The 55,355-nt window shown below is 42.1% G+C and carries 54 protein-coding genes, 4 tRNA genes, 1 pseudogene and 1 riboswitch (1 of these 60 running past the window's edge); of the genes and pseudogenes, 14 read left to right on the top strand and 45 right to left on the bottom strand.

What is annotated here, in order from left to right; all coding sequences use genetic code 11:
- The 9 genes from HG263_RS16555 to HG263_RS16515 all read right to left on the bottom strand — a co-directional run.
- Window positions 1-3,651: SpvB/TcaC N-terminal domain-containing protein (locus HG263_RS16555; RefSeq protein ID WP_171627194.1), on the bottom strand; the 3,651-nt coding region annotated here is incomplete at its 3' end.
- Window positions 3,652-4,097: 446 nt separating this feature from the next.
- Complete coding sequence (locus HG263_RS16550; RefSeq protein WP_216628483.1) at window positions 4,098-4,406, bottom strand: hypothetical protein; 309 nt, start codon at window positions 4,404-4,406, stop codon at window positions 4,098-4,100.
- A gap of 150 nt (window positions 4,407-4,556) precedes the next feature.
- Window positions 4,557-4,823, bottom strand: a complete 267-nt coding sequence (locus tag HG263_RS16545) for a hypothetical protein (protein ID WP_171627193.1) — start codon at window positions 4,821-4,823, stop codon at window positions 4,557-4,559.
- 98 nt (window positions 4,824-4,921) lie between these two features.
- The gene (locus tag HG263_RS16540; RefSeq protein WP_171627192.1) at window positions 4,922-5,179 is read right to left on the bottom strand and encodes a hypothetical protein; all 258 of its coding nucleotides are present in this window, start codon (window positions 5,177-5,179) and stop codon (window positions 4,922-4,924) included.
- Between the two features lie 212 nt (window positions 5,180-5,391).
- Window positions 5,392-5,694, bottom strand: a complete 303-nt coding sequence (locus tag HG263_RS16535) for a hypothetical protein (protein WP_171627191.1) — start codon at window positions 5,692-5,694, stop codon at window positions 5,392-5,394.
- A gap of 99 nt (window positions 5,695-5,793) precedes the next feature.
- Window positions 5,794-6,120 (bottom strand): hypothetical protein, encoded by a 327-nt coding sequence (locus HG263_RS16530; RefSeq protein WP_171627190.1) that lies wholly within the window; start codon window positions 6,118-6,120, stop codon window positions 5,794-5,796.
- A 25-nt stretch (window positions 6,121-6,145) separates the two neighbouring features.
- On the bottom strand, window positions 6,146-6,481 hold the full coding sequence (locus tag HG263_RS16525; RefSeq protein ID WP_171627189.1) for a hypothetical protein: 336 nt from the start codon (window positions 6,479-6,481) through the stop codon (window positions 6,146-6,148).
- A gap of 35 nt (window positions 6,482-6,516) precedes the next feature.
- Window positions 6,517-6,849, bottom strand: a complete 333-nt coding sequence (locus tag HG263_RS16520) for a hypothetical protein (RefSeq protein WP_171627188.1) — start codon at window positions 6,847-6,849, stop codon at window positions 6,517-6,519.
- 56 nt (window positions 6,850-6,905) lie between these two features.
- Complete coding sequence (locus tag HG263_RS16515) at window positions 6,906-8,231, bottom strand: glycosyl hydrolase family 28-related protein (protein ID WP_171627187.1); 1,326 nt, start codon at window positions 8,229-8,231, stop codon at window positions 6,906-6,908.
- A 649-nt stretch (window positions 8,232-8,880) separates the two neighbouring features.
- Between HG263_RS16515 and HG263_RS16510 the strand changes: the two are divergent.
- Window positions 8,881-9,225 (top strand): annotated as a pseudogene (locus HG263_RS16510) (transposase); the annotation flags it as partial.
- Between the two features lie 252 nt (window positions 9,226-9,477).
- On the opposite strand, the gene HG263_RS16505 reads toward HG263_RS16510, so the two are convergent.
- The 9 genes from HG263_RS16505 to xerD form a co-directional block, all read right to left on the bottom strand.
- Window positions 9,478-9,554: transfer RNA gene (locus tag HG263_RS16505), tRNA-Arg, on the bottom strand.
- A gap of 147 nt (window positions 9,555-9,701) precedes the next feature.
- A tRNA-Arg gene (locus tag HG263_RS16500) sits at window positions 9,702-9,778 on the bottom strand.
- A 64-nt stretch (window positions 9,779-9,842) separates the two neighbouring features.
- Window positions 9,843-9,919 (bottom strand) — tRNA-Arg (locus tag HG263_RS16495).
- A gap of 117 nt (window positions 9,920-10,036) precedes the next feature.
- A tRNA-Ser gene (locus HG263_RS16490) sits at window positions 10,037-10,129 on the bottom strand.
- Between the two features lie 209 nt (window positions 10,130-10,338).
- A complete protein-coding gene (gene lysS, locus HG263_RS16485) occupies window positions 10,339-11,880 on the bottom strand; it encodes a lysine--tRNA ligase (protein ID WP_171627185.1) in 1,542 nt (513 codons plus the stop codon).
- Window positions 11,881-11,907: 27 nt separating this feature from the next.
- Window positions 11,908-13,006, bottom strand: a protein-coding gene (prfB, locus tag HG263_RS16480) for a peptide chain release factor 2 (RefSeq protein ID WP_171627184.1) whose coding sequence is annotated in 2 segments (ribosomal slippage) — window positions 11,908-12,930 and window positions 12,932-13,006 — 1,098 coding nt in all. Because the reading frame shifts where the segments join, the coding sequence is not laid out codon by codon here.
- A 123-nt stretch (window positions 13,007-13,129) separates the two neighbouring features.
- Window positions 13,130-14,857: a single-stranded-DNA-specific exonuclease RecJ gene (recJ, locus tag HG263_RS16475; RefSeq protein WP_171627183.1), complete on the bottom strand. Its 1,728-nt coding sequence runs from the start codon at window positions 14,855-14,857 to the stop codon at window positions 13,130-13,132.
- A 77-nt stretch (window positions 14,858-14,934) separates the two neighbouring features.
- On the bottom strand, window positions 14,935-15,687 hold the full coding sequence (gene dsbC, locus HG263_RS16470; protein WP_171627182.1) for a bifunctional protein-disulfide isomerase/oxidoreductase DsbC: 753 nt from the start codon (window positions 15,685-15,687) through the stop codon (window positions 14,935-14,937).
- A 63-nt stretch (window positions 15,688-15,750) separates the two neighbouring features.
- A complete protein-coding gene (gene xerD / locus HG263_RS16465; protein ID WP_171627181.1) occupies window positions 15,751-16,674 on the bottom strand; it encodes a site-specific tyrosine recombinase XerD in 924 nt (307 codons plus the stop codon).
- Window positions 16,675-16,754: 80 nt separating this feature from the next.
- Between xerD and fldB the strand changes: the two genes are divergently transcribed.
- Window positions 16,755-17,276 carry a flavodoxin FldB gene (gene fldB, locus HG263_RS16460; protein ID WP_171627180.1) on the top strand — a complete coding sequence of 174 codons (522 nt, stop codon included), beginning with the start codon at window positions 16,755-16,757 and terminating at the stop codon, window positions 17,274-17,276.
- 20 nt (window positions 17,277-17,296) lie between these two features.
- On the opposite strand, the gene HG263_RS16455 is transcribed toward fldB, so the two are convergent.
- The 3 genes from HG263_RS16455 to HG263_RS16445 form a co-directional block, all read right to left on the bottom strand.
- Window positions 17,297-17,530, bottom strand: coding sequence for a hypothetical protein (locus tag HG263_RS16455; protein ID WP_171627179.1), 234 nt, complete (start codon window positions 17,528-17,530; stop codon window positions 17,297-17,299).
- 115 nt (window positions 17,531-17,645) lie between these two features.
- Window positions 17,646-18,137, bottom strand: a complete 492-nt coding sequence (locus tag HG263_RS16450; RefSeq protein WP_171627178.1) for a hypothetical protein — start codon at window positions 18,135-18,137, stop codon at window positions 17,646-17,648.
- 117 nt (window positions 18,138-18,254) lie between these two features.
- Complete coding sequence (locus HG263_RS16445; protein ID WP_171627177.1) at window positions 18,255-18,956, bottom strand: tRNA1(Val) (adenine(37)-N6)-methyltransferase; 702 nt, start codon at window positions 18,954-18,956, stop codon at window positions 18,255-18,257.
- 68 nt (window positions 18,957-19,024) lie between these two features.
- On the opposite strand from HG263_RS16445, the gene srmB reads away from it, so the two are divergent.
- Window positions 19,025-20,257: an ATP-dependent RNA helicase SrmB gene (srmB, locus tag HG263_RS16440; protein ID WP_171627176.1), complete on the top strand. Its 1,233-nt coding sequence runs from the start codon at window positions 19,025-19,027 to the stop codon at window positions 20,255-20,257.
- 45 nt (window positions 20,258-20,302) lie between these two features.
- Here the strand turns inward: srmB and HG263_RS16435 are convergent, their stop codons facing one another.
- The 4 genes from HG263_RS16435 to yaaA form a co-directional block, all read right to left on the bottom strand.
- Window positions 20,303-22,960, bottom strand: coding sequence for an ATP-binding protein (locus tag HG263_RS16435; protein ID WP_171627175.1), 2,658 nt, complete (start codon window positions 22,958-22,960; stop codon window positions 20,303-20,305).
- Between the two features lie 9 nt (window positions 22,961-22,969).
- Entirely contained in the window at window positions 22,970-24,256 is a 1,287-nt protein-coding gene (locus HG263_RS16430) for an ABC transporter substrate-binding protein (RefSeq protein ID WP_171627174.1), read from the bottom strand.
- Window positions 24,257-24,411: 155 nt separating this feature from the next.
- Window positions 24,412-25,581, bottom strand: a complete 1,170-nt coding sequence (locus HG263_RS16425) for an MFS transporter (protein WP_171627173.1) — start codon at window positions 25,579-25,581, stop codon at window positions 24,412-24,414.
- Window positions 25,582-25,612: 31 nt separating this feature from the next.
- A complete protein-coding gene (gene yaaA / locus HG263_RS16420; RefSeq protein ID WP_171627172.1) occupies window positions 25,613-26,392 on the bottom strand; it encodes a peroxide stress protein YaaA in 780 nt (259 codons plus the stop codon).
- A 266-nt stretch (window positions 26,393-26,658) separates the two neighbouring features.
- On the opposite strand from yaaA, the gene tal reads away from it, so the two are divergent.
- Together tal and HG263_RS16410 are read left to right on the top strand one after the other, a co-directional pair.
- A complete protein-coding gene (tal, locus tag HG263_RS16415; protein WP_171627171.1) occupies window positions 26,659-27,609 on the top strand; it encodes a transaldolase in 951 nt (316 codons plus the stop codon).
- Window positions 27,610-27,824: 215 nt separating this feature from the next.
- Window positions 27,825-28,013, top strand: a complete 189-nt coding sequence (locus HG263_RS16410) for a DUF3545 family protein (RefSeq protein WP_171627170.1) — start codon at window positions 27,825-27,827, stop codon at window positions 28,011-28,013.
- Between the two features lie 93 nt (window positions 28,014-28,106).
- Here the strand turns inward: HG263_RS16410 and ung are convergent, their stop codons facing one another.
- The 18 genes from ung to HG263_RS16320 form a co-directional block, all read right to left on the bottom strand.
- Window positions 28,107-28,766: a uracil-DNA glycosylase gene (ung, locus tag HG263_RS16405; protein ID WP_171627169.1), complete on the bottom strand. Its 660-nt coding sequence runs from the start codon at window positions 28,764-28,766 to the stop codon at window positions 28,107-28,109.
- 11 nt (window positions 28,767-28,777) lie between these two features.
- Window positions 28,778-29,620 (bottom strand): cobalamin-binding protein, encoded by an 843-nt coding sequence (locus HG263_RS16400; protein ID WP_171627168.1) that lies wholly within the window; start codon window positions 29,618-29,620, stop codon window positions 28,778-28,780.
- On the bottom strand, window positions 29,620-30,231 hold the full coding sequence (gene cobO, locus HG263_RS16395) for a cob(I)yrinic acid a,c-diamide adenosyltransferase (RefSeq protein ID WP_171627167.1): 612 nt from the start codon (window positions 30,229-30,231) through the stop codon (window positions 29,620-29,622). The genes HG263_RS16400 and cobO overlap by 1 nt, the downstream gene beginning before the upstream one ends.
- 18 nt (window positions 30,232-30,249) lie before the next feature.
- On the bottom strand, window positions 30,250-31,728 hold the full coding sequence (locus HG263_RS16390; RefSeq protein WP_171627166.1) for a cobyric acid synthase: 1,479 nt from the start codon (window positions 31,726-31,728) through the stop codon (window positions 30,250-30,252).
- The gene (locus tag HG263_RS16385; RefSeq protein ID WP_171627165.1) at window positions 31,725-31,928 is read right to left on the bottom strand and encodes a nicotinate-nucleotide--dimethylbenzimidazole phosphoribosyltransferase; all 204 of its coding nucleotides are present in this window, start codon (window positions 31,926-31,928) and stop codon (window positions 31,725-31,727) included. Before HG263_RS16385 ends, HG263_RS16390 begins: the two co-directional genes overlap by 4 nt.
- 10 nt (window positions 31,929-31,938) lie before the next feature.
- Window positions 31,939-32,937: a FecCD family ABC transporter permease gene (locus HG263_RS16380; protein ID WP_171627164.1), complete on the bottom strand. Its 999-nt coding sequence runs from the start codon at window positions 32,935-32,937 to the stop codon at window positions 31,939-31,941.
- Window positions 32,934-33,746 (bottom strand): ABC transporter ATP-binding protein, encoded by an 813-nt coding sequence (locus HG263_RS16375; RefSeq protein WP_171627163.1) that lies wholly within the window; start codon window positions 33,744-33,746, stop codon window positions 32,934-32,936. Before HG263_RS16375 ends, HG263_RS16380 begins: the two co-directional genes overlap by 4 nt.
- Window positions 33,747-33,800: 54 nt before the next feature.
- A riboswitch (cobalamin riboswitch) is annotated at window positions 33,801-33,977 on the bottom strand.
- 463 nt (window positions 33,978-34,440) lie between these two features.
- A complete protein-coding gene (gene nqrM, locus HG263_RS16370; protein ID WP_171627162.1) occupies window positions 34,441-34,653 on the bottom strand; it encodes a (Na+)-NQR maturation NqrM in 213 nt (70 codons plus the stop codon).
- Between the two features lie 90 nt (window positions 34,654-34,743).
- A complete protein-coding gene (locus HG263_RS16365; RefSeq protein WP_171627161.1) occupies window positions 34,744-35,763 on the bottom strand; it encodes an FAD:protein FMN transferase in 1,020 nt (339 codons plus the stop codon).
- Between the two features lie 171 nt (window positions 35,764-35,934).
- A complete protein-coding gene (gene nqrF, locus HG263_RS16360) occupies window positions 35,935-37,161 on the bottom strand; it encodes an NADH:ubiquinone reductase (Na(+)-transporting) subunit F (protein ID WP_171627160.1) in 1,227 nt (408 codons plus the stop codon).
- Between the two features lie 18 nt (window positions 37,162-37,179).
- Window positions 37,180-37,788, bottom strand: coding sequence for an NADH:ubiquinone reductase (Na(+)-transporting) subunit E (nqrE, locus tag HG263_RS16355; protein ID WP_171627159.1), 609 nt, complete (start codon window positions 37,786-37,788; stop codon window positions 37,180-37,182).
- Between the two features lie 10 nt (window positions 37,789-37,798).
- The gene (locus tag HG263_RS16350) at window positions 37,799-38,431 is read right to left on the bottom strand and encodes an NADH:ubiquinone reductase (Na(+)-transporting) subunit D (protein ID WP_171627158.1); all 633 of its coding nucleotides are present in this window, start codon (window positions 38,429-38,431) and stop codon (window positions 37,799-37,801) included.
- Window positions 38,431-39,177: a Na(+)-translocating NADH-quinone reductase subunit C gene (locus HG263_RS16345; protein ID WP_171627157.1), complete on the bottom strand. Its 747-nt coding sequence runs from the start codon at window positions 39,175-39,177 to the stop codon at window positions 38,431-38,433. Before HG263_RS16345 ends, HG263_RS16350 begins: the two co-directional genes overlap by 1 nt.
- A complete protein-coding gene (locus tag HG263_RS16340; RefSeq protein ID WP_171627156.1) occupies window positions 39,170-40,369 on the bottom strand; it encodes an NADH:ubiquinone reductase (Na(+)-transporting) subunit B in 1,200 nt (399 codons plus the stop codon). The genes HG263_RS16345 and HG263_RS16340 overlap by 8 nt, the downstream gene beginning before the upstream one ends.
- Before the next feature lie 3 nt (window positions 40,370-40,372).
- Window positions 40,373-41,716, bottom strand: coding sequence for a Na(+)-translocating NADH-quinone reductase subunit A (locus tag HG263_RS16335; RefSeq protein ID WP_171627155.1), 1,344 nt, complete (start codon window positions 41,714-41,716; stop codon window positions 40,373-40,375).
- Between the two features lie 692 nt (window positions 41,717-42,408).
- Complete coding sequence (fabV, locus tag HG263_RS16330; RefSeq protein WP_171627154.1) at window positions 42,409-43,599, bottom strand: enoyl-ACP reductase FabV; 1,191 nt, start codon at window positions 43,597-43,599, stop codon at window positions 42,409-42,411.
- Between the two features lie 70 nt (window positions 43,600-43,669).
- On the bottom strand, window positions 43,670-43,984 hold the full coding sequence (locus tag HG263_RS16325; RefSeq protein ID WP_171627153.1) for a BolA family protein: 315 nt from the start codon (window positions 43,982-43,984) through the stop codon (window positions 43,670-43,672).
- A 21-nt stretch (window positions 43,985-44,005) separates the two neighbouring features.
- Window positions 44,006-44,626: an alpha-ketoglutarate-dependent dioxygenase AlkB family protein gene (locus tag HG263_RS16320; protein ID WP_171627152.1), complete on the bottom strand. Its 621-nt coding sequence runs from the start codon at window positions 44,624-44,626 to the stop codon at window positions 44,006-44,008.
- A 38-nt stretch (window positions 44,627-44,664) separates the two neighbouring features.
- Here HG263_RS16320 and HG263_RS16315 point away from each other — a divergent pair, with 38 nt between their 5' ends.
- Genes HG263_RS16315 through HG263_RS16300 form a run of 4 tightly spaced genes read left to right on the top strand, consistent with a single transcriptional unit; the run spans window position 44,665 to window position 48,395 of the window.
- Window positions 44,665-45,810 (top strand): methyltransferase, encoded by a 1,146-nt coding sequence (locus tag HG263_RS16315; RefSeq protein WP_171627204.1) that lies wholly within the window; start codon window positions 44,665-44,667, stop codon window positions 45,808-45,810.
- A gap of 3 nt (window positions 45,811-45,813) precedes the next feature.
- On the top strand, window positions 45,814-46,365 hold the full coding sequence (locus HG263_RS16310) for a YajG family lipoprotein (protein WP_171627151.1): 552 nt from the start codon (window positions 45,814-45,816) through the stop codon (window positions 46,363-46,365).
- A complete protein-coding gene (locus tag HG263_RS16305; RefSeq protein ID WP_171627150.1) occupies window positions 46,365-46,988 on the top strand; it encodes a peptidylprolyl isomerase in 624 nt (207 codons plus the stop codon). The genes HG263_RS16310 and HG263_RS16305 overlap by 1 nt, the downstream gene beginning before the upstream one ends.
- Before the next feature lie 15 nt (window positions 46,989-47,003).
- Window positions 47,004-48,395 carry an AmpG family muropeptide MFS transporter gene (locus HG263_RS16300; protein WP_171627149.1) on the top strand — a complete coding sequence of 464 codons (1,392 nt, stop codon included), beginning with the start codon at window positions 47,004-47,006 and terminating at the stop codon, window positions 48,393-48,395.
- 98 nt (window positions 48,396-48,493) lie between these two features.
- On the opposite strand, the gene HG263_RS16295 is transcribed toward HG263_RS16300, so the two are convergent.
- Together HG263_RS16295 and erpA are read right to left on the bottom strand one after the other, a co-directional pair.
- A complete protein-coding gene (locus HG263_RS16295; RefSeq protein ID WP_070983810.1) occupies window positions 48,494-48,736 on the bottom strand; it encodes a helix-turn-helix domain-containing protein in 243 nt (80 codons plus the stop codon).
- 543 nt (window positions 48,737-49,279) lie between these two features.
- Complete coding sequence (gene erpA, locus HG263_RS16290; RefSeq protein ID WP_171627148.1) at window positions 49,280-49,618, bottom strand: iron-sulfur cluster insertion protein ErpA; 339 nt, start codon at window positions 49,616-49,618, stop codon at window positions 49,280-49,282.
- A 188-nt stretch (window positions 49,619-49,806) separates the two neighbouring features.
- Between erpA and HG263_RS16285 the strand changes: the two genes are divergently transcribed.
- From HG263_RS16285 to HG263_RS16265, 5 genes are all read left to right on the top strand, one after another.
- Window positions 49,807-51,489 (top strand): chloride channel protein, encoded by a 1,683-nt coding sequence (locus HG263_RS16285; protein ID WP_171627147.1) that lies wholly within the window; start codon window positions 49,807-49,809, stop codon window positions 51,487-51,489.
- Window positions 51,490-51,499: 10 nt separating this feature from the next.
- Window positions 51,500-51,934, top strand: a complete 435-nt coding sequence (locus HG263_RS16280) for a CopD family protein (protein WP_171627146.1) — start codon at window positions 51,500-51,502, stop codon at window positions 51,932-51,934.
- 109 nt (window positions 51,935-52,043) lie between these two features.
- Window positions 52,044-53,060, top strand: coding sequence for an aspartate carbamoyltransferase (locus HG263_RS16275; protein WP_171627145.1), 1,017 nt, complete (start codon window positions 52,044-52,046; stop codon window positions 53,058-53,060).
- Window positions 53,061-53,075: 15 nt separating this feature from the next.
- Window positions 53,076-54,356, top strand: a complete 1,281-nt coding sequence (hemL, locus tag HG263_RS16270) for a glutamate-1-semialdehyde 2,1-aminomutase (protein WP_171627144.1) — start codon at window positions 53,076-53,078, stop codon at window positions 54,354-54,356.
- Window positions 54,357-54,504: 148 nt separating this feature from the next.
- A protein-coding gene (locus HG263_RS16265; protein WP_171627143.1) for a methyl-accepting chemotaxis protein crosses the window boundary here: on the top strand, window positions 54,505-55,355 show its 5' end (the start). The gene runs 985 nt beyond the window's last position; the window shows 851 of its 1,836 coding nt (coding positions 1-851); it begins with the start codon at window positions 54,505-54,507; its stop codon lies beyond the right edge, outside the window.

The following is a 55,355-nucleotide window of genomic DNA, read 5'->3' as shown; positions in this document are numbered from 1 at the left end:
GTGTGACTTACCACAACGTGTTATCGAAGACATACCCGCCAGTGACCAGCCAATACCCGCAGCCCCCATGCGCTTATTCGAACTTGAGTAACTTAAGCCCAGTTGCGGCTGAATGCCACCCGAGCCCGCAGGTAAGTCAAACGGCACGTTATACGTGGCATTACCTGACTCATCAACCCTAAACTCACCCGGTGTGGTCAGTACTATGCCGCCTTCTTTATCATCCGGTAACGATAACGTATTTGAATCATTGCTTGGTGCAAAGTCTTGCTCACTAAATGAGTATAAGTCGCGATCTGCTTTCGACTGAGCAATGTTAATCCAAGACGTACACTCATTAGCGCTAAAACACACTTTAATGCGGTAAACCTTGCCTGCTGAATTACTCAGACCAAAACTCGTCTCACCATTTGTAAGTGTGGCTAACTCGTCCCAATCAAGCGATGCAAAATCACAGTCGCTTGCATCAGCACATGCCGCGCTTTCAATCACAACACGGGTTGCACCTGGCACACTTGGCCACTGTAACTTTGTGCTCAGATTCTCGGGCACAAACTCGGTGTTCATTACCGATACTTTGGTCTTCGTCGGCTCTAAATCGCTACAAGCTCTAGACGCTGTACTCATTGGTGCTGAAATTGGTATGAACATGCCATCCATGATTATCGGAATGATTTGCTGTTGCTCAACTAATGCGCACGCTTGAACATAAAAGAAGTAGTCTCCTGATGCTTCAAAAAGATAATCAAACGACCCTGCTTGATTGTTTGAGCTACTCGCTAACTCAACGTATTGACTACTCCCAGGCTCTTGAACAAACAATGTCAGTTCGTATTGCCTTTCTTGTGCTTTTGCAAACTGCCACTTAATCGTGTCTTTTGAATTAATAAATGAACGTTCTGATGCTTCTAGTCCTAAATCTTCTAACGTTCCAAGTGAATAATGCATATTCACTTCTACACGATTCGAACTAAAACACTCACCTTGCGCATTGCACGCTTCTACATAAAACGTATGTATGCCAGGGTAGTTTTGGATCCAACGATTTAGTGAGGTTTCTGTATACCCCTCTCTTATTAAAAGCGCTTCCTGTTCTGGTTTAATTACCCATAGTTTAAATGAAGTTGTACCCGCTGGTTTTGTCCAAGAAAGTAAAGTTTTATCACCCAATACCATTGAGCTCTTTTCACTCGTCATTACAGGGTACTGCTCTGCACGTCCCTCCTTCATGGTGATATTCAAGCGGTTTGACGTCACACACTCACCATTGTCTTGGCATGCTTCAACGTAGAATGAGTGTACTCCTGGGTAGTTTTGGATCCATCGATTAAGGAACGTTTGTGTGTATCCCTGCCTAATTAACAATGGCTCTTGTTCTGGCTTCTCAACCCAAATGTTAAACACTTTCGCATTTTTTGGATTGGTCCAAGAAAGGACCGTAGTCCCCCCTAAAAACATCTCGCGTTGTGTAGCACTTAAAACAGGCTTTAGTGGTTGACCAATGGTTTTACGTACCGTATTACTCACTGTACAGTTTGCATCAGTTTTATTGCACGCAGTCACTTTAAAATCAACAACTGCCGCCTCGCTTACTTTCAGCTCGTGAGTATATTCCGCTTTATTAGAGCCACCAATGTGGTCTATTTTTTGGCCACACAGCTCAGTACCATTTTCTGCTTTACAACTTACTTTGAAGTATCCACCTGCATAAATTAAATTACCTGGTCGATTCCAGTTTACTTTTACTGTATCGCTAACATCTGGAGACTCCGGCGTCACGCTCACAAGTGGTGCATCTGGGTTTGAAAACGACACGATGCGAATCGCTTTACTTTTTTCACCGCAACGATAGCTACCTGAATCTGATGTAACACAAGCAGCAAGTTGTAGTCTGTACCAACCTTTGTTACCTACATTAATATCATAGGTTTTCTTTGCTTTACTAACATGCGCTATTTTTTTCGGCGTACTACTGTCCGGGTTGTCCTTATTCACTGGGTAGTAATACACATCAAAACTATCAGCACCAGCAATAGACTGACTCAGCGCAACGGTCATATTTGTATTTTCTGGATAATAGAAATCCCAGTCAACATTAAAACTCGGATCACCATGCGTAGGGATCTGTGTTGAAAGTTTAACAAGATTGCTTGAAGTACAGTTAACATCCGATTTATTACACGCTTTAACCTGTACGTAGTAGTCACCAGGCGTTGACGCTTTAAATGTATATGTATATTCAGATTTATTTGAGCCGCCGATGTGATCAATTTTTTGATTACATACGTCTGTGCCATTTACAACACAGCTCAATTTAAAGTAACCACCAGACCAAATTAATTTATCAGGTCGGTTCCAAGTAACTGTAACATCACTATCAAGTTCAGGTAATTCAGGTGTAACAGATACAGTAGGCGCCACTGGTGCTTCAAAAGACACAATTCTGCGTCCTTGGCTAGTTGAACTGCACTGATAAGCTCCGCTTCTTGATGTTACACATGCAGCCAGCTGAAGCTGGTAGTAACCTGCAGCGCCAACATTAAGTGTGATTGACTGCTGTGATTTTGCAACATGTCGCACCTGAGGTGACGAGTTTTCTTTATAATAATAAACGTCATAGCTATCAGCGCCTTCTATAGACTGAGGTAGCTTTACTGTCATTGTGGTATTTTGTGGATAATAGAAATCCCAATCTACGCTATAGCCTGGGTCTCCTGGCACCGCGGGGATAACATAAGCCGTACGCGTTGCACTGCTCGAGCAGTAAGAGTCGGTTTTGTTACAGGCCTTTACTTGAATGTCGTAGGCACTAATACTGTTAGCCGTAAAACTATATGAGTATTCAGATTTATTCGAACCGCCAATATGAGGAATGGTTTGCGCGCACACATCTGAACCGCTGTTATTGATACAGCTGAGTTTGAAATAAGCCCCTGACCAAATCAGTCCATCTGGACGGTTCCAATCCACTTTAACCGTTCCACCTTTACCAACAGTTGTCGAACTAATCGCGAGGTTTGGCGCGCTTGGATTATTAAAGATAACGATACGCCTCGGTGTACTCTCCGAGCTACAACCTGCGCTATTACATGCTTTGATACGAATATAATTCGGTCCACTTGCCACAGAAGGAATATATTCCCAAGTACTACTGTAGAAAGTTCGACTAACCGTAGTACTGGTTGTGGAAGTGCCGTTATAAACTTGATAATAATCAGCCCCAGAAATACTAGGAATTTTAACTCTGATAGAGGCGCCAACAGGATGGTATAAATCCCAATTCACATTAGGCTCACCAGGGGTGGCAGGAATTGTAGGCCGTTCCTGCATATACACACTGACACTGTTTGATGAAGCACACGCGCCATTTCCATCACACGCTTCTACATAAAAAGTATGTGTGCCAGGATAGTTTTGTATCCAACGGCTAAATGAAGTTCCTGTATAATTACTACGAAACTTTAAAGGCGACTGCGAGGGCTTAATAACCCAAAGGTGAAAATAAGCTGTTCCACTGGGTTTTGACCAAGAAAGTTCTGTCGTATCACCTAAGTACATAGAGCTTTTTGAAGAGCTCATAGAAGGTGACTGAATCGCTTGAACACCGATGCTGAACATCAGCACAATAAAAAATAATAGTCCTTTATACATGTGTGCCCCTAATTTGAGTTGATTGGGTCAATATAAGCATCCAGCTTGTGCCACAGCGTGCTTTTTTATTACTAGGCCTGAGCATATTTTGATACGTCAGCATCCGGAAGTCCTTAAACGAAGTTAGAAAGTTGCGTTTTGAAAATAGGTTCAGAATTCTATTGGAATCATTTTTAGAAGTAAACACGGCAGGAGACCAGATTGTAAACGAGAGTGAAAAACAATCACTCTGCTTATTGCTGTTTAAATTGGCAACACGACTTAAATAGGTAATTGTAAATACAGCTTTTATCCCGTATATACGCATAAAGGCCTTTTGGAGGCAAACTGACTAATAGCACAGTTTCAATATCCATAGCCTAGCTTCAAACACACTTATTAAAGAGTAAAGGTTGGGTAGGTTGAAAAAGTAATATAGTTTAAATAGCTACCACTGTGGTGCTATTTCAATAATCAATGTATAAATAACTAATAGATTGATTAATATCTGGATTACACTGTTCAACCCCAAGTTTAACAACATGTCCCGATGAGGCTGCAGCTAAAAGCATAGCAAACCAAGTCTTAGCCGTTTCATCTGACAAACTAAAACTCCAATAGGTATTTTTTTGCGTGCTTTTACAGGGTTCATCTTTTAATCTAAAATAAACCGTACCATCTTGAGGGTATATGCGCTCAACGCCACCTTTAGTTGAAGCTGCTTGCGCTTGGCTAAAGGCTAGAATAATTACAACAATTAGTGTATAAAACTTCATTCTTTAATCTCTAAAAATAAGTATCGACTTATAGATAAAAAAGCTTAACAGCTTTAATTTAAAAATTTTATTTAATATAAAAAAGAGCATTTCCTATCCTGTATTTATATTTTGATATAGGTATCCACAAATATTGTTACGCAAATTTAGCTATTTAGTCACTTCTAGAACTTTAACTTTGCACCAATGGGACTTATCACCCCTGTCGACATACCAAATATTGACCTTCTTTTCCCCCATTAGTGCTGCCAATGCAGACGAATGTACTAATTTGCTATTTGTCCAAAGTTCACATGTCACACTTGGATTATCCGGGTTGGGGCCAATTCTAGAACTACCGTTTACGTTTATCCAAACATTCACCGTATCATCGGGTGTTTCATAAACCTTCATGGATGAGATAGTAGCAGCTCTCACGGACAACTCAGCTGAAAGCACCACGTTTGAAAAAATAATACAAAGGAAAAATAGTAATTTTTTCATAATAATAGTCGACTCGTTTAATAACATAATACTTATTTATTGCTGTAGATATGACTGATCGCAGGTAACCCCTGCACACACCCGTCTAGATATAATGCCAGAGGCTGTTCTGCAATATGAGCAGCCAACACCAAAGCGACAATTTCTGAGTAGTGAGGGTGACTTTTATCTAAAATGTAAAGATCTTTTCTACCACATTTATCTGGATCAACCATCGCGGCTTGACGAATAAGTAAGCCGGTGTGTGTTTTATAAAATTGGTACTGATTAACCTTCTGAGGTAATGTCATTTGACCTGCAAAACTTTTAAAACCAAAGAACACTATGACAAATAATAAATAACGTAAATTCAAATTAATTTAAATTCCCTTTTGAGAGTATGAAAACATATAATTAAGTAAATATATGTTTTCATAATTAAATTTAAAATTGCAATAGATAATAAATAACTACAATATAAAAATCATCTTTTCTACATACACTAACAAGGATGTTGCTCTGATTAACGATGAACCCAAACACCCACTATATCTGATCGGGTACCAGAATTGCACTGAGCATTGTCGTCTTTAAAACGAACAGTGACTTTTTTATCAGCCATTTGTGCAGCGAGTAGCAATGAGTATGTATGCTCAAAATCAATATCGCTGGCCTTCATATTAGCTAGCCCACCATTGATAAATTGCAGCCAAAGGTGACCATCATCGCCAATGTATAACCTGCTTGTTTCAACCGTACACTCCTTATATGCAAAGGCATTAATGGACAGTAGGGCCAAGCTCGCCCCTAAAACTAACTTTTTCATGTCACTCTCTAAAATAATCACGAGTTAGAAAAAACACTTTATTTAAATAATTTTATTTAAACCCTACGTAAACAAACTCACTTTATAATAAGTATATTATTATCTAATTCTAATATGAGTTGCTTTAGAAATATGACCAAATTGACACTCTTGGTCTTGAACTGACTCTCTATGTACAAGCATAACCTCTTTCTCGCCCATAAATGCCGCCATTGCTAATGCAAACATATCTTTTGCATCAGGGTCACTTGTTGGCCACCAAAAATTCCCCGAACCACCACAAGTTTTATCTTCGATAGTGGTATAGATAATATGCTTTCCATCATGAGACATTATCTCTGTTATCTTTCCCCAGCCTTTTGTCCAGCCGGCTTGGCTTACACCAGGAAAAATTAACAACATTAAAACAAATAAATTTTTGTACATAATCCCCTCCTTATAAAAATATAATTTAAAAATCGCCATAAGCTACAACATATAACTTACAGTAATACCCCGATGAAGAACCTGCCCATTTTTGCTCCGGTATTCCCCATACCTTAACTTTTGTTTTTGCTTGATAAGCGGCAATTATCATGCTTACATTAGCATTAAAACCGTCGTCACTTTTACTCAAGAAATAGCCCGTACACTGCTCAATAGGATCTTTGAGTTTAAAGATCACATCACCACCGCCGTATTGGTTGTATGATGCGAGCGCGACTATCTCTGTCGACGAAGACGCTATATTATTAGCGAAGGCAAAAGCACTTGTGAAAATCGCAACAAAACCGATAAGTTTAATCATATATAATCATCCATTTGAAAATAATTTTTCGATGCCTAGTTCAATACCATTAGTGCATCGACGTCTTCACCATCTGACCACCGACTGCATTTACCGGCACCATAAATTCGCACTTTTTTACCGCTGGCATGGGCAGATAGAATCATTGAATATTGCTGCTTTCCAGCTGTTGAGTTTTCGTCTTTAATCATCCAATAACCACTGGTTGCGCAACTTGGCCTGTTGTTTCTAGTGCCACCTTCTAGTGCAAAGTACACAAGACCATCACTGGCTCGAACCATCAGCCAAGCAACTTTACTCTCTTGGCTATTGGCAGTGCTAAACCAAGGCATAAAAGTTAGAGCAACAAACAAAATAAATTTATACATACAGTAACCTCTTTTAATTAGCAGCCTCTATTTATGCTGAGCAGCAGAGTTTTAAATTAATGAATTCGCGTTAGTGTAACTTTTCCTAAAGATAATCCACCGCCGCCATAATAATCTAACTGGGCAAATAACTTGCCTGACTCTAGCTTAAATTTAACGATCTCTCTGCCAGACACATGGCTAATACGCGTATAGCGACTTGCACCATTGAAATTGTATAGCACATACTCTTCAAGTACTGGGTCATAGCCATCTCTTATTCCTGATATCGTCACACGATATGCTGAATTCCCTGCTACCTTTGCAGGAAGTTCCTGCCACTGTTTATTGGCAGGTAAACTAATACTTAGAGTCTGGCTAGTGATATAACTAGATTGATTATCTTGTGATAGAGCACCACCAATAGCAACGACATTACCTATCAATTGCGTATTTTTTAGTACCGCGCTGTGTTTCCACCAATCCTGCCCTGTCATGCCATTAATTGTGATCTTCCCTGCATTTTCAGCATCTATTACGGCATACTTTCTATTTGATTGCGCGCCACCTTGAGCAAACACCCCGTTAATGTCTAACGTACGCGAGTTCTTAACTTTGAATACAGTGTTGACACCTTCAGCGTAGAAATTAGATATTTGGTTATTCCACGTATAGTGCTCCGCCGGTCCATAAATTTCGACGCCGACAGCTGAATTCTGCACAGTAGAATTAACGATGTTACTACCCATAGCAGCTAGCTTAAGCCCAGTGTTTGAGCCTTCAACATAAATATTGTCAAATACATTCACGTTGTTAAACCAACCATTTGGCTCCGTATTCCAGTATGCTGGATTGTCACCATTGCCATGTAGCTCAACACCAACATTCACTTTGAAAATGAACAAGTCTTCAAAGCGGCTCCAAATAACCCACTTTCCGTATATCCCTTTATCAAAGCCTGTGATGTCTAACTTTGAAAAGTGTGAACGATATGATGCAAAAGGTATCTCTATCGCTTTACCTTGTGGCTGAGCGTTACTTTGACTCAACGTTAAATTATGGATTTCAACGCCATGAGCAACCTTAAACATACTGATGTTTGAAGAGGTGAGCAGTTTTGAAAGCTCTCGTTTTTCACCAGTAATTTTTATTTGAGAGCGATGGTTGCCCGCAAATTGAGTTACATCAATGGTGTTTTCTATATTAAATGTGCCAGCAGGAATATACACACTCTTGCTATTGGATACAGCGTAATTAACTGCAGCTTGAATCGCTTGACTATCATCTAAATTATCATTAGCAATTGCGCCAAAACGCTCATCAGTAATGGAAACTGAGTCTGCAGCAACTACATTTGTGCTAGCAAATATCATTGCGACTAAAAAAGATAAATGTGTTTTCATAAATGTTCCCTACTCATGTGAGGTTTAAAATGAATAGCCCAGACACGCTCTAGGCAAACTTACATTGCTCAGCTGGCACAGGACAACGAATCCCCAATAGGGGTACCAAATTACAGATATAAACAAGTCCAGCCACTGTAGTGAATTTCTACATCACTTTACCAACACTGTGCCCTTAAAGTTTCTATTTTTCAGATATATGCAAAATAGTTGGAAATTAATGCACTTGGTGCATATAAAAGCGATATCACTAGGATAAAATTGCAAATTGTTTTATAGGTTCAGCTAAAACGGAGTGTTATTAACGAAAATTAATGCTCTAAAACAACTTAACTGCTTATACATATTTATAAAGGCCGAGATTCTATCAGAGTTATATCTTTAATGTTCTCTAATGTCGTGCATTTTCAGTCTGCAACGTTAACAGTTGTAAATAGAGCTACTATAAGCGCGCAAAGCTCTGTTCGAGGTGCTGTGGAGCTAGGTAAATCCACTGTTGATAAGTGGGCACGCCAGCAAAAAAGCAAAGCGTAATGGAAATCTCACAAGTGCGACTCCTCTGCTCCTAGCTCCCAAACCAACTTAAAACCCGTGAACTTGAACGTAAACTCAAGTACTTAGAAGAGTACAATGAGATCCTAAAACAGGCTTCATGTCATTGCATGGCGTGGCGTGGCGTGGCGTGGCGTGGCGTGGAATGCTAAGGCAAATTCGGATGGATAATGGTCCTGAATTTACGTCGAACGTTTTGGAAAGTTGGGCTGCTGAAAAGTGCATAAAACTTGAGTTTATTAAACCAGGAAGTCCCTATCAGAATGGATTTGTAGAGCGATTTAATCGCAGCTATCGAGAAGAAGTTTTGGATTTATATCTGTTTGAGTCACTTCAGCAGGTTCGTTACATTACAGATGAATGGTTAGATATTTATAATTATGAACGGCCTCATGACGCACTGGGAGATCAAACCCCAATGGGTTATCTTGAGGTAGCATAATTCTACTAATGAGCTGTACTAAAATTGGGGCAGTTACACGGGACGTATCTTGTAAGAATAAGTTTGCGATTGTTTTACAAACACTTTATATGGGGGCTCATATTTCAGGCACAAAAAAACCGACTGTCTTTTCAGAACATGTCGGTTGATTGCTCACTTCTTAAAGAAGTGGCGGACGCGGGACGTATCTTGAAAGAGTGAACCTCCGATTGCCTGCATCGCGACTCTCTATATTTAACCACTTGAGAGAAGTGGCGGACGCGGGAGGATTCGAACCTCCGACCGCCTGGTTCGTAGCCAGGTACTCTATCCAGCTGAGCTACGCGTCCGTATTTAAGTATCTTTTACATCTTTACTTACGAGATGCCCTTTTATTAGCCACTTAGAGAAAAGTGGCGGACGCGGGACGTATCTTGAGAGAGTGAACCTCCGATAGCCTGCATCGCAGTCCTCTATATTTAACCACTTGAGAAAAGTGGCGGACGCGGGAGGATTCGAACCTCCGACCGCCTGGTTCGTAGCCAGGTACTCTATCCAGCTGAGCTACGCGTCCGTATTTAAGTATCTTTTTCATCTTTACTTACGAGATGCCCTTTTATTAGCCACTTAGAGAAAAGTGGCGGACGCGGGAGGATTCGAACCTCCGACCGCCTGGTTCGTAGCCAGGTACTCTATCCAGCTGAGCTACGCGTCCGTATTTAAGTATCTTTTACATCTTTACTTACGAGATGCGAACTTGTTCGTAGCCATCATTGCTAAATAAACTATCCAGCTGAGCTACGCGTCCGTACAAGAGACCATGTTTAAAACATGGCGGAGAAGGAGGGATTCGAACCCTCGATAGGGCTACAAACCCTATACTCCCTTAGCAGGGGAGCGCCTTCAGCCACTCGGCCACCTCTCCGTCTTGTGGATGCGTATAATAAAGGCTTGAGAAAATAAGTCAAACACTTTTATGGCAAAAATGAACTGTATGCTCATAGAATGTGCAGCTTTTAAGTCATTTATGTAATGCTGCTTAACTTTTCAACATTTTGTCAATAAAAATAAGGTTAAGCGAGCAAAACATACAAAAAAAGCCGCTCAATAAGCGGCTTTTTCACAACGTTTAAATTAGTCTGCTTGTGGACGCATATGCGGGAACAAGATAACGTCTTTAATCGTTGGTGAGTCGGTGAATAGCATCACTAGACGGTCGATACCGATCCCCTCACCTGCCGTTGGTGGTAAACCATACTCAAGTGCTTGGATATAATCTTCGTCAAAGTGCATCGCTTCATCGTCGCCTGCGTCTTTTTCTTCAACTTGGCGTGCAAATCGTGCGGCTTGATCTTCTGCGTCATTTAGCTCAGAGAAGCCGTTAGCAAGCTCTCGTCCACCAACAAAGAACTCAAAGCGGTCAGTGATGAACGGGTTCTCATCGTTACGACGTGCCAGTGGTGACACTTCCCACGGATATTCTGTGATGAAAGTCGGTTGAATAAGCTTGTGTTCAGCCACTTCTTCAAAGATCTCACATAAGTATTTACCCGGGCCCCAAACACAGTTTTCAGGAATTTTCACGTGAACTTGCTTAGCAAACGCTTTTAATTCTTCAAAATGATTTTCAGGATCTTTAAAGATGTGAGCTTGTGTAGCCGCAGCTTCTGAATGCTCGATAATGGCATCCGCCATTGATAAACGAGTAAACGGCTGACCAAAGTCATATTCAACCGTATCAATTACTTCGCCATCAGCATTCTTAGTGGTGTTCACGATCGTTGTTGTACCTAGAACATCTTGCGCCACTGTGCGTAACATATCTTCAGTTAAGTTCATCAAGTCATTGTAGTCAGCGTAAGCTTGGTAGAACTCGATCATGGTGAATTCAGGATTATGACGTGTAGATAATCCTTCGTTACGGAAGTTACGGTTAATTTCAAACACGCGGTCAAAACCACCAACAACTAAACGCTTAAGATAAAGCTCGGGCGCGATACGCAAATACATATCGATATCAAGTGCATTATGGTGCGTCACAAACGGACGTGCCGATGCACCACCAGGAATAACCTGAAGCATAGGCGTTTCAACTTCCATAAAGTCACGCTCAGCGAGGAAGCGACGAATGCCTTCGATCACTTTTGAACGAATACGGAAAGTTTCACGTGTTTCCATGTTCGTGATCAAGTCAACATAACGCTGACGATACTTTGCTTCTTGGTCTGTTAAACCGTGAAACTTTTCTGGTAATGGGCGTAATGACTTAGTAAGTAGCTCGTAGTCAACCATGTCGACATACAAGTCACCTTTGCCAGATTTATGTACAGGGCCTTTCACACCGATAATATCACCGATATCTAATTGACCATACTTGGCTTTTAAGTCTTTTTGTACGTCTTTTGAAGCATACGCCTGAATACGGCCTTTCATATCTTGCAATACTAAAAACGGACCACGTTTAGCTAGAATACGGCCAGCAACAGCAGCTTGGCAGTCTAACTCAACTAGCTCCTCTTTCGATTTATCACCAAGCTTAGCCTGTAGATCAGCCGTATAGTCTTCACGGCGGAAGCTGTTAGGGTGGCCATTGGCGTTGCAATTCTCGCGAATCGCATCCAACTTGGTACGACGCTCAGCAATGAGTTTGTTTTCGTCTTGGATTTGATCTGTCATTTTTTAGCTCTTAGTTTAGCTTGTTGATTAAAGGCCTGATTTCAGGCTAGCTTCGATAAATTTGTCTAAATCACCGTCTAGTACAGCTTGTGTATTACGGTTTTCAACACCGGTACGTAGATCTTTAATACGCGAGTCATCCAATACATAAGAACGTATTTGACTACCCCAACCGATGTCAGATTTGGCGTCTTCTTGAGATTGCTTTTCAGCGTTTTGCGCTTGCATTTCTAGCTCAAATAACTTGGCTTTTAACTGCTTCATGGCTTGCGCTTTGTTTTTGTGTTGCGAACGCTCGTTCTGACACTGTACAACAGTATTTGTTGGTAAGTGCGTGATACGAACCGCAGACTCAGTGGTGTTAACGTGCTGACCACCAGCCCCCGATGCACGATATACGTCGATACGTAAATCTGCTGGGTTGATATCAATTTCAATATTATCGTCAACTTCTGGGTATACAAATGCTGAAGCAAAAGACGTGTGACGACGACCACTTGAGTCGAACGGGCTCTTTCTCACTAAACGGTGAACGCCTGTTTCGGTGCGTAACCAACCGTAAGCATATTCACCCACAAAGCGCACTGTTGCACCTTTGATACCCGCTACATCGCCGTCGGTTGCTTCTACTAGTTCAACCTTAAAGCCTTTTGCTTCACCCCAACGAAGGTACATGCGCAGCAGCATGTTACACCAATCTTGTGCTTCTGTTCCGCCTGAACCCGCTTGTAAATCTAAATATGCATCGTTGCTATCGTGTGCTCCTGAAAACATTCGACGAAATTCAAGTTTTTCCAAAGACGCCATCAGCGCCTCTAATTCTTGCTGGGCTTCGTCAAAGGTATCCTGATCTTCAGCTTCTACGGCAAGCTCTACTAGGCCTTCTGCATCGTCAGCTCCTGAAACCAAGTTATCGATGGTTTCAACAACTTCCTCTAACGCTGATTTTTCACGACCTAACGCTTGCGCCTTTTCCGGTTCGTTCCAGACGGCTGAATCTTCGAGTTCGGCATTTACTTCTTCTAAACGTTCTAATTTAAGAGCGTAGTCAAAGATACCCCCGAAGCAGTTCAGTACGTTCGCGAATGTCCTTGATTTGATTAATCACAGGATTCACTTCAAACATGCACATTACTCCAAAAATTGCTCGATTTTCTATGGTTGCCGCTATTTCATCTCTGACTAAGCAGCACCCCAATTATTAAACGCGCCATAGTAGCAAAATTTGTAGTCGCTATAAATGCCTTTATTAGGTAATTGCGCTGATTTCTCGCACGATTAACTGTAATGAAAACTTGCCTCTGAATTCATTAATATCCAGTTGATACGCTACCTGTGCAAAACGCGCTTGCGTATTGGGCCATGCTTTTACATCAATATTGAAGGCAATGGCATCCACAAGCTTTGCTGATTGATGTTTTAACACTAATTTTAGATGCTTTTCACCGACGATTCGTTGCTGAACCAATTCAAATTCACCATAAAATACAGGCTCAGGAAAGTGCTGCCCCCAAGGCCCAGCTTGTTGCAACAGTTGTGCAAAATCCATAGAGAAGCACTCTGCGGGAAGTGCACCATCGGTCAACAGCACACTCTGTTTGTGCTCTTCAGATAGATTCTCTGCAACGGCACTAACAAAGACTTGTTTGAAAAGTTCAAAGCTTGTTTCCTGTATAGTCAACCCTGCGGCCATCGCATGACCACCAAACTTTTCGATCAATTCTGGATATTGGCGATTGAGTGACTCTAATAGGTCCCTCATGTGAATACCTTCGATAGAACGACATGACCCTTTGATTTCGCCGTTATCGCCTTGTGCAAATACCACAGTTGGGCGATGGTATTGCTCCTTGAGGCGTCCCGCCAGAATACCGATGACTCCTTGGTGCCAATCTTGTTGATATAGGCATACTGCATCTGGCACACTTTGGGTACTGACAACCAAGCGCTCAAGCACGGCCTGTGCTTCTTGTTGCATGCCCTGCTCTATTTCGCGGCGTTCGTGATTTAAGCTATCTAACTCGCTGGCAATACGTCGAGCTTGATTGATGTCTTTTGATAATAAACACGCGATCCCCAAACTCATATCATCTAAACGCCCAGCCGCATTCAAACGCGGTGCCAAAGCAAAACCAAAATCACTGGCACTGAGTCTTGCTGCATTGCGATTGGATACTTCAATGAGTGCTTCAATGCCGGGTCGAGTGTGACCTCCGCGAATACGCGCCAACCCTTGGTAAACCAAGGTGCGATTATTTGCGTCTAATGCCACAACATCAGCCACTGTACCAAGTGCAACGACGTCTAATAAAGACGCTAAATTGGGTTCTTGTTGTTGCTTATTAGCAAAGTAGTTTTGAGTTCGTAAAGTATGTCGTAGTGCCACCAGCAAATAAAAGGCGACCCCGACACCTGCAATAGACTTTGATGGAAACTGGCAGCCATGCTGATTGGGGTTAACAATAGCATCTGCATTGGGTAATTGCTCACCTTGTAAGTGGTGGTCAGTGACAATCACTTGAATGCCCGCTTGCTTAACAATATCAATACCAGCAATACAAGAAATACCGTTGTCTACTGTGATCACTAAATCAGGGGCTAGCTGCACGATTTGCTCTGCAAGCGCAGGGCTTAATCCATAACCTAAGCTAAACCTATCTGGTACCAAGTAATCTAACTGCCGATAGCCAAATTGCGCCAAACCCTCCATTAAAACAGTAGTACTGGTGGCCCCATCAGCATCAAAGTCTCCTACTATTAATATCTTGGCTTGTGCATGCAGTGCTGATTGCAAAATATCGCACGCTTTATCAATATCTTTAAACAAGCGAAAATCGAGTAATGTGCTAGCACGATTATCCAGCTCCTCGGCCAACTGCACACCACGACTGGCATATATCTGTTTGATCACAGGATGTATGTGATTGGGCAAATGACTATCGTCGACGCGTGGTCGAGCTTTGATATGGGTATTCATGAACTACAGAACCTTAAATTTGACGCAATAAAAAAGGCCTAACGGCCCTTTTTAACTCGCCATTATTATACCTGCTACTAAGACTTATTGCCTTTATCTTCTAACATTTTTGCTAGTGAGTCGGCAGGTTGGTAACCAGGTATAAGCGTACCATCTTCAAGAATAATCGCGGGTGTACCTGACAAGCCGAAACTTTGGCCTAACTGATAATGTTCAGCCACAGGCGCACTACAATTCTCAACTTTAGCAACCTTTTGCCCAGCCTTAGCATCTGTTAACGCTTGTGCTGCATCTTTTGCGCACCACACATTCATTAAATCTTCGTAACCAGAGCCACGTAATCCACCACGTGGATAAGCAAGGTATTTAACAGTAATGCCTGCAGATAAATAATCTTCTAGCTCTCTGTGAAGTTTGCGACAGTAACCACATGTGATATCAGTAAAAACGGTGATTTGGTGCTTTTCATTCTCAGCTTTATACACAATCATTGAATCTTGATACTGTGCTACACCCTCTTTGCGCACGCCACTGAGCGCTTGGTCAGTCACGTTTATACGGCTTTCTAAGTCTATTAGATTGCCTTGCATTAAGTATTTACCATCAGGCGACGCATACAATACGCCTTTATCAGTCAATACCGTTTTCAAGCCTGCAACAGGGCTACTTTCTACACTTTTAACCGTCACGCCGAGTTTAGCAAAACTTTCTTTTATCGGTTCAAGCGCTAAAGGTGCCATCACCATAGGCTCTGATGCGGTCTCTATTTCAGTATTCGCGAGCGTTGAAAAACTGCATACCATTGCCGCTGCTAACATTAATTTTTTCATATCTATCTCTTAAAGTTATTATCCTATTTCCCCAGTAGACCGAGAATATCCAATAAAATTCCATCAAGCTCTAGGGTGATGTTGCTGATGTAAACTCTTTAAGCGTTCACTCGCAACATGTGTATAAATCTGTGTGGTCGACAAGTCACTGTGTCCTAACATCATCTGCACGACTCTTAAGTCAGCGCCATGATTGAGCAAATGTGTTGCAAAAGCATGACGTAAAGTATGTGGTGATAATGGCGACGTTACTTGAGCCAAAATAGCATAGTGTTTAATTCGATGCCAAAAAGTTTGTCTTGTCATCCCTGTGCCTCTTTTTGAGGGAAACACAAAGTCGGTCGCATGTTTCACCATTTGAGGACGCCCAACTTGCAAAAACTGTTCAATATAATGCAACGCCTCTTCACCCATAGGAACCAGTCGCTCTTTTCCGCCTTTGCCTTTAACAAGTACCACGGCTTGTCGCAGATTGATTTGCTCCATTCTCAAACCAACCAATTCAGTCACTCGCAGACCTGTTGCATAAAGCAATTCCAACATAGCTTTATCTCTAAGCCCCATTGCATCACCTAAATCTGGCGCATCAAGTAAGGCTTCCACTTCCTGTTCGGTGAGTGTTTTTGGCAACGACTGCGCCATTTTAGGCTGCGCAATATTCAAAAGTGGCGTGCTAGTTATTCTTTTTTCTCGAATAAAAAAAAGATAAAACCGCTTCAGTGCACTCAGGGCTCTTGCTGTGCTGCGCGCTTTTAAACCCAAATCATGACGATGAGCCAAATAAGCTTCTATGTGATCACTTTCAACTGCAAGTAGCGATTTATTAAATGTAGTTTGGATATAGAGCGCACATTTTTCTATATCACTTCGATAAGCTGCCAGCGTATTTTCACTCAAACCTTGCTCTAAAAATAACGAGTCTAAGAATAGTTCTATATATTCTGCATTTTCACCGCTTAACGGTGTAGTTGATTGTTGCTCGCTCACAGGCTTCCTGTATCAATTTGCTGCGTCATAAGGTAGACTTCGCGCCTATCATAACAGTCAATTTAAAAGTGATAAATACCATGCAGATCGGGTTATTTTACGGTTCAACTACTTGTTACACTGAAATGGCTGCGGAGAAAATCCGCGATATCATTGGTGACGATATCGTTTCATTACACAATATTAAAGACGAACCCCTTAGCAATGCCCAACAGTATGACTTTTTGATCTTCGGAATTTCAACCTGGGATTTTGGCGAGTTGCAAGAAGATTGGGAGTCATGCTGGGACGATATCGATAACGTCAATCTAGCAGGCAAAACTATCGCATTATTTGGGATGGGTGACCAACAAGGCTACGGTCAGTGGTTTCAAGATGCACTGGGTATGCTGCATGACAAAATTGCGCCACAAGGCGTACAGTTTTTAGGTTACTGGCCAAACACCCCCGACTACGAGTTTGAAGCATCTAAAGCGCTCACTGAAGATAAAAAGCACTTTGTTGGCTTAGCCCTTGATGAAGACAGTCAATATGATAAAAGTGATGAGCGCATCGCCGCTTGGATAACACAAATAATGACGCAGTACGGTGATTCTCTCTAACTTGGCTAAAATCGAGCTATCTATCGTGTAAATTTGTGTAGCTGTTCATTTATTTCTTTTACAGCCTGATTAATTTCTTCGGCTGCTTTTAAAGTCTCGGCAGCGCTTGCATTGTTATTACTCGTCACGTTACGAATATCAGCAATGCGAGCACTGAGCTCTCTGATTAAACCTTCTTGCAACGAAGCCGCCTCGGACAACTGCAGATTTTGAGCCTGAGTTTCAGTAATAGAGTTACTGATACTTCCTATCATGTTATTCAACGGTGATTCAAATTATCTTTCCTAGCGACGGTCTCATTCATCGCAACATGTAAACACCGTAAACAACTTGAGATCAACACCCGCGCCTAAACGCCGTAGATAAATGTTAGTACCATGAGTGATCTCTTATCCACTTTGTCAGATATGGATAGCCTCGTACTGGGTCTGGCATATCCCATAACTTTAGTAACGGAACACCAAATCCATCACCGCTTTCGAAAAGATCTTTGTAGTGTGCACTTCGGCCCTTGTATCCATAAGGGTGAAATACCACAGCCATGGGTAGGCCTATGTGAGTTATTGCAGCAGCAGACCAAGCAATCGCAGCCATTTCCTCCCCATGCATCCAATCTTCTTTACGGCCACTTTTATAAATGTCACCACTTAACAGATGCCTCTCGGTAGGTTCACAAACTGCAACATGCCCAGCTTCATGTAGTATATCGCCGGGGTATAGTAAGCGTTCTAAATCTATATTTAGCACGCCTTTTTCTAACTTTAACCCAGGTAAGAATGTCTTCCCTTCAATGCTTGTTAAACAAAATGGCAGTTCAATTTCCGTCAAAAAATCTAGGATGATAGCCGTGTCATTACACATGGTGAGAATTCCTTGTATCTAGCGACTCATTACTTATTATCACAGTCTACATCAACACACGCTTTTTGAAAGAAACCTGTAAGCTATTGTAATTTGCTCTTTAGAGTATCTATTTAGTTACATCTTCAAATAAAACGCTTTGCATAGCGCAACATAGTCATCAGTGTATTGCTGATTGGTATGCTTAATCGCTAAAGATTCTGTGATTGGATCATGACACGGCGTGTATGACAGTTCTAAAAGCCTACGACTCGGTGCTTTATTCTCTGTACTTGATACTAAGCATTCACGCTGTAAGTGCATACCTTCAGTCATTGCTATGCAAAGCAGTCTTTGTGCTTCTTCAATTGGCAAAATCAAAATAAATCGAGAACGGGGGTGACTAACGCGTATAAACGCCGAGATAAGTGCGTCAAAGCTTAAACTGTCTGTGTGACGGGCTGTATTTCGTGCTTGATTGGGCCCTTTTAAACTGCCGTTGAAATAGGGCGGGTTACAAATCACCACATCAAAAGTTTCTGTCGTATTAAAAGTTCGAATATCACCTTGATGTAATTGAATATCTGGCCAAGGGCTATGCCAAATATTCGCAAAGGCGTCAGTGTAAGCGCCTTCATCGATTTCTACGGCTTCAATCTCAAGGTCTGGCGCACGCTGTTTGCACATTAAAGATAGCAGGCCTGTTCCACAACCTATATCCAATAAGCGATTGGCACCGCTTAAGTTTGCCCATGCACCTAATAAAATTCCATCTGTCGAAACCTTCATTGCGGTGTTCGATTGTTGTACCTTAAATTGTTTAAATGCAAACCCAGACATGATTCACCTTTTCCAAAATAGCCATCACGCGTATAATTGCTCACATTGTCCTTTATTTATGATGCACTATGCAATTTTCTGAATTCGATCTTGATCCAAAAGTTTTAACCGCCATTAGTAAAATGGGCTTTGAAACAGCCACAAGTATTCAGCAGCTGGCTATTCCAGAGGCCTTAATTGGCCGCGATATTTTAGCCTCAGCTCCAACCGGTACAGGTAAAACCGCTGCATTCTTGATCCCCGCAATTCAGTATTTGCTTGACTTTCCTCGCAAAGACCCTGGATTTGCACGCGTGCTTATCATGACTCCTACTCGTGAGTTGGCGTATCAAATACATGAGCAATGTCAGTTGCTTGCCGCTAATACTCACTTACGCATTGGTGTTGTAACCGGCGGTATCAACTACGGCAGTCATAAAGAAATTTTTGAAAAGAACAATGATATTCTAATCGCCACCCCTGGTCGTTTGATGGAGTATCTTGAAACCGAAAACTTTCACGCTGAAAATGTTGAATTGCTCATTTTGGATGAAGCAGATCGCATGTTGGATTTGGGTTTCAAAAAAGAAATGCTGCGCATTTGTGACGAAGCCAAAAACCGTCGTCAGTGCTTTTTATTCTCCGCCACATTAGAAGGTGACAGTGTCGAATTATTTGCGGAGCGTATTTTAAATGATCCAGCTCTGTTAGAAGCTGAATCGTCACGTAAAGAAAAAGCAAAAATTCACCAATGGGTGCATTTAGCGGATGACTATAAACACAAACTGGCCATGCTGACTCACCTGCTGCAAAACGAAGAGGAAGTGCAAAAGGCCATCGTCTTTGTTAAAACCCGTGAGCGTTTAGAGCAGCTCGTTGGAGAGTTGTACTCAAACGATATCAAAACAACATGGCTACGCGGAGAGATGCCTCAAGATAAACGAATGACGGCTATGGCTAATTTTCATAGCGGTAGAACACGTATTTTAGTCGCCACGGATGTTGCAGCCAGAGGTATTGATGTACCTGATATCACGCACGTTATTAACTTTGATATGCCACGCACAGCTGACGTATATGTGCATCGTATTGGTCGAACCGGCCGAGCAGGTAAAAAAGGCACAGCGATATCATTTGTTGAAGCACACGATGCAGCCATCTTGAAAAAGGTTGAGCGTTACACAGAGCAAGGCTTAAAGCGTAGAGTTATTAAAGGGCTAGAGCCTCAGCATAAAGAAGCTAAATTACCTAAGAAGAAAAAAGACCCAGTGAAGATCAAAGCCAAGAAAAAGCTAAAAACGAAGCTAAAGAAAAAGAAATAACAATGACATATTAAATCAGCCTAAAGCGACATCACTGGATTGCTCTTAGGCTGATGTATTTTGCTTCAGATATTGTCGTAATACCACTTTCAGTTTGTCTATTTCTATTGGTTTAGTAATAAAGTTGTCCATACCGCAGGCTATCGCTTTATCATAATCCTCCGACATCGCATTGGCTGAAAGCCCACAGATTGGCAAGTTAAGCTTTAACTCATTACGTATATATTGCGTTGCATTGAATCCATCCATTACGGGCATTTGAATGTCCATTAACACTAAGTCGTAGGCATAAGGTGTATTACTAAGTTTGTTAACTGCTTGGCGTCCATCCTCCGCAATATCGGCTTGTAACCCCAAAGAAGTAAGTAGTTTTTCAGCCACCATCTGGTTAACTGCATTATCCTCAACAAGCAGCACGTGCCCTTTAAGGTTAAGCTCAGCATCTGCTTCTACCGAATTATGAAGACGCTGACTTTCCTGTTTAAATAACTTACAAATGTAGTTGTAAAATGTCCCGTAAGTGAAGGGCATTTCTAGCACTAGGGTATCTCTGGCAATGCCTGCACGAGTAAGTAACACAGCATCTCGCTTATCTATGATAACGCACAAACCCGCGCTATAATGTTGCAAGGATGCAATATCAGATAAACAAAGTGACTTAGACATCTCATTGTTAAGTATTAATACCAAATAAAGCTCACTGAGCTGTTGCTGTGTTATATCGCTCAGATTTTCATGCACCAGATAGGTCACTTCACACTGATTGACTGCAAAATACTCGCTGATTATACGTGTCGTTTTATCTGATTGATGGTGACACACTACGCTGACTTTAAAATTGTGTTCTTTTGGTAATTTATTTTCCAGATGGCTTGTTGCTGGACGTAGTTTAAGTAATACCGAAAAAATTGATCCCTTATCAATTTCAGAGTGCACGCTCACACTGCCATTCATCAGCTCGCACAATTGTTTGACGATTGTCAGACCTAACCCCGTACCACCAAACTTTCTACTTGTGGACACATCAGCTTGCGAGAACTGCTCAAACACTTCATGTTGGTGCTGCTGAGTCATACCAATCCCGCTATCCTCTACATCAATTCCTAAAATGACCTCTCCAGTGGCGCTATCATAAGTAGAAACCCTTAATTCAACACCGCCAAGAGAGGTAAATTTGATAGCGTTATTGCATAAATTTAAAATAATTTGGGTAATTCTAACTTCATCCCCAACTAAATGACTGACCTCGGTAGGCGTAATACACCGAAAATACAAGTTTTTTTCTGCGGCACGTAAACTTACCGATGCAAGTATATTGTCGAGCATTTTATCTAACTCAAACTCTTTTTCTTCAATATCTAGTTTACCTGCTTCTATTTTAGAGAAATCTAAAATATCGTTTATCACAGCCATCAGCACGCCGCTTGAGTAGTCTATTTTATCAATACACTCTCTTTGTTCAGAAGATAAGTTTGAGGTTTTTAATAATTCAATTAAGCCGATAATACCGTTCATTGGGGTGCGGATTTCGTGGCTCATATTCGCTAAAAATAAACTCTTTGATGCGGTAGCTTGTTCAGCTTCTTTTTGCTTAGCAGCCAGCTCATTGTTCAACTCTTTTTGCTCGATTACCAAGTCTTTTGTTCGTTCAAATAACTCAGTGGTCTGCAAGTTCTTATTATGAAATACACTGGCAGCAACAGATAACTGACCAATCTCATCTTCTCGATTAAGATAAGGAATATCCTCTACATGCAAGTTGTTACTCAAACGTTTAAACAACACCGTGAGTGAGCGAATCGGCCTGATCACTCGAAGGATCAGCAACGCGGCATAAAGTGCAACTAATACTATGCTCAATACAATGAACAAGTCGCTGCGCGCCTGCAAAGCACTGGTTACTTCTTTTGCAGAAGCAATCTTATCCTGCATCTGCAACTGCTCTTGAGCACGAAGCATAGTTGATAAGTGCAGTATCTCATTGGCAGTGCCCGGTAAAACTACATTGGTCAAATACAAATACCCACGAATAGTTTGGTGGAGCTTTCTAAATGCGGAACCCATTTTTTGAAAATGCGCTTTTACAATGTCGTTTGTTAATTGCGAACTGGCTTGCGATACTTGTTGATTAAACACCTTTACATGTGTCGCATTTTGCGTCATCAAATACGCAAGTACGGCATTATGCGCTTTTGTTAAATACAGGGTCGCTATGGCTTGCTGATTTGAGTCTAGCTCTGTATTTATTGCGGCTTGGGCTGTATTAATAACCGCTAATAATTCATCTCGGTATAAAGACTGTCGCTTTTCTCGGCCAGACACGGCAACAGCTAAGTTATCTTTATAGTCTGTAAGGTGGCTTTGCATTCGAACAATCATGTCATTGACATCTTCAGTACGATGAGGCGTTTGGCTGATTTGTGCTAACACCTCCTCAATTTGCCTGATTAGCTCATTACTGCGATTCACCGCAGCTGTACTTGCTGACTGTTTATAAATTAAAACGTTGCGCTGTAAGTCTATTACTGACAATTCAAGCAAATAGGCTCTTTCGGCAAGCTTGTTAGAGCTGGCTATTTCATTATCTCTTTGTGCCAGTAATTTATAACTTGCTTTAGTCAAATAAGCTGACGCAAGTACCAACGAGCAGATACACAGTAAGCCCAAACTAAGCTGAAATGCTAGAGAACGGTAAAACGTCATACACTTCTCCTAGCTAATAAACTCGTACCACTTTTGCAAGCTGTAGTCATAACTAGGCATGACCGTGTTCCATACTGCAACGTTACTAAAGCGCTTTAGATAACTGCCTCCTGTGCGTACTTCACCTTGCTTAACTGATAGCTTGCCATCAGTGCCAGTCAAATCTTGTGCCGCAGGAAGCCCTTCATACCAATAGTCCCACTCTACTTTAGATAAGTAAGATTTAGCCCTTTGAGGGTTTGAAATGTAGTAGCCTTGCCGCGCAATGAAGGCGCCAGGCCAGCCAGATAGCCACCAGTTCATGTAATCATACGCGGCATCTTTAACCGAACCTGTCGTTGCAGATGATAAACACATTACGCCATGCCAGCCTCGATACCCTTCTTTAGGCGCTGCATAAATCACTGGCACATTCTGACCGTTCAGCGCAGAGACGGCTGGCGAAAACATGCTTTCAATCACCACTCGATTGCTTTTCATAAAATCAACCGATTCAGGGACCGATGTCCAAAAACCACTAAAGTGACCTTGTTGTTTATAATCACTCAATACCTTGAACAGCTGGTCTAGTTCATCATTGCTAATATTACCGATATTCGCAAAGTTCACTAAACGCTGGGCTTGTGCCGCGAGCGCTAAGTCAAACAAACCAATGGTTGGTGCGTTTACTATGCCTACTTTGCCTCTGTATGCATCTTCAAGCAGCCACCCCCAGCTCTCTGTTTTATAGGGCACACCGGGTGCAATAACTTCGGTGTTATAGCCAAATGAGTCAACATTGTGTACATAAGGTAGGTAGCTAATAAAATCACTTTCTTGCTCTGACAGTGTTTGATCTTCTTGAACATGAAGCAACTTGTAGGGGGCATCGCCAGCACCAAGTTTTGCACTTGGCTGTAGGCGACCCGTTTTAGTTAACGGGTTTATTTCACTCCAATATGTCAGTCGCTTTTTTTCAATTGGTTGTATTGAGCCTGAATACCATAAAACATTGATGCTATTAGACCACTGCTCATATAAATCGAATGACTCGGGTGCCATTGCCGCTTTTTGTAGTACCGCTGCGCTCCCCTTTGGTTCGTAGACCAAATTTATGCCTAAATCCTTCTGTGCCTGCTCTTTAAGTGCTTGCTGAAGCGTAACATGTGTGCCCAAAACTCTTACTGTATGAACTTTTTTGGCAAAAACATACGGCGCTTTAAAGCCTAGGACACTGCAAGCACCAACACTTGCAGCTTGTTTTAGTAGCTTTCTCTTGCCTTGATCAACCCCACTACGCAACGATTTTTCTGTCATAGCATTTCCTTACCAACACGCACGATTAGTCGCTCATTTGCTCTAATTTTATCCAAGTATAGAAGAGGGTTAACTATTTGGCTTGTAGCAAAGACAATTAATGGGCACCTAGAAAATAAGCACAGAATAAACCGCAGGTAAGAAAATTATTTATGTTAAGTCAATATAGATACACGCTTTTGCGTTAGTCTATAAAAGCTTACGGCCAACAAAGTGAAAATCATGACGGGCATTGCAGCAAAGTTTAATGTTTGCCAACCAATTACCGACTCAAGCCAGCCTGCCGCTAAAGATGACATGGCAACCATGCTAAATACCAAAAACTCATTACTGGCCTGAGCTTTTGCTCGTTCATGGTCTTGGTAGGTTTCACTTACCATGTGTGTGGCTGAGATAAACATAAAATTCCATCCCACACCAAGTAAGCACAACGCAAGTAAAAAATGCCAATGGGTAACACCAAGTAAGTTGACCACACAACACCCCAACACGGCAAAGATCCCCGCAGTCATAACATGAGTTTGACCAAACCGTGTTATCAGTTTTGCAGTAAAAAATGAAGGCACAAACATGCCCAAAACATGCCATTCAATAACTAATGCAGAGTCACTTAAGTCAAATCCATGGCGATGCATTGCCAAGGGAGTCGCTGTCATCAGTAAATTCATGGTTGTATAACTGGTCATGGCAACCAAAACCGCAGTGATAAATTTAGGCTGACTGACAATCTGCTTTAACGGACGAGGAGTTTGCTGGCTGGTTTTATGGCTTACTTCGTTAAACGTAACCGCTTGTAATAGCGCTAAAGCAAGACAATACAGTGCAGATAAAGCAATAAACACATTGGCATAGTTGATTGATACATAATGTTCATTGACCCAAACTGCGATATTGGGCCCCAAAACAGCAGCTACTACACCACTTGCCATAATCGTCGAGATAGCCGTTGCGGGGTTGTCACTTGCCTCTATTGCAGCAAAACGATACAAAGTAGCAAAGCCAATACCAATACCAATTAAAAAAGTGGCAAAGCTGAACAACCAAAATTCACTTAACGTTAACGCATAAAAGCCTAGAATCGTGCCACAAATGCCAATCAGGTTACCTAACGAAAAACCAACCCGACGGCCAACTTTCGCCATAATTAAAGAGGCCGGAATTGTGGTTAGTAATAGGCCTAGCATTTGTGTTGCCACTGGAAACGTCGTGAACCCTTCACTTGGGCTAAGCGCCTGACCAACCAAAGCTGCAATCGTAACCAGCAAGATGTTTCCTGTCGTGATTAACCCTTGGCAGATTGCCAGCAACAACACATTTTTATTCATACTTCTTCCGTTTACGGCAAACTTATTGGGGTTAGTTTTGCTCAGCTCTTAAAAATACCGGCTCATTCTCTTTCGAGGTGGCCTCAGAACTAAAATAGTAGCCAGCCACATCAAAGCGCTTTAACTCATCAAGTGAGTTAATTTGGTTTTCCATGATGTATCTTGCCATCATGCCACGCGCTTTTTTAGCGTAAAAGCTAATTACCTTATATTGTCCATTTTTACAGTCTTTAAAAATTGGCGTGATAATATCCGCTTTAAGCGTTTTTTTATCAACCGCTTTAAAGTACTCATTTGAGGCTAAATTTACTAACTGAGCTGAGTGTGCTTGTTCTAGTGCCTCATTGAGTTTTTGCGCAATAATTTTGCCCCAAAATTCATACAAGTTCTTTCCACGGTCATTATCTAGCTTAGTGCCCATTTCCAGTCGATACGCTTGCATCAAATCGAGCGGTTTTAGCACCCCATACAAGCCCGATAAAATTCTTAAATGGCCTTGTGCATATTCCAACGTTTGTTCACTTAATGTGCTCGCCTCTAGGCCTGTGTATACGTCGCCGTTAAAAGCAAGAACGGCTTGTTTTGCATTATCTTGAGTAAATGGTTGTGACCATTCACTGAAGCGAGCCACATTCAAGCCCGCAAGCTTATCACTGATTTTCATTAAGCTTGCCACTTGCTGTGGTGACAAAGTGCGACATACCTTAATGAGCGCTTCACTGTGCTCCAGTAATTCAGGTTGAGTAAACTGCGTGATAGTCGAAGGAGTTTCAAAATCTAAGTTTTTTGCGGGAGAGATTACCGTGATCATTGCGAGCCTATTGACTTAAAATATGTTTAGTGTCAATTTCAACACTATCCTTTCGTTACTTCAAGTATTGAATAACACTTGAATTTATAAGGGATAACCATACATCACTCTAAGAGTTACTACGTTGCTACCCTTTAACACCTCACAACTGTGTTATCCGAGTAAATACGGACAATTGACCTATTAAAGACCGTCATGGTACTGCAACATAGGCACTCTAGAATTTTTGATGATTTTTTGCTGCAAAATAGGAATGAGGAAAACCAATGACATCAGCACTAGATAGGCTAAAACAACACTCTTCGATTGTTGCTGACACAGGCGATATAGAAGCCATTCGCAAACATCAGCCAGAGGATGCGACAACAAACCCGTCACTACTTCTAAAAGCTAGCGAAATGCCAGCATATCAAGCCTATCTGAATAAAGCATGGGATTATGCCAAAAGTGCTGAAAAAGACGCAGACAAGCAACTTGAGCTTGCGTGCGACTATTTTGCAGTACTGATCGGTAAAGAAATTGCAGATATTGTGCCTGGCTATATTTCAACTGAAGTAGATGCGCGTTTATCATTTGATACCCAAGCAACGATTGCCAAAGCTAAAACGCTGCTCGCTTTATATCAAAAAGAAGGCGTTAGCCAAGATAAAATCCTGATTAAAATTGCTTCAACGTGGGAAGGTATAAAAGCTGCCGAGCACCTAGAAAAAGAAGGCATTAAATGTAATTTAACCCTGTTGTTCAGCCAAGCCCAAGCAAGAGCATGTGCTGACGCTAATGTATTCCTAATTTCGCCTTTTGTTGGCCGCATTCTAGACTGGCACGTTGCAAACGGCCTTGAAAAGCCGACGGACCCACTGGCTGATCCTGGTGTTCAGTCAGTACGTAGCATTTATGAATTCTACAAACGTCATGATTATAAAACCGTTGTAATGGGCGCAAGCTTCCGTAATACCGGTGAGATCATAGCACTTACCGGGTGTGATAAATTGACGATTAGTCCTGCACTACTCGAAGAGCTGGGTGAATTAACCGACGCGCAAGAGTATTTGCTTGAAAGCGACTATCCAATAGAAGCAAAACCAGCACCATTAAGCGAAGCGCAATTCCGCTGGTTACACAACGAAGATGCTATGGCAACCGAAAAACTAGCTGAAGGCATACGTGCATTTGCACAAGCACAAGAAGAATTAGAGTCTCGTTTTAAAGGGCTATAATCTAAATTCAGCTTCCTTCTATAAAACGTCGCACACTTTGCGGCGTTTTTTTATTTCCTTTTCTTTTATTGATTTTAATCAAACTGTCACCTGCCTTTAACTTAACCGACACATTTTTGTTTTATTTTCACACAAGTTATGGTATACCAAAGTTGCTTGCAGCGCGTTTCAAGTGCAAAAGCGTTATTGAGGTTAATAATCAATAGGAGAAATTCATGGATAGCCTAGACGATATTCTGGAGATATTAGAAGGTCCTGAAACAACAAAACGAACCTCTCAAAAAAAGCAAAAACGAAAGTGGCGTGAAATTGAGGCGCTAAAAGATAAACAGCGTCTTCGCAAAGAGTTACAGGAATTAGATTACTTCGCAGACAACCTAGATTTGGATGACTTGGACTTTTAAGTCATTTAAATAAAAAAGGCTCCTAGGAGCCTTTTTTATTTAGATGACTCGAGCTTCTTTGAAAAGCACTCGAGTACTTTCCGTGATACCTTGTTATACCTGCCAATTAATGGTCTGCTTGCCCATACTTTGCAAAATTTGGTTGGCCTTTGAGAAGTGCTTACAACCAAAAAAACCACGGTGCGCAGACAACGGAGATGGGTGCGGCGCATGCAAAACATGATGACGTTGCTGATCGATACACTTACCTTTTTTCTGGGCATGTGCCCCCCAAAGCAAAAATATAATACCCTCACCGTATTGGTTTAATTGCTCAATAACCACATCGGTGAATCGCTCCCAGCCTAAGGTTTTATGAGAGTGAGCAGCGCCTTGCTCAACGGTTAACACCGTATTAAGTAGCAATACCCCTTGCTGTGCCCATGGCAATAAATAACCATGATTAGGAATAGTAAAACCGTCTATATCTTGTACTAACTCTTTGTACATATTTGCCAACGACGGTGGTGGCTTGATCCCGGGTAATACGGAGAAACACAAACCATGTGCTTGATTAGGTCCGTGGTATGGGTCTTGTCCTAAAATCACAACTTTCACTTCATCAAAAGGCGTCACCTTAAATGCTTCAAAGATTTGTTCTTGAGGGGGATATACCGTCACCCCTTCGCTGCGCCTTTGCGCTACGTAGTTCAAGGTATCTTGAAAATAGCTTTGTTGTTTTTCCCGACCGAGTAAATCTTGCCACGTTGTCATACAGTAAACCTTTATTCTTTATTATATTGTGAGCGAGCCAATTGCAGTTTATCACACATGTCGCTCACGCCATCAAGTACCCTTATGCTGTATCGATGCAGTAAGTCTGCGTCAACTTCAATAAATTGCTGATACTTAACCGCTGGGATCTCAGGCCAAGCTTGCCAATTGAGAGTCGGCATCACCTTTTTACTTTTTTCGTTGGGCAGCACAATCACTTGGGGTTGAGTATTTAATACGTTTTCAATACTTATCTGCGGGTAATTTGCAGAGTTATCAGCAAATACATTCTCTACCGAACAAACTTCAAGTAGTTGATGCAACCAAGTGTTTCGATTAATCGTCATCATGGGCTCTGGCCATAATTGATAAAAAACTCTCAAAGGAGGGCTATTTTTATAGCGTGCTTTTAATGCCTCAAAACGCGCTGAGAAGCGCTCAGCTAGTATTTTTGCTTGCTGGTTTTGACCTGTAAGCTGACCAAATAGCCTCAGTTCATCAGCAACCTTGCGTATATCTTTGGTATCGCTATAAATTACTTTTATACCTAGCTTTTCTAGTTTTTCTAGATCAGCCTTTTTGTTATCTGATTGCCACGCAATCACCAAATCAGGCTTTAACGCCAAGACCCGCTCAAGTGAAATACCGTTATAACCACCAATACGCTCAATGTCATTGGCAGGCGCCGGATAGTCGGCATACTCTACTGTACCAACTATGCGCTCTCCCGCACCAATAGCGTATAGGTTTTCAACAATATGCGGGGCAAGTGCGATAATTCGCTGCGCCTCTTTCGCCTGTACCACAGTGCAGGCAAGCAATGCTATAAACCATAGCCAATAAGGCACTCTCATCAGTAATCAAAGCCTTCAAGGGCTTTAACACCAGACTCAAAAGCATGCTTTACATTGCGTACTTCGCTAACAGTATCAGCTAAGTCCGTTAGTTTACGATGAGCACCGCGCCCAGTGATTATCACTGATTGCATTTTCGGTCGCTTAGCTATCGCATCAAGTACCTCTTCAAGGTCAATGTAGTCATAGGTCACCATATATGTCAGCTCATCCAGTAAAACTAAGTCGATGCTTTCATCTGCAAGCCACTGTTTGGCTTTTTGCCAAGTTTGTTGCGCAGCGATAGTGTCTGTATCACGGTTTTGCGTCTCCCACGTAAAGCCTGTCTTCATCACTTCAAACGGTACACCTGCTTTTTCTAGTAGATTGCGTTCACCACACTCCCACATGCCTTTAATAAACTGAGCTACAACCGCTTTGTTGCCATGACCTACACACCGAGCCACCACTCCAAACCCAGAAGACGATTTGCCCTTCCCGTTACCCGTGATCACTTGGAAAATACCTTGTACTTTATCTGCCGCAGCTACTTTTGCATCCACTTGCTCTTTTACTTTTTGCTGTCTTTGCTGGTGCTTTTGCTGATCTTTATTCGATTGCGAGTCGCTCATAGATTCCTCGTTGTATAATTATTTATCAGTGCTTAAAAGCGCTAAGATTTCTTCTATATTCAGGTATTGCTCACAGGTGTCTGCAAGACGCTCTAGCTGTTGCTCTCGATGCTTAGCTAAATCAAAACCAAGCGCCTGCATACGGCCATCACTGGCCCATGTTAATATTGCTTTGGCGGCATTTGGATTATCAAAAAGCCCATGTAAGTAAGTACCAACAACCTGCTTGTCACTTGATATAAAACCATCTTTAATTTGTCCTGTAGGGTGCTCAGTAAAATGCATAAACGGGCTATCGAGTGCCGGCCCATCACTGACACCACAGTGAATTTCGTAGCCATGAATGGCTTCATAAGTATCTGCCAATAAACAATGTCCAGATACTTGAGTCAGTGTTTTGTTGTTAGTCAGTGTAGTGGTAAAATCTGCCAAGCTCAGTGCTTCAATGCTCTGCTGTGTCGACTCAACGCCATCAGGGTCTAAAATAGCCTTACCCAGCATTTGCAAACCGCCGCATATACCTAACACTTTTCCGCCAAAGCGCAAGTGGCGCAAGATCTCGGCTTGCCACGACTGTGATTGTAAAAACGCCAAATCGCTTATCACGTTTTTACTGCCAGGAATGATTATCAAATCAGCTGCACCTATTCGCTCACCGTGGCGTACATAACGTAAATCAACGTTTGGGTGCAAACGCAGGCTATCAAAGTCGGTATGATTACTGATATGCGGCAGTAGCAACACCCTAACGCTTAGCTGTTTATCGGTCACATGGTTTTCAACTGTTACCGCATCTTCAGCATCAAGGTTAAGTGAATGTAGATAAGGCAAAACCCCCAATACAGGCTTATTCGTGTATGCCTCAAGCCAATCAAGACCTGATTGCAATAAGCCAATATCACCACGAAAACGATTGATCACAAACCCTTTAACTAAGGCCTGTTCAGCTTCGCTTAACAGCGCTAAAGTTCCCACTAAGTGAGCAAACACTCCGCCTTTATCTATGTCTGCAACGATGATCACCGGGCAATTCACTTCACAGGCAAAGCCCATGTTGGCGATATCATTCTCTCGTAAATTAATTTCAGCGGGGCTGCCTGCACCTTCAACGAGTATCGCTTGATACTGCGCATCTAACCGTTGGTGAGATGCCAACACTGCTTGCATCGCTACTTTTTTGTAATCTTGGTATTTGGCAGCTTCCATATTACTAATGGCGCGACCATGAATAATGACCTGTGCGCCAGTATCGCTGTTTGGTTTAAGCAATATAGGATTAAAATCGGTGCTAAGTTCAACTTTTGCCGCTATCGCTTGCAGCGCTTGAGCACGGCCAATTTCGCCACCACAAGGCGTAACTGCGCTATTGAGTGCCATATTTTGCGGTTTAAATGGCGCGACTTGCAACCCTCTTCGAGCCAGCACACGGCATAATCCTGCGACTAAGGTACTCTTGCCTGCATCTGAAGTGGTGCCTTGTATCATTAATGTTTTCAAAATGTCCGCTCCTGCTTCAGCGCCAAGGTACATCCCGCAAACACGACTAATTGTGGCGCTATCAACTTAAGCTCAACGGTTGCTAGCTGCTTAGCAAGTATCTCTAACTGCCCAAGTGCGCCTAATGGTTTTGTTTTAAGGTCTATTATCTGTTGGGACTGTTGTGCAAACTGTCTATTTAGTGGTGGGACCCGCATCATGTATTGCGCCCTATATTTGCGCAGCACTGCGATTTCGCAATACCAGTAACGACAAGAAAAACACACTGCCGATTGCCGCGGTGATCACCCCCACAGGCAACTCTTGGTTGTTTAGCACCGAACGCGCCGCTATATCAACCCAAAGCATAAATATGCCACCACTGAGTGCCGTGATGAATAACCCAGAAAAACTCGCTTGAGAGATAAAAAACCGGACGATATGTGGCACCATTAAACCTACAAATCCCACACCTCCACACATTGCTACTAACACAGCGGTGAGCAATGAACTTAATAGCAGCATACTTAAACGTAACTTAGTGACATTTATGCCAAGCGTTGTTGCACTTTCATCACCTAGCAAAAGAGCATTTAAAGCTCTTCGAAACAACAACATGCAAAACAAACTCATACATACCACTAATGCAGGCAGCCAAAGCGTTTGCCAATCTGCACGAGAAAAGCTGCCAAGTGTCCAAAATACAATAGCACTGATAGCCTGAGGGTCACTCCAATACAAAATTAAACTTGTGGCGGCGCTGAATAAAAATGATAAAGCAACGCCAGCTAGCAACATAGACTCAACTTGCTGGCTGGACTGAGAGCGGGCAACCACAATAAGTGCACTCATGGCAAGGAGTGAGCCTAAAAATGCCGCGCCAGAGAGCGCTAGCCCCGCTTGTACGCCGGTTAGTGCGAATAACAAAACCACGCCGAATGAAGCGCCTGACGATACGCCGAATAAATAAGGATCTGCCAGCGGGTTTCTAGTGACGGTTTGTAAAATAAGTCCCGCCATAGCAAGACCACTTCCCGCTAAAAAAGCCAGTATGGCACGAGGCAATCGCAGCTCAACAATCACTCGATGGGATAAATCCGCAGAGTCATACATTAGCAATGCGTGCCACACTTGCGCAAAATCAACTGATATAGCCCCAAGACCAAGCGCACACTGAAAACTTGCCGCGAGTAAAGCAATTGACAGCCCAAAAAGAGTAAGTCTGTTCATCGGACATAACCATAATGGTAACGAATATGAGGCACCATAGTTTGATCATCATTTGCGATTGGCACGTGCGAGACATCCGCACATACGCCAAATACGTCACTGAGCAAGCCACTACTGAGCACTGTATTTGGCTCGCCTTGGGCTTGTAGTTGACCATTTTTTAAAACCAATAAATGATCTGACATGGCACCGGCTAAATTGAGATCATGAAACGACGCTAACACACACACCCCCAAAGACTTAGCCAACTCCATAATTTGAATTTGATACCTGACATCTAAATGACTGGTGGGCTCATCCATTATCAGCAAGCTCGGTTTTTGTAACATTGCTCTGGCAATCATAGCTCGCTGTTTTTCTCCCCCTGATAAGGAGCTAAATACTTGCTTGGCTTTGTGTAAAAGGCCGACTCTATCCAACACAGCCTCAATGTTACTTTTATCTTCTTTGCTCGTTGATGAAAACAATGGTTTATGCGGTGTAAGCCCCATCGCAATCACATCAAATACAGCCAAATTAAATTGCTCTGGCACTTCTTGCAAAACCACCGCTACATGCTTTGCATACTCTTGCCTAGAGTAGGTGTCGATCGGCTTACCAAAAAGCATTATGCGGCCATCAGTGGGGGCACAATAACGATAAATACAACGTAACAAGGAAGACTTCCCTGCGCCATTGGGGCCCAGTAAGCCAACAAACTGCCCCACTTTCACCTCAAAATTGACGCCACTGAGAATGTCAGTTTGGCTGATGCGCAAGCTTAGGTTTTCTACAGTTAATATAGGGGAGGTATCAGTTGTTTGGTTCATGTCTACCTTAAATACAGTAAAACGAGCATGCAGACACAAACAAACACAATACGAAAGATATTGCACAAAATGATTGGTTGTGACTCAAAGTACGCCCGCTAAGAGTGTATTTGCTGGTCTTGGTATCTGACTTTGGCTTACGCCTTCACAGTTGCGGGGACAGTTGAGTATTTGCAACTCATTCCCAAGAACTACCAACAAAATTTGACGCCCATTATGCTGTCTAGACGTCTAAAATACAACTTTTGCCCACGCTTTATCCTATTCATCGTAATAAACATGAGTTGTAACACATTTACCATACCCTACCTCGAGCGCATAAAAAACATGGGTATTGTTTAGCGCCAGCTTTAAAATATGACCAACAAGCTATTTGATTGCGCCCACATAGGTCAAGACGACATTCTTAGCACTGCGATTATTGTGCAATTGCCCAGACCACCAAGCTATAACTCGAGTTTGAAATAGCTGCAACGATTCGCCATTTGGAGAAGTATAACACTCAGGTGATTGCCTAGACTGACCGATGGTTGGATTGGACGTTTGCTGCCAAAGCGCATCATAAGACTTGCCCCTAGCAAATAGCCTTTAGTTTATGGCAGACCATGACGAATGAAGTGCCAAACCTAATGCAGACAAATCCTTTTAAAACAAAAATGCGAGCCGTAGCTCGCATTTTTCAAGTGTGAATAAACTATAAAATTTGATTTTCTTTCCAAGCTTGCTCTTTAGCTAAACGCTTTTTGCGCCTATCACATGGGTCATCACAGTCACAGGCTTTCTCTACACCGACCGCACCTAAACCGCCACAACTACTAGCCATTGATTTCTTTTGTACGAGAACACCTACCGCCATTGCAGCAACAATTAAAATGAGCAAACCGAAGGTAAGTAAAAACAGTGACATTGTACTGGCCCCTATAAAATAAAAAGTGTCTCAGTAAAACTGAGCATTGACGGTCTAAGACAGCGTTATTATAACTCGCTTATTGCTTACTCACAAATAAGGTTTAAACGCTTCACTTGCATAAGTTGCTAGACCATCAGGCGATTTGCTTATTAGATAAACCGCCAAATTGTGTTGCTCTGCATATGCTTTCGCCCGCTCTGTGCCCATTACAGTTAATGCTGTTGCTAAACCATCTGCGGTCATCGCTGATGGATGCAACACAGTTACTGATACCAAATCATGTTTAACAGGCATACCGGTCGCAGGATCAATTAAATGCGTGAACGTTTCGCCATCCATTTCGTAAAAAATACGATAATCACCCGATGTCGCAATGCCGATGTCATGGAGTTTTAGCTCCTTGTGAACTTGACGCTGTCCCATGGGTGCATCTGGTTGCTCAATAGCGATGATCCACGGTTTATCATTTGGTTTACTACCCGATAGTCGCAGCTCTCCACCTATTTCAACCATATAGTTGTGGATACCTATTTGCTCTAACAAAGACGCAACTTTATCAATACCATAGCCCTTCGCGGTGGATGAAAATGACACTTCTAGACCATCAATGGTTTTTGCTAGTCCCTGCTCATTGAGAATAAGCTTATCAACACCGATGCGGCTGCGCATATCATCTAACTGTGCTTGCGAGGGGCGATTAGTTGGGCGCTTATCTGGGCCAAACCCCCATAAATCAATCAATGGTCCCATGGTGACATCTAGAGTTTGGGTTGACTTTCCGAGCCTAATTGACTCAGCAACCACGAGTCTAAAATCTTCGCTGATAGGCATAAATTGGTTATGTGGGAGCGCGTTAAAACGATTTATCTCAGAGTCTTTCACCCAAGGTGACATTGACTGGTTTACAGCAATGAGGGTTTCATCAATTTGACTTTTTAGTTGCTCCGCATTCACTTGCCCTTCTTGAGGGTATATTTTAATGTTATAAGTAGTTCCCATTGTTTTACCGTTTATAACCAACGGCTGAGGCTGATCGAGACTGGCTTGCTCACAACCAGTTACAAATAAAAGCACAACAATAAACAATGGAAAAACGACACGTTTCATAATCCCTGCCTCAAAATTTTATCTAAAAGTACATGTTTGATTTTATGACAACCGCACTTCCTGACCATGCTTAATAAAACCAACCAAAAAATAAAAAACCCCAAGGTTTCAAAAACCTTGGGGTTTATATTTTATCGCAAAACTGTGTTTTGGATCATAACTAAAAACGCATTAGCCACCGAAATCATCAAGTAAGATGTTTTCGTCTTCTACACCTAAATCTTTTAGCATGTTGATTACAGCTGCGTTCATCATTGGAGGACCACACATGTAGAACTCACAATCTTCTGGCGCTTCATGATCTTTCAAGTAGTTTTCATAAAGTACGTTGTGGATGAAACCTGTGTAACCTTCCCAGTTATCTTCTGGTTGTGGATCTGACAACGCTGTATGCCATACGAAATTGTCATTTTCAGCCGCTAGGCCGTCGAAGTCTTCAACGTAGAACATTTCACGTTTAGAACGCGCACCATACCAAAAAGACATCTTACGCTTAGAGTTAAGACGCTTAAGTTGGTCAAAGATGTGCGAACGCATCGGTGCCATACCTGCACCACCACCAACGAATACCATTTCTGCATCAGTATCTTTAGCGAAGAACTCACCAAATGGACCTGAAATAGTCACTTTGTCACCTTTTTTAAGTGACCAAATGTACGACGACATTTTACCACAAGGCAGAGACAAGTTATTTGGCGGTGGAGTCGCAATACGTACGTTAAGCATGATAATGCCGAACTCTTCAGGGTAGTTAGCCATTGAGTACGCACGAATTGTTTCGTCATCCACTTTAGACTCAAGATTGAAGAAGCCAAAACGCTCCCAATCTGGACGATATTCTTCTGGAATATCATAGTCTGCGTATTTAACGTGGTGCGGTGGCGCTTCAATCTGAATATAACCACCTGCGCGGAAAGGTACAGACTCACCATCAGGAATAGCTAGTTTAAGCTCCTTGATGAATGTCGCCTTGTTATCATTAGAGATAACTTCACATTCCCACTTTTTAACACCGAAAATTGACTCTTCAAGTTCAATTTCCATATCGTTTTTAACGTTAACCTGACACGCTAGACGACAGCCTTCACGTGCTTCACCTTTAGAGATGTGGTCAAGTTCGGTAGGTAGAATGTCACCACCACCCTCTTTAATGTGTACGCGACACTGGCCACATGAGCCACCGCCACCACATGCAGATGATACGAAGATACCTGCATCGGCCAATGCACCTAGCAGCTTGCTACCCGCAGAGGTAGTAATTGCCTTGTCTGCATCACCGTTAATTCCAATTGTGATGTCACCGCTTGCTACCAACTTAGATTTAGCCGCAATAATAACTAAAACTAAGATAACAACGATAGCAATGAACATCCCTACGCCTAAATATACCTCAAGCATGATTTTTCCTCGCTACCTTTACAGTGAAATACCAGAGAATGACATGAAGCCAAAGCCCATCAAGCCCACTGTGATAAAGGTAATACCTAGACCACGTAAACCATCTGGCACGTCTGCATATTTCATTTTCTCACGGATACCGGCAAGCAAAACGATTGCCAATGCCCAACCCACACCAGAACCAATACCAAATACCACTGACTCACCAAAGTTAAGGTTACGCTCAACCATGAATGAAACCGCACCAAAGATTGCACAGTTTACAGTGATAAGTGGTAAGAAGATGCCCAGTGCGTTGTAAAGTGCAGGGAAGAACTTATCTAGTGCCATCTCAAGGATCTGTACTAGCGCAGCAATTACACCGATAAAGGTCAAAAAGCGTAAGAAGCTCAAATCAGCCTCAGCAAAGCCTAACCACTCAAGCGCACCTGGTGCCAATACTGCGTAGTACACTAAATTGTTAACTGGAACAGCAACACCAAGTACAAAGATTACAGCAACACCTAGGCCTAATGACGTGGTTACTTTCTTAGATACTGCTAAGAATGTACACATCCCTAAGAAGAAAGATAAAGCTAAGTTTTCAATAAAAACCGCTTTTACGAATAAGCTAATATAATGTTCCATCTCTCTCCCCTTATGCCTTCGCTTCTACTTGTTCTTTCTTGTATGTGCGAAGTATCCAAATAAAGATACCCACCAAGAAGAACGAGCTAAATGGCATAATTAATAGGCCCATTGGACGGTACCAACCACCATCAGAAACAAGCGGTAAGATTTCAACACCAAACAGTGTACCTGAACCAAATAGTTCACGAACAAAACCAATCGTTAGAAGTACAACTGAATAGCCTAAACCATTACCAATACCATCTAGGAATGACATAGTTGGCGGTGACTTCATCGCGTATGCTTCTGCACGACCCATTACGATACAGTTAGTAATGATCAAACCGATAAAGGTAGATAGCTCTTTTGCTGTTGAGTAAACAACCGCTTGCAAGACTTGATCTACCACAATTACCAATGATGCAATGATAGTCATCTGAACAATGATACGCACACTTGATGGAATATGGTTACGGATCATAGAGATGAATAAGCTTGAGAACGCCGTTACCAATGTCAATGCGATTGACATGATCAATGCGTTCTTAAGGCTTGATGTTACCGCCAGTGCAGAACAAATACCAAGTACCTGAAGGGCAATCGGGTTGTTAGCAAAGACAGGGCCAAACAAGACTTCTTTCATTTCTTTAGTATTAGCCATTAGTTCAATGCTCCTTTACGTACTTTCGCAAGGAATGGACCAAAGCCTTTGTTGCTTGTCCAAAAGTCAATCGTGTTATCTACACCGTTTGAGGTCAATGTAGCACCAGATAAGCCATCTATTTTGTGCTCATTGCTACCAGCAGTACCTTTAACGATATCGATAGGAAGTTGTTTGCCTTCCCACGTCGCAGTCCACTTAGGGTTTTGGATTTCACCACCTAGACCCGCAGTTTCATTGTGCTTGTAGAACTGAATTGCTTTGATTGTTTGACCATCATCATCCATTGCTAGGAAGCCAAACATAACACCCCAAAGGCCGTAACCTTGAATAGGTAAAATAACCGTAGACACCTGACCACTTTCATCTTTTGCAAGATAAACGGGTGAGTTGTTAGTCATACGTTGCACACCGGCAAGGTCGTCTTCTTTAGGGATAGCAAAGCTGCGCGCAGCATCATATTTTGTGCTTTCGAAATCAAATGAAAGTGGGTCAACATCTACATATTCACCGGTTTTCATATCAATAACACGCGATTCAATATTTGCGTTAAACGTCGCTTCAACATTTTCAACATCTTTAAAACCAGCAGCGGCTAAGATGTTACGTTGAACGTCTTGAATTTTGTTGGCTTGTTGTAGAGGACGTAACTGTACTGATGCAACAGATACGACTATCGCACATACTAAACACAGGCCAACAACAACGCCTAACGTTTTGCCTATAGATTCATTGTTACTAGACACGTGCTAATCTCCTCTTAACATTAGACTGCACAACAAAGTGGTCGAATAGCGGAGCAAATAGGTTAGCGAAAAGAATTGCTAACATCATGCCTTCTGGGTATGCAGGGTTAACCACGCGGATTAATACCACCATCACACCAATTAGTGCACCGTATGCAAACTTACCTTTATTAGTGAAAGACGCAGAAACTGGGTCAGTCGCCATAAAGAACATACCAAATGCAAAACCACCTACCACTAAGTGCCAGTACCAAGGCATAGCAAATGCAGAGTTAGTATCTGAACCTAATGCATTGAATAAGCTTGCCATAGCAACCATACCTAGGAATACACCTAGTACGATGCGCCATGAAGCAATACGCACATACATTAAGAAGAAACCACCTAACATCAGTGCAAGCGTTGACGTTTCACCCATAGAACCTTGAATGAAGCCATAAAACGCATCCCACCAAAGAACCATGTTATTGAAATCTAAAGCACCTTGCGCAGCTTGACCTAGGTAAGTTGCACCAGAGAACGAGTCTACTGCAGTCCAAACTGTGTCACCTGAAATGTTTGCCGGATATGCAAAGAACAAGAATGCACGACCAGCAAGTGCAGGGTTTAAGAAGTTACGACCTGTACCGCCAAATACTTCTTTAGCAATTACAACACCGAAGGTAATACCTAGAGCAGCTTGCCAAAGAGGAATGGTTGCAGGAAGAATCAAAGAAAATAGTACTGATGTTACGAAGAAACCTTCGTTCACTTCGTGCTTACGGATTGATGCGAATAATACTTCCCAAAAACCACCCACAGCAAACACGGTTGCATAGATAGGTAAGTAGAAACATGCACCGTAGAACATCTTAGCGCCCCAACCAGCTTGCGCGGTTAGCTCACCACCCAGTGCTTGGAAAATCGCTACTTGCCACGTGTTAGCAAGTTCAAAACCGTTACCAAGTGCAATTGCAGCCTGATGACCAATGTTAAACATACCAAAGAACATAGCAGGGAAAGTTGCCATCCACACTAAAATCATAATACGTTTTAGGTCGATGTTATCACGTACGTGAGTTGCCCCTTTGTTTACATAACCAGGCGTATAAAAAATAGTAGCTACTGCTTCATACAGCGCATACCACTTTTCGTGTTTACCACCTGGTTCAAAGTGAGGTTCAATGTCTTCTAAAAATTTCTTTAAGGCCATTTTTTAACCTTCCTTCTCGATAGTAGTCAGGCAATCGCGCAGGATTGAACCGTACTCATACTTGCCAGGACATACGAAGGTACATAGCGCTAAATCTTCTTCATCTAGCTCTAATGCGCCCAACGCAATCGCACTATCCAAATCACGTGAAATTAAGTCACGTAATAATGGAGTTGGTAAGATATCGAGTGGCATAACACGCTCATAATTACCGATTGGTACCATCGCACGCTTAGAACCACCCGTCGACGTTGTCATTTTGAACAAGCGACTTGGTGCTAAGTGTGAAATAAATGTACGTGTTACTGAGAACTTGTCACTACCTGGCGCAATCCAACCAAATAGTTCTTTTTCGCGACCTTCAAGTAGCACTGATACTTGAACATGGTAGCGACCAAGGAAAGCGTGAGGGCCGGTTGCTGTTTTACCAGCTAACACAGAGCCAGAAATGACTCGGTTATCACCGTCTTCAAGCTCGCCTGCAACTAAATCTGTTAGCGACGCACCTAGTTGAGTTCTAACTAAACGTGGGTTCTTAACACGAGGACCAGCTAGTGATACAACACGCTCAGCGTTAATTTCGCCAGTTAAAAATAACTGACCAAACGCGATGACGTCTTGATATCCCAAATGCCATACCTGCTTGCTCGCAGATACAGGGTCCAAGTGGTGAATATGAGTACCCACTAAGCCTGCTGGATGAACACCTGCAAACTCATGCACTTCAACTTGTGAAAGTGATGAACTTGGCACCTTACTACCAGCTTGCTTACAAACGAACACTTTGCCATCAGTCAAACGAGATACAACTGCAAGACCTGCTTCAAATGCTTCCACATTTTCAGCAATAATCACAGCTGGATCCGCAGCTAACGGGTTAGTATCGATTGCAGTCACGAAGATAGAACTTGGTGTTGCATCAATTGCAGCTACTTTGCTAAAAGGACGTGCTCGTAGCGCAGGCCATTGACCTGATTCAATAAGCACTTCTTTCACTTTGTCACGCTCTAGGCCACTTAATTCTGTAGCCGCAAACTTGTCAAAAGTGATTTGCTCATTGCCTTGCACTTCAATCACAACGGATTGCAGTACACGCTTAGCACCACGGTTGATTTCTTTAACTACACCAGCAGCTGGTGCAGTAAACTTGACGCCAGGATTCTTTTTATCTTCAAAAAGAATTTGGCCTTTTTTGACTTGGTCATCCACACGAATATGCATGGTTGGACGCATACCAATAAACTCTTCGCCGAGCACAGCAACTCGTTTGACGGTAGAACCATCATGAATCACTTGCTGAGGCGCGCCCTCTATGGGTAAGTCCAGACCTTTTTTTATGTTGATCATACGCACTTGCATTACATTAACGGAAAGAAATTGAAAAATCTTTAATCACCACGACGCCTATGCCTCATATTTTTCGGTATCAAAGAGCCACCTGAACGAATAACGCACAAGCATCGCAGTTGTGTTCTCACATATTTCTGTGATTTTAACATTAATCACCCAGACTATGCGAGTGGAAATACAAAATTTATATGCCTTTCATCGGCTTTGTAGCGAGCAATGAGAGCAGTATAGACTAAAGTAGCACAATAGAAAGTGTGATATCCCGAGAGTAAATAATTCGCTGCGATTAGAATTGCCGATACGCGGTTGGTAGTCTAAAAAGCGCACATTTGAAGATTAAGGGACTGTGTTTTAGAAACATTAGCCAGTTACTGGCTACTCTTAGTGACGCCTCTTACAAATAATCTCCAGTGAAAAATATAAACACATTAAACAATACTAATACCTAACGAATAATAAGCTGTTGCTTTTCCCACATGCATTTTCTACCAAAGAAATCGCCCTCGCTTTGATTGCAATATGCGTAAACACCAATTTGATACTTTAAACTGTCAATACCATCAGCTATTACTCGATGCCAAAAACAAACTTTTGAGCAAAATTGAGCAATAAAAAACGGCTAATCAAGTATTAGAAGTCATACTGATATTAGCCGTTTTATCTAAATACTATCTTGTACTTATTTTTAATTAGATTAGGTTGTTAATCGCCACATCAGGATTAACGTCTTGCTCATAGTCGATTTCATCAATACCAAAACCAAATAGGCGCAAGAACTCATTGTGATAACCGATATAATCAGTCAGCTCATCAATGGTGTCTGTTTTAACTGTATCCCAAATGTTTTGAACACGTGATTGTACGTCGTCTTCAAGCTCTTTGTAGTTTTGGAATAAGTGACCACCATCATCAAAACGTGGCGTTTCACCATATAAGTTTTCACGGAACAAAGCATCAATCTGCTCAATGGTGCCCTCATAGGTACCATCAGCCTTCATCACTTTGAATAGCGCAGAAATATATAAAGGCATAATAGGAATCGCAGAACTCGCTTGCGTCACAACTGCGTTCAGTGAAGAAACATAAGCTTCACCATTTATTGCCGCTGTAGACTCTTTAATCGCAACCGTTGCACGGTCTAAGTCTTCCTTTGCTTTACCAATCGTTGCATGACCATAAATTGGCCAAGTAAGCTCTTTACCAATATAGGTATAAGCACTTGTCTTGAAATTATCAGCAAGTACGTCAGCTTGTTTTAGCGCGTCAATCCAAAGCTCCCAGTCTTCGCCACCCATCACTTTTACAGTGTTCGCAATTTCATCTTCGTTTGCTGCTTCTACCGTCACTTCATCAATTTCACGCTTTGAAGTGTTTAAGTTTTTAGTGGTGACTTTGCTGCCGATTGGCTTCAACGTTGAAGAATATACTTCCCCGGTTTTAGGGTCTGTACGACGAGGTGAAGCCAAGCTGTAAATAACAAGATCGACTTTACCCATTTCAGCTTTTATGGTTTCAACGGTTTTGGCTTTTATTTCATCTGAAAACGCATCACCATTAATATTTTTTGACCATAAACCTGCTTCATCAGCCGCTTGCTGGAAAGCCGCAGTATTATACCAACCTGCCGAAGCGGTCTTACGTTCAGAGCCTTCTTTTTCAAAAAAGATGCCTAACGTCTTCGCGCCTGCGCCAAAAGCGGCAGTGATACGCGAAGCTAAGCCATACCCTGTAGATGCACCAATAACCAGTACATTTTTAGGGCCATTGGCTATTGGGCCTTGTGCTTTAACATAAGCGATTTGCTCTTGCACGTGCGCTGCACAGCCTTGAGGGTGTGCGTTGGTACAAATAAAACCACGAATTTTCGGTTTAACGACCATAATCAATCCTATAATTTTTCAAAAACTGTCATAGTTTAATGGTTGATCAGACAAATACAGGTCTGATCAGCTAGTTATCAAATTTAGAGCCGCCTAAACAAGTCGGCGAATCAGGGGTTTGCCCTTCCCTATCACTGTATTCATCAGGCGTATAAGCATGAATAGACAAAGCATGAATATGCTTAGCCAACTCATCTTTTAATATCTCATTAATTTTACGGTGGCGTTGCAATAAGCGCTTGCCGGCAAACTCTTCACTGACAACTACTACTTTAAAGTGAGAGTCTTCACCGCGCGAGTGCATATGACTTTCATTAACAACATTAAGGTGTTTGCAGCTAATGGCCGTTGCTATTTTTTCATGGATGAGCGCTTGCATCGACATGCTAACCTCTTCATTTAAATTTCATTTATGAGCGCTACTATACGCTTTTGTGCTTTGTTGACCAACTGTTCTAAAGGTTAAATTAATTCGTCCACTGCTGACTTTAGCTTGTACTGGAAGTGAGTGTTGGTAATCGCGCTGACTATCCCCATGCATTATTAGGCAACTACCACTTTGGAGCATAATTTCATACTGCTGCTGAGTAGCTTTATGTTTGATTTTAAATTTACGAGTAGCACCAAGAGAAATTGATACAATGCATGGCTCGGTGCCAAGCTCTGCTTCATCATCACTATGCCAGCCCATTTTATCTTGACCATTGCGATACCAATTTGCGAGTAAGGCATTAAATTGGTATCCGTAGGTTTGCCGCAAACGCTGGCGCATGGCCAATAAAGGCTCTGGCCAAGGTGTGTTATCTAACATTTGTTTTGAATAACTATACGACACATCGCGATCAGCAATAAAGCACTGCATACGAGGAATTAGATGGTGCTTGCCATAAACTTGAATGCTAGGTTGCTGCCAATTTAGCTGGCGACACAAATAGTCATACAACAAAATACTTTTAGATAAACTCATTACCTTGGGATAATAATCAAAACCCGGAGGCAGGAGCTGTTCAGACTGGCTCGATGTCATGATACTATTGACCTATTCACTACATGTTACACAATATTATGACAACTGATGCGTTATTAGGTGGCCATGCCCTAACCTTACACCGTTTTCCTTTAGAACAAAAAAACCGCAGTCTGCAAGCTTGGGATGCGGCCGACGAATATCTCATCGATTACGTTCAAGAACATCATAACCAAGCTTTACGCATTTTGGTACTCAATGACAGTTTTGGCGCGCTAACCTGTGCGCTAAAAGCAATTGGGGGTAACCAAAGGCATATCATCAACGTTAATGACTCCTTTGTTAGCCAGCAAGCTTGTAAGTATAACCTTGAAGAAAATCAACTTGAACAAAATACAGTAAGTTATTTAGACAGCTTAAGTGAATATCCTCATGATGTTGACTTAGTCATTATAAAGGTACCAAAAAATGCAGGGTTTTTAGCTTACCAACTGGCCCTACTAAGCCGTTTACCTAGTAGCATTAAAGTTGTTGCCGGTGGTAAAGCAAAAGAGATCCACACCTCGACGCTGAAAAGCTTTAGTCATTTTTTAAGTGAGCCAACCACGAGTTTAGCAGTCAAAAAAGCACGGCTCATTTTTAGCGAGACAACGGCTAAACCCGTCATCAGTAAATTTCCCGTATCTTGGCCACTGGAAAAAACTGACTTTACGCTCACCAATCATGCCAATGTATTCTCTCGCGATTCATTAGACATTGGCGCTCGTTTTTTCATGAACTACCTACCACAAGGTAAAAAGCCGTTAAAAGTAATTGATTTAGGCTGTGGTAACGGTGTTATAGGATTAATGACTCTTTGCAAAATGCCCCATGCTGAACTCACTTTTGTTGATGAGTCAGCGATGGCCGTTGCCAGTGCGAAAGCTAACGTTTTAGATAATTTACCAGATGCGTTAGAGCGCTGCCGCTTTATGCAAAACGATTGTCTTAGTGACTTCACTCCAGGTTCAGCTGACTTAGTGTTATGTAACCCTCCGTTTCACCAAGCCCAAGCAATCACCGACCATATTGCATGGCAAATGTTTGTACAGGCTAAACAAGTGCTTAAAAAAGGCGGTGAATTAAGAATCATCGGCAATCGTCATCTTGATTATCAAGAGAAGCTTAACCGCTTATTTGGCAACTGTAAGGTGATAGGGAATAATAAAAAATTCACTGTACTTAGTACGATACGTAGAGGTTAAACAATGAAATTACTCACTGCTGTTTTCGCTGTTTTTTTAACAGGCTGCGCCAGTGCACCTAAATCTGTGATCCTCAGCCCAAACTACTCTGCAGGTCAAATAACGCGTCTTAACATACCACTACACGTTTCGGTAGAAGATAACCGTACAAGTAACTTTACCATTCGCGTGTTAAAGCAAGAGCCTGCACTGTATTTGCCTGATGCCTCGTTACCTAATATTGTTGGCGATACGCTTCGCCAAGCTTTGCAAACCAACGGTGTTCAACTTACTGCAATAACAAGTAATCAATTTATTCTGCACATCAATGAGTTTGCTGCCAAAATCACAGAGTCATTGACTGAACACCAAAGCCATGCACAAGCCAAATTCAGTATCGAAGTGGCAAAAGGCTCAAAACGCTTTGAAAAAAGTTATCATGCCAAAGCGCAGCTTAGTGGTCCACTGCAACATGATCAAGCTAAAGTCGAGGGCCAACTCAATAACTTGACTGAACTGCTCATCACTCGCATTGTGTCTGATAAAGAACTCATTCAATTTTTACAGGGATCATAATGAAAAATATCATCATTTTTTTATCATGTTTATTGTTTTCTATTTCTAGTTTCGCAGCTAATAAAGAAGGACGGTTTGTCCAAAAAGATAACCTCTTTCCACGAGTAAAGATGGTTACGAGTCTAGGCGATATCATCATTGAACTAGACAGGTCTCGTGCGCCAATTACCGTGAATAACTTTTTGACTTACGTTATCAATGGCGATTACAAAGGTTCCGTATTTCATAGAGTGGAGCGCGATGAAGCCAACGAAACTGACTTTGTTATTCAAGGAGGTGGCTATGATAAAGAATACGATGGGATGTTTGAACGCGCGCCCATTTTTAATGAAAGTGGTAATGGCCTAAAAAATGATATGTATTCAGTCGCGATGGCTTATCAAGACAACAAACCGCATTCAGGTACCCGTCAATTCTTCTTTAATATGAACGACAACGACCATTTAAATCCAGGTCGAGATTGGGGCTTTGCCGTTTTTGGCAATGTTGTCGAGGGGTATGAAACTTTAGATAAAATCATGCAGGTTGAAACAGGTTACAACAGTAAGCTTGGCTATACATTTATACCTAAGACACCTGTTGTTATTTTTGATGTAAGCGTACTCGACGCACAGCCTCTCTAGTCAACAAGGAAACACATGATCCTCAAAGCAAGTTTGCGTGAATATTTGAGTTACTATACCGACAAACGTCTAGTGACTATTTTTATGTTGGGGATCAGCAGTGGCTTCCCATGGGTACTGATTGGCTCTGTCATGTCTGCTTGGCTAAAAGACGAGGGGCTTAGTCGCAGTATGATAGGCCTATTTGGTATTGTCTTTGCGGCCTATACGGTGAATTTTTTATGGTCGCCATTACTAGATCGCATTAAGCTACCTGTCTTAGGCAAACTCCTTGGTCAAAGGCGTAGTTGGATAGCATTGTGTCAAGTGATCACCGCAGGTGCCGCGCTTGCGATGTCAACCATCGTGCTCAAAGAACAGCTGTTTTTAGCCGCCCTCCTATGCTTTGTTATCGCGCTTGCATCTGCGACACATGACATTGCTATTGATGCATTTCGAATTGATTCACTGCCAGAAGACGAAAGTGAAAAAGCAACCGCAGCCGCAGCCATGGCAACTTCAGGTTGGTGGACAGGCTATGCCCTACTAGGCGCTATGCCATTTTTTTTAGCTGACTTACCAAACTTCGATTGGCCTTATATCTACATCATTCTCGCTGGTATCATGCTGATGCTGCTGTTAGTGACTTTGTTTGCAAAAGAACCGGAGTCAATTCGCGAAGTCGTACAAGCACAACTTGAACAAGATTATCAAAACAAGCTCGCCAAATTGGCTCCTGGCACCATTAGCCGCTTAAGCGCTTGGCTCGCTGTTACTTTAGTCGAGCCGTTTAGAAGCTTTTTTAGAAAAAATGGCGTTAAAACAGCGTTAGCACTATTGGCCTTTGTATTTTTATTCAAAATTGGTGAGTCATTCTTGGCAAGAATGTCGATTGTGTTTTACAAAGAAGTTGGCTTTAGCAACAGTCAAATCGCACAGTACTCAAAATTAGGCACCGGCGTTATTACGATTATATTTGCCTTTTTAGGCAGTATATTCAACCATCGATACGGTATCGTTAAAGGGCTATTCATTAGCGGTATTGCGATGGCAGCGTCGAACTTAATGTTCTCGTGGATAGCCATTGCTGGGCCCAAAGAGCATTTATATGCATTGGCAATTGTTGTTGATGGCTTTACACAAGCTTGGTCGTTAGTCGCTATGGTCGCGTTTATTTCCATGTTATGTGATAGAGCATTTAGTGCCACACACTATGCCTTATTGGCGTCTTTAAGCAGCTTAGGACGTACTGTACTCTCTAGCTATAGCGGTGTTGTAATAGATGATTGGTTTGCTGGAAACTGGGCGCTATTTTTTGCCTTAACAGCCGTCATGGTTACCCCGTCTTTAGCTTTCCTATATTTAATTAGGCATAAGCTGTACGCAATCGAAAACGCATACCATGGTAGAGAAGCAACAACAAAATAAGTCAGGCGATTTACAGTAATATTAGCTTTGCAAAAAGAGTTCTGAAATGGAGGAAGGATCGAGGTGCAAATCCTTGCACCTTATTACTCAAGCAATACTTACTGCTCGTCTTTTAGCAGGTGAAGCCCCTCATATGGGTCAACTTCAAGTGCTTCACAATAGCGTAAAAACTCTATCACGTCTAAACGACGCTCTTGGTTCTCAATTTTTCCGATGAAAGAATGCGGAGTACCCAAGACCTGTGCGAGACTACGCATTGTATGGCCTTTCTCATGACGCTTAGATTTTAGCCACTTAGTTAGCTTGCCGTTTTCTTCAGAAGAAACCGTTTTTCCCATCATATTAAACATCTCCTACTAGATGATATTCATAAAAAAATTCAAATGAAATATGCCCGTCTCATTTGAACTACTGTAATGTATACCATAGGAACATCGGCGAACAGCCTAGTTTGTCCCTATGTACCAAATTAGGTATAGACTATAATTCTTTTAACACCTAATTAAAACTTAAACTATTTTAACTTTCTACCGAAGTAGTAAAGCCCCTTAACTTTAACAAAAATTTTATAAAATGTACCACTTTTAATAATAAAATATTTTTCTTTAAAAAATATAAACTTAGACCTAATATTAACAAATTAACCAAAATGTAGGCTGAATATATATGATCCGATTGCTGTTTTTATTACCAATTTTGCTGTGTTTTGCATGGTATTGCTTTTTACGCACTAATGGTGTGCCAATAAAGAAGGGAAAGAAAGGATTTTTATATATTTTAGCATTTAGTACCTTTGTACTAGGCTTCTTTGTACTAATGATCCAAGTTACACATCAGACATAAAAAAAGCCACTATAAACAAGCGGCTTTTTCTCTAAAAAGAGCTATACACTGAAGCTGGCACCGCAACCACATGTTGTTGTTGCATTAGGGTTATCGACAAAGAATCGTGCCCCTTCCAAGCCTTCTGTGTAATCAACCGTACCATCAATGAGATACTGAATACTCATCGGGTCAACAACCATGATTACACCATTTTTTTCAATCTCTAGGTCTCCCGGGTTGGCCTTTTCATCAAATGTGAAACCATACTGGAAACCCGAGCAGCCCCCCCCAGTTACATAAACACGCAACTTAAGATTCGGATTTTCTTCCTCTTCGATAAGCTCTTTAACTCGATTTGCAGCTGCATCGCTAAATTGGATAGGTAACTGTTCAGACATTTTCACTTCAACCCTTGTACATTTTATGTGGCAATTATCTAATACCCGAGTGTTTTAATCAAGTATAGTTATTAGACTCCTCAAAAGGTTACTTCGCACAAAAATAGCGAATTAAATATTCACTTATCAAGGACGCTATGACATTTTTTTGATAAACTTAAGTCCTTATTATGACTCGGAATTCAAACATGTCGCTGGATACTCTAAGGCGTCGCCTAGCCAAGCCCAAAACTTCTGTTCAATTATGCTTGCTTGGCGTAATTGCAGGGCTATTGGCCGCTGTTTTGATTATCCTTTTCCGACTGACCATCACGCAGGTGCAAGCACTGTTTTTGCAAACCCAGGATGATTTTTCAACACTTGCTGAGTATCAGCGGGTGGTTTTACCCGTTCTCGGCGCCTTGCTAATTGCAGTTTTTGCTGACCTAACAGGTTTTAAGCACTACCGTTTAGGCATCCCCTTTGTAATTCATCGCATCAAGCACCATTACGGAAAAATGCCAATATGGAACAGTGCTAACCAGTTTTTTGGCGGTGCAATGGCACTGATCTGTGGCTTTTCGGTTGGTCGAGAAGGCCCTTCTGTACATATGGGGGCAACTGGGGCAAGTATTTTGGCAGAGCGTCTTCACTTACCCCTAAACTCTGCTAGAACTTTAGCTGGGTGCGGAGTCGCAGCGGGTATTGCAGCATCATTTAATACACCGCTTGCAGCGGTCATATTTGTAATGGAAGTAGTGCTTAGGGAATACAAAATACATATTTTTGTGCCCATTATGCTGGCCGCGGTGACTGGTGCATTAGCAACACAATTTGTATTCGGCAATGATAGTGAGTTAGCACTGTTTAGCATCACACCTTTAAACTTTTGGCATTATCCATATTTGATCCTATGCGGCGTGATTTTAGGTGCCATTGCCTTTAGCTTTAACCAAAACCTCATGCTTATTATTAAAACCTTTAAATCGGTAAACATGTTCCCTCGTTTGTTGCTGGCAGGCCTTATTGCAGGGTTCATTGGTTATATGGTCCCTGAAGCGATGGGCTCTGGTATGAGTGCCATAAGTTTAGCCGTTGACTCTCCCGATAATATGCAATTACTCACAACTGTGTTAATCGCTAAATTACTCGCAACCCTATTTGCTATTGGTTTAGGTATTCCAGGGGGGTTAATCGGACCAGTGATTGGGTTGGGCGTTATCATGGGCACCTTGATGTCGTTCTTCGCTCAATTTATCACCCCAGGCCTGGATGTCAGCGGCACCTACGGTGTTCTCGGTATGGCAGGGTTGTTGGCTGCCACTTTACATGCGCCACTAGCCGCACTCACCGCGGTGATGGAGCTTACCTCTAATCCGCAGATCATCGTGCCAGCTATGCTTGTTATATCAACCGCCTATGTCACTGCCTTACAGGTTTTTGGCAATCGCTCGATCTTCTTGCAACAACTTGACTTTCAAGGCCTCCCCTATCAAGTTTCTCCAGCGAGTGAAGCATTGCAAAAAGTCGGCATTATGGAGGAAATGGATGAAAACTTTAAGCTGCTCTACTCTGACGATAAAGAACAAATAAAAGAAACCCTCGCTGCGGTGAACAGTCAAACGCCTTTGATCGTATATGATGAAGAAAACGGTTATCGACTTGCTGAATATGATTTAAGTTTAATGAGCGACCAAAATGTGGGAATTTCTTATATCCCACTTCAAGGGCTAAGCAGTCAAGCAACCTTGTCTGATGCATTTGACATATTAAAAGACAAGCGCAGTGGTGCGGTATATGTTTATAGTCAAAAAGATGATAAACAAATTATGGGTCTATTACGGTGGGACCAAATTCGCCATATTTTAACGATCCGCAATAGCTTACTTTAATGGAGATGTAATGAGCGCACTTTTGATATACAAAGCCCTACATATATTTTTTATGATAGCTTGGTTTGCCGGTATTTTTTACCTTCCACGCCTGTTTGTTTATCACGCCATGACTGAAGAAAAATCTTGTAGTGCAATGCTAAAGATTATGGAAAGACGCTTACTTTACTTCGTCACTCCATTTGCATTGTTTACGCTGCTATTTGGTCTGCTCACTATTTATGAGTATGGCAGAGAATGGTTTCGTCATAGCATGTGGTTGCACTACAAATTGGTGCTCGTAATCATCCTATATGGCTACCATGTTTACTGCTTCAAACTACTCAATGATTTTAAACACGACCGCAATAAAAAGAGCCATCGCTTTTATCGAGTGTTTAATGAGTTTCCAGTGATACTTTTATTAGTCATTGTACTGCTCGCAATACTCAAACCTAATCTATAACTATGCTATGATAGCGCGCCAAATAACCGCGATGTTATGTGCGCGTTATCACGGTTGGGTTGCCTAGCTGTTTGTGACCCGTTGTTAAGTTGTGATTAGGAACCGCCCAATGTTAAGTTTCCAAGGTGAAAACATTCTTTCTGTCAATCAGTTAGACAGAGAAGCGATTGAACATATCTTTGCTATAGCAAAAAAAATGGAGCCATATGCAAAAAAGCACAAGCGCACTCGCGTGCTCGAAGGTGCTATTTTAGCGAATCTGTTTTTTGAACCTAGTACTCGTACTCGAGTTAGCTTTGGCACCGCATTTAATCTACTCGGCGGTTTAGTACGTGAAACAACTGGTATGCAAAGCTCTGCGCTGGCTAAAGGTGAATCGCTATATGATACCGCCCGCGTTATTTCAGCTTATGCAGATGCAGTTGCGATGCGCCACCCAGATGCAGGCTCGGTTAGCGAATTTGCGACCGGTTCTGATGTTCCTGTTATCAATGGAGGGGATGGCCCTAATGAGCACCCAACTCAAGCTTTACTTGACCTACTTACTATTGAGCGTGAATTAAGTCGTTTTGGGCGTAGCATCGATGGCATGCATATCGCACTTGTTGGCGATTTAAAATACGGCCGCACGGTACACTCACTGTCTAAACTGCTTTGCCACTACAAAAATGTACGTTTTAGTATGGTTGCGCCTGATGGTTTACAAATGCCTGATTATATTCTTGATAATGTCAGCAACGCAGGCCACAAAATAGAACTTGTTTCAAAAATGGAAGGCAACTTAGCAGCCGATATCGTGTACCAGACCCGTATTCAAGAAGAACGTTTTCCATCTCAAGAAGAAGCCAACAAATACCGTGGTGGTTTTAGGATCAGTCAAGCAATTTATAACGCACACTGTAAACCAAACTCAATCTTAATGCACCCACTGCCTCGTGATAGCCGCAGTGATGCAAATGAGCTAGATAATGACTTAAATAACAACGATAACCTCGCTATTTTCCGCCAAGTACAAAATGGCGTACTTATCCGTATGGCACTCTTTGCTCTGACCCTAGGGGTCGAAAACCAAGTTGAAAAGTACGAAGCCGACGTGCCTTGGTTTAGCCGAAAACGTAACAGTTAACAGATAGGAATCATCATGACAATTAGCCAAGACTTATTTACTCGTGCCCAGACGTCTATCCCAGGTGGTGTAAACTCACCTGTTCGCGCATTTAACGGCGTAGGTGGCACACCGCTTTTTATCACCAAAGCAGAAGGTCCTTATACCTTTGACGCTGACAATAACAAATATATAGACTACGTGGGATCATGGGGACCGATGATTTTAGGTCATAACCACCCACAAATTAAACAGGCTGTGCTTGAGGCCGTAGAAAATGGCTTGAGTTACGGCGCGCCAACTGAAACCGAAATTCTCATGGCTGAAAAAGTCAAAGAACTGGTACCATCAATTGAAAAAGTACGCATGGTTAGCTCTGGCACAGAAGCGACAATGAGCGCCATTAGACTCGCTCGCGGTTATACGGGTCGTGACAAAATTCTTAAGTTTGAAGGCTGTTACCATGGCCATGCTGACTCTCTACTGGTAAAAGCGGGTTCAGGCGCATTGACTATGGGTGTGCCTAACTCACCAGGCATTCCGGCTGATTTTGCAAAACATACGTTAACTGTATCGTTCAATAATTTGGATGAAGTAAAGGCTATTTTTGAGCAATACAAAGACGAAATTGCTTGTATCATCGTAGAGCCAGTCGCAGGCAACATGAACTGCATTCCTCCAGTGCCTGGCTTTTTAGAAGGCTTGCGTGAAGTATGTAACAACCACGGTAGCGTACTGATTTTCGATGAAGTCATGACCGGCTTTCGAGTTGCATTAGGTGGTGCCCAACAATACTACAATATCACCCCTGATCTAACATGCTTAGGTAAAGTCATTGGTGGCGGTATGCCAGTCGGCGCTTTTGGTGGTAAGCAAGAGATAATGGACTACATCGCTCCAGTAGGCCCAGTTTATCAAGCAGGTACTTTATCAGGAAATCCAATCGCAATGGCGGCAGGCTTAAAAGCGCTTGAGTTGTTAAGTGAGGAAGGATTACACCAGCAGCTAGAAGCTAAAAGTAAAGCTCTGTGTGATGGTTTTCAACAAGCTGCGGATGAAGCTGGCATTGCGCTTACAACAAACTACGCTGGCGGCATGTTTGGCTTTTTCTTTACCGACGCAAACAGCGTTAACAGCTTTGCACAAGCCACTGAATGTGATTTAGAGCGCTTTAAGCGTTTCTTCCACTTGATGCTTGAAGAAGGCGTTTACCTCGCACCATCAGCGTTCGAGGCGGGTTTTGTGAGTACCATGCATACACAGCAAGATATTGAGAACACGATTGCCGCGGCAAAAAGTGCATTTGCAAAGCTATAATCACACCAAATCGCAGCTAGCTATCCTCGGCTAGCTGCCTCTCCCTTTACATGTATTTTATCCGCCTTGCGCAAATTAAACATATTTGAACTAAGATTACGCTTCATCAGGTCTTTAATAATACCAATATCCTAAGAAAGTTAACCTTATGCATGGACTAAGAGCTTTTTGTGCGCCCGCAATACACTTAATGGCAAATCTGAAATACAAAACTAAAATCACCTTAGTGTTTGGTATTTTACTGGTACCTTTGAGTGTCAGTTTGTTTTTTCTGACGAGTATTTTGTCTCATTCAATTAATATCAGTGCCCAACAGCAGCAAGGTTTAGACTTATACCCAAAGCTGCTTAATAACATGATGAACATGCAAGAACAGGAAAATCATAGGATTGCCACAAAAGCCAACTACCAACTTAACTCACAAGACTCTGTCATCGAGCAAGTATCAATTCAATCTAAACTCGCAATAGATGATGACCTTGCACGCTCATACATCAACCGAGCATTGGTCGAGTCTACCCCAAAATTGGTAGAGCAAATCAATGCCCTTGCCGAGCAAACACGTCTGGTGATCAACCAAGGTCAATTCACACCAGACAGCTTCATCGCACTGTCCAACCTCAACAAAGTTCTGCTGACATTCTACACTCAGCTAGACACCAAACTTACCGTAGCAATGACAGCTAATCCACAGGCCAACAAGCAGTTGCAAAAACCGATTGAACGCTTAGAAACAAGCCTCACCCGCTACAAAAACACCATCAAAGAAAAGTTATTAGACCCTGATAAGTTAGCGCTATCAAATGCCCAGTTCAAGCAGCTTTACCAAGCTGTTATTAAAGATGTATCAGAGTTGATTGACCAAGCAACCCCTTTGTTGAGTCAGCTTTTAGCAGACAAAGTCGCCAGACAGACCATCATCAGAAATGGGGTAGCGACCGCTTCGGCACTCAGTCTACTGCTGGCCATCTATTTAATGTATGGCTTCTACTTTGCGGT

It is taken from the genome of Pseudoalteromonas caenipelagi, from assembly GCF_013140855.1.
GTDB classification, from domain to species: domain Bacteria; phylum Pseudomonadota; class Gammaproteobacteria; order Enterobacterales; family Alteromonadaceae; genus Pseudoalteromonas; species Pseudoalteromonas caenipelagi.
This window is presented reverse-complemented; position numbering and strand designations above follow the sequence as displayed.

Coding starts and splice junctions, on each gene's coding strand:
- HG263_RS16450 (WP_171627178.1), bottom strand. CDS start 18,137: ATGTGTAATGACACGGCTATCATCCTAGATTTTTTGACGGAAATTGAA.
- HG263_RS16410 (WP_171627170.1), top strand. CDS start 27,825: ATGGATAGCCTAGACGATATTCTGGAGATATTAGAAGGTCCTGAAACA.
- erpA (WP_171627148.1), bottom strand. CDS start 49,618: ATGTCTGAACAGTTACCTATCCAATTTAGCGATGCAGCTGCAAATCGA.
- HG263_RS16385 (WP_171627165.1), bottom strand. CDS start 31,928: ATGATGCGGGTCCCACCACTAAATAGACAGTTTGCACAACAGTCCCAA.
- fabV (WP_171627154.1), bottom strand. CDS start 43,599: ATGGTCGTTAAACCGAAAATTCGTGGTTTTATTTGTACCAACGCACAC.
- yaaA (WP_171627172.1), bottom strand. CDS start 26,392: ATGATCACGGTAATCTCTCCCGCAAAAAACTTAGATTTTGAAACTCCT.
- HG263_RS16530 (WP_171627190.1), bottom strand. CDS start 6,120: ATGTACAAAAATTTATTTGTTTTAATGTTGTTAATTTTTCCTGGTGTA.
- nqrE (WP_171627159.1), bottom strand. CDS start 37,788: ATGGAACATTATATTAGCTTATTCGTAAAAGCGGTTTTTATTGAAAAC.
- HG263_RS16400 (WP_171627168.1), bottom strand. CDS start 29,620: ATGAGAGTGCCTTATTGGCTATGGTTTATAGCATTGCTTGCCTGCACT.
- HG263_RS16305 (WP_171627150.1), top strand. CDS start 46,365: ATGAAAAATATCATCATTTTTTTATCATGTTTATTGTTTTCTATTTCT.
- HG263_RS16335 (WP_171627155.1), bottom strand. CDS start 41,716: ATGATCAACATAAAAAAAGGTCTGGACTTACCCATAGAGGGCGCGCCT.
- HG263_RS16365 (WP_171627161.1), bottom strand. CDS start 35,763: ATGAAACGTGTCGTTTTTCCATTGTTTATTGTTGTGCTTTTATTTGTA.
- HG263_RS16275 (WP_171627145.1), top strand. CDS start 52,044: ATGTTAAGTTTCCAAGGTGAAAACATTCTTTCTGTCAATCAGTTAGAC.
- cobO (WP_171627167.1), bottom strand. CDS start 30,231: ATGAGCGACTCGCAATCGAATAAAGATCAGCAAAAGCACCAGCAAAGA.
- HG263_RS16515 (WP_171627187.1), bottom strand. CDS start 8,231: ATGAAAACACATTTATCTTTTTTAGTCGCAATGATATTTGCTAGCACA.
- fldB (WP_171627180.1), top strand. CDS start 16,755: ATGCAGATCGGGTTATTTTACGGTTCAACTACTTGTTACACTGAAATG.
- HG263_RS16340 (WP_171627156.1), bottom strand. CDS start 40,369: ATGGCCTTAAAGAAATTTTTAGAAGACATTGAACCTCACTTTGAACCA.
- HG263_RS16280 (WP_171627146.1), top strand. CDS start 51,500: ATGAGCGCACTTTTGATATACAAAGCCCTACATATATTTTTTATGATA.
- HG263_RS16525 (WP_171627189.1), bottom strand. CDS start 6,481: ATGATTAAACTTATCGGTTTTGTTGCGATTTTCACAAGTGCTTTTGCC.
- srmB (WP_171627176.1), top strand. CDS start 19,025: ATGCAATTTTCTGAATTCGATCTTGATCCAAAAGTTTTAACCGCCATT.
- HG263_RS16325 (WP_171627153.1), bottom strand. CDS start 43,984: ATGTCGATGCAAGCGCTCATCCATGAAAAAATAGCAACGGCCATTAGC.
- HG263_RS16350 (WP_171627158.1), bottom strand. CDS start 38,431: ATGGCTAATACTAAAGAAATGAAAGAAGTCTTGTTTGGCCCTGTCTTT.
- dsbC (WP_171627182.1), bottom strand. CDS start 15,687: ATGAAAAAATTAATGTTAGCAGCGGCAATGGTATGCAGTTTTTCAACG.
- HG263_RS16540 (WP_171627192.1), bottom strand. CDS start 5,179: ATGACATTACCTCAGAAGGTTAATCAGTACCAATTTTATAAAACACAC.
- hemL (WP_171627144.1), top strand. CDS start 53,076: ATGACAATTAGCCAAGACTTATTTACTCGTGCCCAGACGTCTATCCCA.
- HG263_RS16375 (WP_171627163.1), bottom strand. CDS start 33,746: ATGAACCAAACAACTGATACCTCCCCTATATTAACTGTAGAAAACCTA.
- ung (WP_171627169.1), bottom strand. CDS start 28,766: ATGACAACGTGGCAAGATTTACTCGGTCGGGAAAAACAACAAAGCTAT.
- HG263_RS16380 (WP_171627164.1), bottom strand. CDS start 32,937: ATGAACAGACTTACTCTTTTTGGGCTGTCAATTGCTTTACTCGCGGCA.
- HG263_RS16300 (WP_171627149.1), top strand. CDS start 47,004: ATGATCCTCAAAGCAAGTTTGCGTGAATATTTGAGTTACTATACCGAC.
- HG263_RS16445 (WP_171627177.1), bottom strand. CDS start 18,956: ATGTCTGGGTTTGCATTTAAACAATTTAAGGTACAACAATCGAACACC.
- HG263_RS16310 (WP_171627151.1), top strand. CDS start 45,814: ATGAAATTACTCACTGCTGTTTTCGCTGTTTTTTTAACAGGCTGCGCC.
- recJ (WP_171627183.1), bottom strand. CDS start 14,857: ATGAATACCCATATCAAAGCTCGACCACGCGTCGACGATAGTCATTTG.
- HG263_RS16425 (WP_171627173.1), bottom strand. CDS start 25,581: ATGAATAAAAATGTGTTGTTGCTGGCAATCTGCCAAGGGTTAATCACG.
- HG263_RS16320 (WP_171627152.1), bottom strand. CDS start 44,626: ATGACATCGAGCCAGTCTGAACAGCTCCTGCCTCCGGGTTTTGATTAT.
- lysS (WP_171627185.1), bottom strand. CDS start 11,880: ATGACAGATCAAATCCAAGACGAAAACAAACTCATTGCTGAGCGTCGT.
- HG263_RS16455 (WP_171627179.1), bottom strand. CDS start 17,530: ATGATAGGAAGTATCAGTAACTCTATTACTGAAACTCAGGCTCAAAAT.
- HG263_RS16315 (WP_171627204.1), top strand. CDS start 44,665: ATGACAACTGATGCGTTATTAGGTGGCCATGCCCTAACCTTACACCGT.
- nqrF (WP_171627160.1), bottom strand. CDS start 37,161: ATGCTTGAGGTATATTTAGGCGTAGGGATGTTCATTGCTATCGTTGTT.
- HG263_RS16550 (WP_216628483.1), bottom strand. CDS start 4,406: ATGAAGTTTTATACACTAATTGTTGTAATTATTCTAGCCTTTAGCCAA.
- nqrM (WP_171627162.1), bottom strand. CDS start 34,653: ATGTCACTGTTTTTACTTACCTTCGGTTTGCTCATTTTAATTGTTGCT.
- HG263_RS16535 (WP_171627191.1), bottom strand. CDS start 5,694: ATGAAAAAGTTAGTTTTAGGGGCGAGCTTGGCCCTACTGTCCATTAAT.
- HG263_RS16295 (WP_070983810.1), bottom strand. CDS start 48,736: ATGATGGGAAAAACGGTTTCTTCTGAAGAAAACGGCAAGCTAACTAAG.
- HG263_RS16520 (WP_171627188.1), bottom strand. CDS start 6,849: ATGTATAAATTTATTTTGTTTGTTGCTCTAACTTTTATGCCTTGGTTT.
- HG263_RS16285 (WP_171627147.1), top strand. CDS start 49,807: ATGTCGCTGGATACTCTAAGGCGTCGCCTAGCCAAGCCCAAAACTTCT.
- tal (WP_171627171.1), top strand. CDS start 26,659: ATGACATCAGCACTAGATAGGCTAAAACAACACTCTTCGATTGTTGCT.
- HG263_RS16435 (WP_171627175.1), bottom strand. CDS start 22,960: ATGACGTTTTACCGTTCTCTAGCATTTCAGCTTAGTTTGGGCTTACTG.
- HG263_RS16430 (WP_171627174.1), bottom strand. CDS start 24,256: ATGACAGAAAAATCGTTGCGTAGTGGGGTTGATCAAGGCAAGAGAAAG.